We start from the raw sequence: 54,887 nt of genomic DNA on the forward strand, positions 1-54,887 counted from the left end.
GCGCGGTCGCCGCGGGCGTGCGAGCGGATGCCGCGGGCCTCGGCCCGGCCGGCGCGGTCCTGCTCGGTCCAGCGGCCCTTCGCGGGTGCCGACTCCTCGGCGGCGCGGAAGCCGCGGTGCTTGGGGCTCTTGCTGCCGGCGGTTCCGGCGGAGGCCTGGCCGGGACGGCGCTTGGCGTCCTGGTAGGAGGTCTTCTTGCCGTAGCGGGGCTCGAAGTTCTGCGCGCGGCCGCCGGCCGGCTTCTTGTTCTTGGGCATGCGTGTGCTTTCTGGGTTCTCGCACGAAACAGCGCCGTGCGCGCACGCACGGTGAGACCCGGACTTCCGTCGGCCGGGGGCCATTCCAGTTACTGGTTCCGACACCACGGAGCGGGTGTCGAGATCGGCCCCGAGGACTACACAGGATGCCCGCGCACAGCGCGGTGTCCTCCGCCGACGGGTCCACGATACCCAGCCCACCTGGGAACCCGCCGCGCCGATACGCTGACCGCATGGCCGCCGACCCCACCGGAACCCGCTTCACCCTGCACGCCGCCGACGTCTCGGCCGAGATCACCGAGGTCGGTGCCGCGCTCCGGGCGCTGCGCGTCGGCAGCGTCGACCTCGTCCCGGACTACCCAGACGACGCGCCGACACCCGCGGCATCCGGCATCGTCCTGGTCCCCTGGCCCAACCGCATCCGCGACGGCCGCTGGGAGGACGACGGCGAACTCCGCCAGCTCGCGATCACCGAGCCGAAGCTCGGCAACGCGTCGCACGGGCTGCTGCGGTTCGCGTCGTACCGGGTGGAGGAGCAGACGGATGCCGCGCTCACCCTGCGGGCCGACGTCGTGCCGCAGACGGGGTACCCCTACCACCTCGCCACTCGCGTGACCTATCGCCTCGGCGAGCGCGGCATCCGCGTGACCCACGAGATCACGAACATCGGCGACGGCGACGCCCCGGTCGCCCTCGGGACGCACCCGTACTTCCGGATCTCCGACGTCGACACCGCCGACCTGTCGCTGCAGGTCGAGGCGCGGACCTGGTTCCGCCTCGACGATCAGAGCATCCCGGTCGCCGAGGAGTCGCTCGACGACGAGCACGACCTCCGCACGCCCCGACGCGTCGGCGACCTGTCGCTCGACGTCGCCTTCGCGGAACTCCCCCGCCGCGACGGACGGATCCATGCGCACCTGATCGCCCCGGACGGGCGCCGCCTCACGGTGTGGGCGGGCGAGGGATTCGAGTACGTCCAGGTCTTCACGACCGACCGCTTCCCTGGGCACGACCTGGCCGTCGCGATCGAGCCGATGACGGCGCCGGCCGACGCGTTCAACTCCGGCCGGAGCCTGCGGCGTCTCGCCCCCGGCGAGAGCTGGACGCTCGAGTGGGGTGCCGACCTCGTCGGCTGACCCTCACTCCTCGCGCCGCGGCTCCTCGTCGGACGCCGCCGACTCCTCGACCGCCGGCGCCTCGACCGCCGGGATCTCGATGTCCGGGGCCTCCTCGATCACGAGCGCCGTGTCGACGGCGGCCGCGCCGGTGACGACTCCCGCCGAAGCCGCGGCATCCCGACGCGCGCGACGCGTGAGCGGCGCCTCGGTCGCGGTCGCGGCGGGCACGACGTCGCCGCGCTTCGCGGCGCGACGCTCCTTGGCGCCCTCGACGAGGTTGTAGAGCGCGGGCAGCACGAGCAGGGTCAGCACGGTCGACGACACGAGTCCGCCGATGACGACGATCGCGAGCGGCTGCGAGATGAACCCGCCGTGCCCCGTGATCCCGAGCGCCATCGGCGTGAGCGCGAAGATCGTCGCGAGGGCCGTCATGAGGATCGGACGCAGTCGGCGCGCACCGCCGGCGAGCACCGCCTCGGGCGTGGACAGACCCTTCTCGCGGTACTGGTTCACGAGGTCGATGAGGACGATCGCGTTCGTGACGACGATGCCGACGAGCATCAGGACGCCGATGAGAGACGCGACGCCCAGCGGCACACCCGAGACGATCTGCAGCAAGATGGCGCCGGTCGCCGCGAACGGCACCGAAACGAGCAGCAGCACCGGCTGCCGCAGCGACTTGAAGGTCGCGACCATGACGATGTAGACGATGAGGATCGCCGCGAGGATCGCGAGCCCCAGCTGCGCGAAGGCGTCCTGCTGCTCCGTGACGACCCCGCCGATCTCGGCGTCGGCGCCCTGCGGCAGGTCGACGTCGGCGAGGGCGGCGGTGACGGCCGCGTTCGAGGCGTTCAGGTCGTCGGTGGCGGGGGTGACGGTGACGGATGCGGTGCGCTGACCGCGCTCGCTGGTGATCGACGACGGCCCCTCGGACTGCTCGACGGTCGCCACCTCGTCGAGGCGCACGAGGCCCGACGCGCTCGCGATCTCGAGCGCACGGAGTTCGTCGATCGTCTGCGGGACGTCGGCGGCCTTCAGGTACACGGTGAGCGACGCGTCGTCGATCTCGACGGTGCCGATCTGTCGCGGCTGCATCGTGTTCGACACGAGCCCGCCGACGGCGACCTCCGACAGGCCCAGCTCGGCCGCCTTGTCGCGGTCGACGGCGACCGAGACGAAGGGGAGGGATGCCGAGAGGTTCGAGTCGACCTGCTCGATGCCCTTCGCGTCCCGGAGCGCGGCGACCACCGCGTCGGTCGCGTCGCGCAGCACGCCGGCGTCCGGCGCAGTCACGTCGACCTCGATGTCGGTCGACCCGAAGCCGCCCTGCGCCGCCGAGACGACGACCTCACCGGCATCCGGCAGGTCGGCGACGGCCTGCTGCACGTCGGTGCGGATCTGCTCCTGGTCGGCGTCGGGGTCGGTCGTGATCGAGTACGTGATGCCGGTGCCCCCGCCGGAGAACGCGTCGCGGAGCGCGGACCCGCTCGAGCCGATCGAGGTCTGCACCGTCTCGATGCCGTCGACGTCGAGCAGGACCTCCTCGACGCGCTTCGCGGCGGCGTCCTGGGTCTCGAGGCTCGCGGTGTCGCCGACGTTCTGCGTCACGGTGAAGGTGTTCTGCCCCGAATCGCCGAGGAAGTTGACCTTCATGAGCGGAGCGGCCAGGACGGTGCCGCCGAGCACGAGGACCGCGAGCAGCAGCGTCACCACCGAGTGCTTCAGCGTCCAGCGCAGCACGGGCAGATAGGACTTCTGCAGGCGGCTCGGCGGCGCGGCCGGGTCTTCGGGGTCGATCGCCCGACCCGCGGCATCCGTCACCGGCTTGCCCGCTCGCAGGAACCAGTACGCGAGCACGGGCACGATGGTCAGCGCGACGAAGAGCGACGCGAGCATCGCGATGGTGACCGTCAGCGCGAAGGGGCGGAAGAGCTCGCCGGTCAGGTCGCCGACGAAGGCGATCGGCAGGAAGACGGCGACGGTCGTGAGGGTGGAGGCCGTGATGGCGGCCGCGACCTCGCGGACGGCGAGGAGGATCGCCTGCAGCTTGTCGGCGCCGCCGACGTAGTGCCGCTTGATGTTCTCGATGACGACGATGGAGTCGTCGACCACACGGCCGATCGCGATCGTGAGGGCGCCGAGGGTCAGGATGTTGAGCGAGTAGCCGAAGGCCTGGATGCCGATGAACGTGATGAGCACGCTCGTCGGGATCGAGATGGCGGTGACGAGGGTCGAGCGCACCGACAGCAGGAAGATCAGGATGACGACGACCGCGAACGCGAGCCCGAGGAGCCCCTCCTGCGCGAGCGCCTCGATCGACTGCTCGATGTAGGGCGCCTGGTCGAAGACGACCGTGATCGTCGCGCCGCTGCCGATGTCGTCCTGCAGCGCGCCGATCGCGTCGCGGACGAGGTGCGAGACGTCGACCGTGTTGGCCGCGGGGAGCTTCGTGATCGACACCGTGAGCGCGGGCTTGCCGTCGACGCGCGAGATCGAGGTCACCGGATCGGTGTCGAGGACGACGTCGGCGACGTCCCCGACGGTGACCTTGCCGACGGCGAACTGGTCGGCGTCCGTGGGGACGAGCGGGAGCGCGGCGATCTCGTCGACGGAGTCGAGCTTCGTGCCGGTCTGCACGGTGAGGGTCTGGTCGCCCTCGTCGACCGTGCCGCCGGGGAACAGGACGCCGTTCTGGTCGAGCGCGTCGGTGATCGCGGTCTGCGTGTACCCGTCGGCGGCGAGCGCGGCCTGGTCGGGGGTGATCGTCACCCGCGAGGTCTGCCCGCCGACGATCTGCGCGGCGGCGACGCCGTCGAGGTCCTCGATGTCGGGGACGACGGCGTTCTCGAGCCGCGTCTGCACCTCGGTCGCGTTGTCGTACCCCGAGACGGCGAGCGCGATGACGGGGAGGTCGTCGGTCGAGAAGGCGAGGACGCTCGTGTCGAGACCGTCGGGCAGCGTGTCGTCGATGCGGTTGATGGCCTGCAGGATCTTCTGCTCGGCGGTCGCGAGGTCGGTGCCGTAGGCGAAGGATGCCCGGATGATCGACGCGTTCGTCGTGCTCGTCGACGACGTGGACTCGAGGTCGGGGACGGCCTGGATCGCCTGCTCGATCGGCGTCGAGACGTCGTTGTTGACGACGTCGGGGGATGCGCCGGGGTACGTGGTCAGGATCGACAGCTGCGGCAGCTGGATCGGCGGGATCAGCTCCTGCTTGAGGCTCGTGAGGGCCAGTCCGCCGAAGATCGCCGCGACGATCGTGATGAGGGCGATGAGCGCGCGGTTCTTGAGGCTCAGGACAGCGAGGTTCGACAACGGAGGCCCATTTCCACGGTGCAGGTGAGGGATGCGGGGGTGCGCGTCAGTATTTCACGGCACCCCACCCGCGGGGCTGGGAGGGGTCAGGTGAGGATGAGCGTCCGGATGGCGGATTCGGGCGACACGGTGGTGTCGAGCAGGATGCCGCGACGGTAGCGGTCGAACACGCGCGGGTCGATGTACGAGCTGCGCGCGACCGACGGGGTGTTGCCGAGCGTCTCGGCGGTCACCTTGACCGCGAGGACCTCGGCACGTTTGAGGTCGGACTTCTTCGTCGAAGGCCCGATGCGAGCGAGGGCGTCGGCGGCGGTGATCGTGCCCCGCAGGGTGCGGAAGTCCTTCGCCGTGAACGTCCCCCCGGTCATCGACCGGACGTAGAGGTTGACATCCCGGGGCGTGAGGGCGACGCGGCGACGCCCGCGGAGGTAGGCGAGCAGCGGCGAGCTCGGCCTGCCCGCGACGAGCAGCTCCACGGCCGCGGCGAGGTCAGGGTCGTCGACCTCCATCTCCTGGCGCTGGCCGCTCTTGCCCGGGAAGCGCAGCGCGACGACGGTGCCGTCGACGACGGCGTCCCGGCGCAGCAGCGTGGTGAGGCCGCGGCTGCCGTGCTTGACGAGGTAGCGCTCGGCTCCCACGCGCGGCGCGGCGAGGTCGAGCAGCCGGAAGGCGGCGGCGAGCACGCGTTCCTGGTCGATGTCCTCGCGACGGATCGACGTCGTGACGCGTCCGCGCGCCCGCGGCAGCGCCTCGGCGAGCTGCAGCGCCCGGGCGTACTTGCCCTTGTCGCGTCCCGCCGTCCACTGCGGGTGGTAGCGGTACTGCACCCTCCCCGCCTCGTCGACGCCGGTCGCCTGGATGTGCCCGTTCGGGTCGGAGCAGATCCACACGTCCTGCCACGCGGGCGGCAGGACGAGGGCGCGCACGCGGTCGGCCTCCGCCTTCGGGAGGGGGTCGCCGTCGGCATCCACGTACCGGAAGCCGGTCCCGGAGCGCAGCCGGCGATAGCCGACGTCGGTGCCGGGCCGCACCCGCTTGAGCCGTGGCACGTCAGTGCGATCGGAGCATGTCGATGAGGTCGGCCTTGCGGGCATGGGAGTACCCGCGGATGCCGAGCTCCTTCGCGCGGCCGCGGAGGTCGGCCACGGTCCAGTCCTCGTAGTCTCCGGACGCGCCGCCCCGGCGGCCCACGGCGCTGCGGCCGTCGCGCGCGGCGGCGTTGGAGATGCGGGCCGCCTTCTCCTTCGAGGCGCCGTCCTTTCGGAGCTCTTCGTAGAGGTCGGGGTCCTTCAGGCTGTTCGAGCCGCGTCCTGCCGGCATGGTGCATCCGCCTCACGTGATCGATGCGGACAGGGATCGCCCGCGTCCGGCCACGTTATGTCACCGCCCGCAGCGCCTGTCAAGGGCCTGATCCGCCTGGGAGAACGCTGATAGCAATGTCTACGACGCACACCCGCGTCACCCCCGCTCCGGCGGACAACGGAGACAAACAGAGGGAGCCTCCAATGAACCTTGCACTCATCATCATCATCGTGATCGCCATCGTGCTGGCGATCGTGGGTGGCATCACGGAAGGTCTCCAGTTCCTGCTCTGGGTGGCCATCATCGTGGGTGTCATCGCGCTGATCGCCTTCTTGCTGCGGGTCCTCCGCAAGAACACCTGATCGTCTGACGCGCACCCCCAGGCGCGTCAGCGGCGCTCGCCCCCACGAGCGCATCGAGGCCCCCTCCCGATCTCGGTCGAGGGGGCCTCGTCACGTCCGCTCACGACCGGTCGAGGTGGTGGCGCAGCGCGTCCCGGACGAACGTCGCGCCCGCCGTCCCGCCGTAATTCGCACCGAAGCGGTCGTCGGCCACATACATGTCGGCGAGGCCGAGCACGTATCCGCGGAGGTCGCCGCCGTCGGCGGCGGGCGTTCCGGGGATGCTCTCGAGCCACGCGATGTGCCGCGCGGCGAGCTCCTGCGCCTCGTCGGAATCGGGACGGATGCCGCGGCCCGCCGCATCGCTCCAGTCGGAAGTCAGCTGCGCGCTGCGCTCCATCCAGCCCTTCTTCTCCTCGGCCGACATCCCGCGCCACCAGGCGTCGGAGCGCGCGTACGCGTCGGCGCCCCAGCGTTCGGTGACCTCCTCGCGGTGCACGGTGTGGTCGAAGCCGTCGAACATGTTCTCGGCCATGGGTTCCTCTCCTCTTCTCCTCGCGTCGAGGGTCGATGCGACGGCGGCGATCTGCCGGTCGATGCGCGCGCGTTCGGTCTCGAGCCAGCCCAGGTGGGTGGCCAGCGCCGCGGTCTCGTCGACGTCCTCGGCGAGGACCTCGGCGATGCGGGGCAGACCCAGTCCGAGCTCGCGCAGCAGCAGGATGTGCTGCAGGCGGCGCAGGGCGGCGGCGTCGTAGAACCGGTAGCCCCCGGTGCCCGTCCGCGTCGGCGACAGGAGTCCGACCTGGCCGTAGTGGCGCAGCGTGCGGCTCGTCGTCCCCGCCAGGCGGGCGAGTTCCTGGATCGACCATTCACGCGTCATGACGACCACGCTAGAAGTTGACGCAGCGTCAAGGTCAAGCGCTCGTTGCACATCGGTCTCGACAATTCGAGATATATCGTGTTACGGTGCCTGCAACGCGATATATCTTGATTCGCGATCGACCGCAGGAGACAACATGACTCTCGAGAAGTGGCTGGTCCAGCCCGGGGAGACCCGCGTCATCGACCTCGACGGCATCCGTCGACTCAAGGTGGGACTCGTCGGCGGACAGATCGACGTCGTCGCCCACGACGAGCCCGGCGTCCGCATCGAAGTGCACTCCGTCACGCAGAAGGAACTGCGCATCGAAGCCCGTGACGGTGCGGTGGAGATCGACCACGCGCAGCTGCGCTGGGACAACTTCCTGTCGTCGTTCCGCAACTTCGGCAGCGGCGGACCGCAGGCGGAGGTGAGCATCGCGGTTCCGCGCGAGATCGCCCTCACCCTCGGCGTCGTCAGCGCGAGCGCGCTCGTGGCGGGGCTCGTCACCGACGCGAAGCTCAACACCGTGTCGGGTGACATCATCGTCGACGGCCTGACCGGCGACGTGACGGTGAACTCGGTCTCGGGCGACGTGCAGATGCGCGACCTCACCGGCACGCTCAACGCCAACGCGGTCTCGGGCGCGATCACCGCGGCCGGCACGATCCGCACCGCGTACGCCGACACCGTCAGCGGCGCCGTCCTCATCGACTCGGTCGGACCGACCCAGAACGTCTCGTTCAACACGGTCAGCGGCGCCGCGACCCTGCGCCTCGATGAGGCCGTGGCGGCGAAGTACACCCTGCGCACGGTCAGCGGGAAGCTGAGCGTCGACGGGATCGACCGGTCCCAGAGCGGGATCGGCTCGACCTACTCCGGATCGGTGGGCGAGCTCAGCGGCTCGTTCGCGGAGGTCCGCGCCAACACCGTTTCGGGCGACGTCTCCGTCATCCGACGCGTCGCCTCGGCGATCACCGACCCGACCCCCGCGGCAGAGGAGTACTGAGATGCCCCCCGTCTTCTCCCACGGCGACCTGCGCCTCTACCTGCTGAGTCTGCTCGACGAGGCGCCGCGCCACGGGTACGACCTCATGCAGGCGCTGTCCGACCGCACCGGCGGCACGTACACCCCCAGCGCCGGCACGATCTACCCCCGCCTCTCGAAGCTCGAGGAGGAGGGTCTCGTCACCAAGACCGTCGACGGCCGCAAGACCGTCTACGAGATCACGGATGCCGGTCGCGCCGAAGTGGCGTCGCGCTCGGGCGACCTCGCGGGCATCGAGGCCGGCCTCGCGGACAGCGTCCGTCTCATCGCCGACGAGGTGCGCGCGGGCGTGCGGGAGGCCATGCGCAGCCTGCAGGCCGACCTGGCCGCGGCATCCGCTGCGCCCAGCCGACCCGCGGCGCCCCCCTCGACCGATCCGCGCGCGGCGGCACGCGAGCAGGTGCGACGGGCCGACGAGCTGCTCGCCGAGTTCCGTGCCGGTCTGCGAGCCGACCTGCGCGGTCACGTCGCCCGCGGCGGCGACCTCGCGGCATCCGTCGTCGACGACCTGAAGACCGCGCTCGACGAGACGGCCGAGGCCGTCCAGCGCGCGATGCGCAGCTGACTCAGCTGCCGGGCCAGAGCTCCTCGGGCCAGTCCTGCCGGTCGCGCCACGGGTCCTCGTCGTCCTTCACGGGCTCCCCCAGGGGGACGACGAGGACGGGGCGCGGCTGCCGGTGCGCGAGGCGTGCCGCGACCGACCCCGTGAAGAACTCCCGGATCGAGTCGCCGATGCCGCGCTTGCGCGTGCCGACGACGATGAGACGCGCCTCGGTGCGCTCTGCGAGGTCCTTCATCGCCAGCGCCGGGTCGCCCGCCAGCATCTCGAGCGACCACGCGACGTCGATGCCCGACAGCGCCGCGGTGGCCTGGTCACGCAGCTGGGCCTCGAGCGCTTCGCTCGGGATCGCGTCGAGATTGATCGGCGCCGTGTGGACGTAGCCGTCGGGATCCTCGTACGAGACGAACCGGGTGATGTCGACGTGGGCGATCAGCAGGGCGGCGCCGTGGAGCCGGGCATACTGCGCGGCTTCGCGGAGCACGCGGGCCGGCTGCCCGGGCACGATCCCCGCGATCACGGGACGATGCGGACGGCGGGTCTGCGGCTGCGATACGGCATCGGACATGTCGGATCACCCTTCCTGGATCCCCGCCGCGAGGGCGGTGGGAACGCTCCGTGGTACCCTGAATGCTACTCTTCCCGGCCATTGCCGGACTGTGACTCGTCGGGCTGCCGGACCAAGCCCGCACTCGTGAAATGAGGGGGTTACGCATGGGGCGTGGCCGTCAAAAGGCGAAGAACACCAAGATCGCCCGTGAGCTGAAGTACGACACGTACAGCTTGAACATCAACGCGCTCGAGCGTGAGCTCGGCGCGCCCGGTGACGAGCAGTACGAGGACAAGTGGGCCGACCAGTACGCCGACGAGGACGACGAAGAAGACCCGTCGGCCGCGGCCCCGGCATCCTTCGAGAAGGCCTGACCCCTCGCTCGTCCGCTCACCACGAACCGTGGCGCTGTTCCCACTCCTGTTCGACCGTCTTCCGTCGCGCGATCACGACGCCCGCCGGCACGGCGAGCAGTGAGATCGCGAGGAGCATGAACAGCGGCACCGTCCACGAACCCATCGCATCGTGGATGAGGCCGACCCCGATCGGCATCAGCATCGTCACGCCGTAACCCAGGCTCTGCGCGAACGAGCTCAGCGCGACCGTCGCGTCGTGCGTGCGCGTGCGCAGCCCGACGGACGTCAGGACGAGCGGGAACAGCAGCGGCAGGATGCCGAGCAGCGTGACCCAGAGCCAGGGGGCGGATGCCGGGGCCACCAGCAGCCCGCCGGCGCCCAGCACCCCCGAGGCCGAGGCGACGATGAACAGCGGCAGAACGACGCCCCGCCGGGCGACGAGCACCGGCACGACGAGCGACGCGGGCAGCCCGATCAGCGCGAAGAGCGACAGCAGCGTGCCGGCGACCTGCGGCGTCACGCCCGCCGTGTCGACGAGGATCTTCGGCAGCCACGCGAACGACGTGTAGGCGACGGCGCTCGAGACGAAGAAGGTGACGGCGAGGGCCCAGGCGGTGGGCAACCGCCACATCCGCCCGAACACCCGTGTGCTCACGGGTTCGAGGTCCACCTCGGCGAGGGCGGCGCGGCGGGCGCGCAACGCGAGCACGATCCAGGGGGCGAGTCCGGCCAGGGCGAAGACCGCCCAGAGCCCCAGCGACGTGCGCCACCCCGCGGCATCCGCCACGGGCACCGCAACCAGCGGAGGCACGAAGGTCGAGATCGCCATCATCGTCGAGTAGACCGTGGTCATCAGGCCGATGCGGTCGGGGAAGTACTTCTTGACCAGCGCGGGCAGGAGCACGTTGCCGACCCCGACCCCGGCGAACACGAGCGCCGAGCCGAGCAGCAGCCCGTACGCGTCGATGGCGGCCGCGCGCGCCACCAAGCCGAGAGCGACGGCGCCGAGTGCGACGAGCGTGGTCCGCTCGAGCCCGAAGCGACGCTCGAACCCCGAGGCGAGGAGGCCGAACACCGCGAAGCACAGCGGCGGCACGGTGCCGATCAGGCCGAGCACCGCGGCGGGAAGGACGAAGTCCTCGCCGATCGCATCGAACAGCGGCGAGAGCGACGCCACCGCCGAGCGCAGCGAGAACGCGAGCAGGACGATGCCGACGACGGCGAGGATCCGACCACGACGCACGGCGAGGGGATCGGGGGACGTCACCGATTCAGCCTAGGCGGCTCAGGACTCCTGGGTGCCCTCGACCCAGGCGAGGTACTCGTCGCTCACCGTGCCGGTGACGTACCGACCGTCGAAGCAGCTCATGTCGAGGTCCTCGACGTCGGGCGCACCCTCGAGGATCGCGGCCTTCAGGTCGTCGATCTCCTGGTAGACGAGGTAGTCGCAGCCGAGCTCCTCGGCGATCTCGGGGATCGTCCGGTTGTATGCGACGAGCTCGTGACGCGACGGCATGTTGATGCCGTACACGTGGGGGAAGCGGATGGGCGGGGCGGCCGAGGCGAAGGTCACCGAGGTGGCCCCGGCATCCCGTGCCATCTGGATGATCTCGCGCGAGGTGGTGCCCCGCACGATGGAGTCGTCGATGAGGAGGACGTTCTTGCCCCTGAACTCGGTCGACATCGCGTTGAGCTTCTGGCGCACGCTCTTCTTGCGGATCGCCTGGCCCGGCATGATGAACGTCCGGCCGATGTAGCGGTTCTTGTAGAAGCCCTCGCGGTACTCGATGCCGAGCTTGCGCGCGACCTGCATCGCGGCGGGACGCGAGGAGTCCGGGATCGGCATGACGACGTCGATCGAGCCCTCGGGGGTGTACTTCGCGATCGTGTCGGCGAGGCGCTCGCCCATGCGGAGGCGGGCCTCGTAGACCGAGATGCCGTTCATGACCGAGTCGGGACGGGCGAGGTAGACGTACTCGAACGAGCAGGGCACGAGCTTGGGGTTCGGCGCGCACTGCTTCGTGAAGAGGTTGCCGTCGAGATCGATGAAGACCGCCTCGCCGGGCTCGACGTCGCGGACGACCTCGAAGCCGCCGTTCTCGAGGACGAGCGACTCGGAGGCCACGGTCCACTCGTACCGGCCGTTCTCGGCCCGGCGGGTGCCGAGGATCAGCGGACGGATGCCGAAGGGGTCACGGAAGGCGAGCAGACCGTACCCGGCGATCAGGGCGATGGCGGCGTACGAGCCCTCCACGCGCTGGTGCACGCGCGTGACGGCCTCGAAGATCTGCTCGTGGTCGAGCTCGAGCCCCGAGATGACGGCCTGCAGCTCGTTCGCGAGGACGTTGACGAGCAGCTCGGTGTCGGAGCTCGTGTTGAGGTGCCGGCGGTCGGTGCGGAAGAGCTCCTCGGTGAGCTCGCGCGTGTTCGTGAGGTTGCCGTTGTGGACGAGGACGATGCCGTACGGGGCGTTCACGTAGAACGGCTGCGCCTCCTCCTCGTTCGAGGCGGTCCCCTTCGTCGCGTACCGCACGTGACCGAGGCCGATCGTGCCGAGGAGCGAGCGCATGTCACGGGTGCGGAACGCCTCGCGCACCATCCCGCGGTTCTTCGCGATGTGGAAGATGCCACTCGACTCCGCTGTCGCGATGCCGGTCGAGTCCTGCCCGCGGTGCTGCAGCAGCAGCAGTGCGTCGTAGACCTCCTGGTTGGCGGGTCCCTGTCCGACGACGCCGACGATTCCGCACATGGGTGTAGCTCAGTCCGTTTCTGCGTAGGAGCCGACGAGACGGACCGCGCCGCCGTCGACGCCCTTCGCGCCCTGCTCGTAGTCGCCGGCCGGCAGCGCCGCATCCGACACCGTCCCGACCTGCCAGGTGTGGATGCCCTCCGCGGAGAGGGTGGACGCGGCGGCGTCGGCGGCCTCGGCCGACACGACGGCGAGGAAGCCGATGCCGAGGTTCCAGGTGCCCTCGGTCTGCTCGAGCGACAACCCGCCGATGTCGGCGAGGACGCGGAACACGGGCGGGGGCGACCACGTGGCGCGGTCGACGTCGACCCAGGTGCCGACGGGCAACACGCGGGCGAGGTTGGCCGCGATGCCGCCGCCGGTGACGTGGCTGAGGGAGTGGACGGCGCCCGGGTGCGCGTCGATCGCGCGCAGCAGCGGCGACGTGTAGAGGCGCGTCGGCTCGAGGAGCTCCTCGCCCCACGTGCGACCGAAGTCGGCGGCGTTGTCGCCGTACCCGATGCCGGCGTTGGCGATGATGTGGCGGATCAGCGAGTAGCCGTTGGAGTGGGGACCGCTCGAGGCGAGCGCCAGCACGACATCGCCCGAACGCACCCGGTCGGCGCCGAGGACGGCATCCGCTTCGACCACTCCCGTGGCCGCTCCCGCGACGTCGTAGTCGTTGACGCCGAGCAGGCCCGGGTGCTCGGCCGTCTCGCCGCCGACGAGCGCCGTGCCGGTCGCGGCGCAGCCGTCGGCGATACCGCGGACGATGTCGGCGATGCGTTCGGGGAAGACCTTGCCCGTCGCGATGTAGTCCGTCATGAAGAGCGGCTTCGCGCCGACCACGACGATGTCGTCGACGACCATGCCGACGAGGTCCTGGCCGATCGTGTCGTGCTTGTCGAGGGCCTGCGCGATGGCGACCTTCGTGCCGACGCCGTCCGTCGAGGTCGCGAGCAGGGGTTTCGTGTACCCGAGGAGGGCCGAGGCGTCGAAGAGGCCGGCGAAACCGCCGACGCCGCCGAGCACTTCAGGGCCCTGGGTGCGACGGACGGCCGATTTCATCAACTCGACGGCGAGGTCCCCCGCCGCGGTGTCGACGCCGGCAGCGGAGTAGGGATCGGTGGGAGTCGAGGCCACCCGCACAGCCTACCGGCCCCCGGACGCCGCCTGCTTCCGCCGCGGAGGCGACGCGGAGCGGACGGGGACCACAGGCGAGCCATAGGATGGCGCCATGAGCGGGGCTGAGCGGCCCGAATGGGTGGTGCGGGAGGACGCGAGTACGACGGTGCTCGTCGCCTTGTTCGTGCGCCAGGCACTCGGCATCCGTGCTCCCGAAGAGCTGCCCCACCTGCGGGGAGCCCCCGCGGCACCGCCCGCCGGCGATGACGACGACGCCCGCCTGCTGCAGCGGCAGTGGCTCGCGTACTGGGCGATCGCGGTTGAACCGCAGGCGCACCCCTCGCCCGTGCCTCTCGATCTCGTCGACGGTTACGAGACGCTCGCCGTGCTCCCCGTCGACGGTTTCGACGAGCTGCGAGCCGCCATGGCGCCGCTCGCCGACGATGCCGTCGCCTTCGCGCGGTGGGCCGCCGATCGCTACACGATGCAGGCGCGGGCCGGATCGGCGAGCAGCTACCGGGCCTACGCGAGCGCGATCGCCGAGCACGAGCGCCGCGTCGGCCGCCGGGCGCACTCGTTCGAGCTGAACGTGCAGGTGCTGCCGCTCACGCAGCGCGGCGTCTGGTGGATCGGCTCACTGACGATCGCCGTCACCGACGGCCTGCGTGGCGACGTCGCGGCGTTCGATCCGGCGATCCAGCCGATCATCGCCGAGCTCGCCTGAGGCGGGCTCAGTCCTCGGAGCCCTCGACGCGCTCGCGCTCGATGCGCACGGTGCGGTGCTTCTTGCCGAGCACCCGGTCGAAGACGAGCGCGACGACCGCGCCGACCGCGATCCCGGCGGGCACGCACCACAGCAGCAGGAAGCCGAACACCTGGCTCTGCGAGTAGCGCGCTCCCGTGCTCTCGCTGATCGCTCCGTCGCCGAACGCGAACGTCAGGATGAGGGCGACGAGGATGCCGAGGGCCGCCCCGACGGCGAAGAAGGCCGCGAACCGCGGGGTGCGCCGCAGCTCGGCGGACTCGACGTGCGTTTCGGAGTGCTCGGCCATGCTTCCATTGTCCACCCCCGTCTCAGGGGAGCGGGTCGCCGACGGTCTCCGGCTGGGCGGCGCGGGCACTGTTGCGCTTACGCCGCTGGACCGATCCGACGGCGAGGATGACCGTCACGGCCGTGGCGATCCCGACGACGATGAGCGGGACGAGGATGCCGGGGGCCGCGGCATCCTGCTCCTCCTCCTCGACGACCGCGGTGTCGGCGATCGTGGTGCAGTCCGCGGTCACGGTGAGATCGAGGTCCCCGAGGGTGCCCGCCCAGAGCAGGTCGGAACCGTCGGCGGTCGCGTCGGTCTGCGCGTCGACGCCGTCGAGGTTCATGGTGTCGCCCGATTCCGAGACGGCGACGGCGCGGAGGTCGACCTCGGCGAGCGCCGCCTGCGGGATCAGTTCCGTCCCCTCGGGCTGCACGTCGAACAAGAGGGTGCCCGAGCCGCCGTCGATCACGAGGGTCGGGGCGGACAGCGTCGTCTCGACGCCCGCGGAACTCGTGTAGGCGACGGTCCCGTCGAAGCTGAGGCTGCCGGAGGGGCGGACCGGCTCGAGCACGCCGGCGCCGCCGTCGAACGTGAGGATGCCGCCCTCCGCCGAGATCGCACCGTCGGTCCGCAGCTCATCGGCGCCGGAATCCCAGACGGCCGTCGCCTCGGAGACGACGCACGTGGGCGCCGCGGCGTTCGCGGGTGCCGTGGGAACGAGGAGGACCGCGGCCGCACCGATCAACCCGGCGACGAGGGGACGTGTGACGCTCCGGGGGTGCCGTGCCTGCATGGGGATCCTCTCCGCAGGCGATGGTACCGGGGCAGGTCAGGGCCGGAGCGGCAGCAGCCCGTCGAGGTTCGCCCGGACGCCCGACGCCCGGACGGTGCCGGCGGTGACGGCGTCGGCCCAGGCGACCTGTCCGGTTGCGAGCGCGATCCAGGTCGCGGCATCCGTCTCGATCACGTTCGGCGGGGTGCCGCGCGTGTGACGCGGTCCCTCGACGACCTGCACCGCGCCGAACGGCGGCACACGGACCTCGACGGAGTTGCCCGGCGCCTTCTCGACCAGCAGCTGCAGCAGGTAGCGGACCGCCATCGCCGTCTCGGGACGTGTCGCGGTGCCGGCGGCGACGGCCGCGAGGGCGTCGCGTCCGTCGCCGGTGCTGATCGTGCGGGCCATGGCAGCCACCGTAACGCGCGCAGGCCGGTCGGTAGGCTGGCGGGGTGAAGATCCTGGTCCTCGGCTCGGGCGCGCGCGAGCACGCCATCATCCTCGCCCTCGTCGCCGAAGGCGCCGGACACGAGATCTTCGCGGCTCCCGGCAACGCCGGCATCGCCGCCGACGCGACGATCGTCGCCGGGCTCGATCAGAACGACCCCGCCGCCGTCACCGGCTACGCGAACGAGGCGGCGATCGACCTCGTCGTCATCGGCCCCGAAGCCCCCCTCGTCGCCGGCGTGGCCGACGCGCTGCGCGAGCGCGGCATCCCCGTCTTCGGACCGGGCAGGGCCGCGGCGCAGCTCGAGGGCTCGAAGGCGTTCGCGAAGCGGATCATGGATGCCGCGGGCGTCCCGACCGGTCGCGCGGCGCGCGCGCACACCCGCGACGAGGTCGCCGCGGCGATCGACGAGTTCGGTGCCCCCTACGTCGTCAAGGCCGACGGGCTCGCCGCCGGTAAGGGCGTCATCGTCACGTCCGACCGCGACGCGGCGCTCGCGCACGCCGACACCTATTTGCCGAGCGGTCCCGTCCTGGTGGAGGAGTTCCTCGCCGGCCCCGAGGTCTCACTCTTCTTCGTCTCCGACGGCGACAGCGTGCGGGCGCTCAGCCCTGCGCAGGACTTCAAGCGCGCGTACGACGGCGACGAGGGCCCGAACACGGGCGGGATGGGCGCCTACTCGCCGCTCCCCTGGCTCGGCGAGCGCTTCGGCGGCGAAGACGCGTTCGTCGCGCAGGTGACCGCCGAGGTGGCCGAGCCCGTCATCCGGCAGCTGGATGCCGAGGGCACCCCGTTCATCGGGCTGCTCTACGCGGGCCTCATCCTCACCGAGTCCGGCGTCAAGGTGATCGAGTTCAACGCCCGCTTCGGCGACCCCGAGACGCAGGTCGTCCTGGCGCGTCTGCGCAGCCCGCTGTCACGCCTGCTGCTGGCGGCGGCCAGCGGCACGCTCGAGTCCGAGCCGGCCCCCGAGTTCTCCCCCGAGGCCGCCGTCACCGTCGTCCTCGCGAGCGAGGGATACCCGGAAGCGCCGCAGACCGGCCGCGCGATAGAGGGGACGGATGCCGCGGCATCCGTCGACGGCGTGCACCTGGCCCATGCCGCGACCGCCACCGCCGACGGTGCGCTCGTCGCCACCGGCGGCCGCGTGCTGAACGTCGTCGCGGTGGGCGCCGACCTCGCCGACGCGCGCGAGCGGGCGTACACCGCCCTCGAGCGCATCACCCTTGAGGGCGGGCACTACCGCCGCGACATCGCCGCCCGCGCCGCGGGCTGAACCCCGCGCGCGCCACCTCGCGCTGCGCTCAGCGCTGCGCGAGGTGCGCGGGGCGGCGCAGGAACAGCACGAGCACGACGCCGAGCGCGATCACGGCAGCGGGCAGGAGCATCGCCTGAGCCATCGCGGCGGAGAACCCCTCGGCGACGACGGGAGGCATCCCGCCACCGCCGCCGAAGTCCCCGCCCGTCGCCTCACCGGCACCCGGCAGGTTCGCCTCGAGGCGCGACTGCATGACGGAGGCGATGGCCGCGGAACCGATGACCGACCCGATCGTCCGGGTCGTGTTGTAGATGCCGGACCCGGCACCCGCCTGCTGCGGCGGCAGGTTGCGCGTGGCGGTCGTCGCGAGCGGTCCCCACATACCCGCGTTGGCGACACCGATGACCGCCGACGGGATCAGCAGCAGCAGGATCGGCGCCTCGGTGTTCATGAGCAGGGAGTACCCGACGAGCCCCGCAGCCATCAGCGTCAGTCCGGGGACCAGCAGCACGCGGGGGTCGACGCGGTCGAGGATGCGGCCCGCGAAGGGGGCGAGCACACCCGAGAGCACCGCCATCGGAATGAGGAGCAGTGCCGACTCGGTCGGCGTCAGCCCGCGGGCGAGCTGGGTGAAGAACGCCATCGGCAGCGCCATGCTCGTCACGGTGAACCCGACGGCGGCGATCGCGAGGTTGGAGATCGCGAAATTGCGGTCGCGGAAGAGCTGGAGCGGCACGAGCGGCTCGCTCGTCGTGCGGCCCTGCGTCCAGATGAAGACCGCGAGGACGACGACGCCGGCGGCGATCATCGCCCACACCCACGCGGCCCAGTCGTAGTGCTCGCCCTCCTGCAGGCCGAAGACGATGAGGAAGAGCGCGACCGCGCTCAGCACGACGCCGAGGACGTCGAACCGGTGCGGGTGCGTCTCGAGCTGCGGCACGAGCCGCCACGCGAGCACGAAGGCGACGACACCCACCGGGATGTTCACGAAGAAGATCCACTCCCACCCGAACCCGTCGACGAGCAGGCCGCCCGCGAGCGGACCGACGAGGGTGGCGACACCGGCGGTCGCGCCCCACAGGCCCATCGCCGCGCCGCGGCGCTCGGCGGGGAAGGTCCGGGTGATGACCGCCATCGTCTGCGGCGTCATCAACGCGGCGCCGAGGCCCTGCGCGGCTCGCGCGATGATCAGGGCCATGAGCGAGCCCGACAGTCCGCACGCGAGCGACGCAAGAGTGAAGATCGCGAGGCCGATCAGGTACATGTTCTTGGGGCCGAACCGGTCGCCGAGACGGCCGGTGACCAGCAGCGGCACGGCGTAGGTCAGCAGGTAGGCGGACGTGACCCACACGACGTTGTCGAGGTTGCTCGTGGTCGGGTCGAGGGCCGCCTTGATGGCGGGGTTCGCGACCGAGACGATCGTCGTGTCGACGAGGATCATGAAGAACCCGATGACGAGCGCCCAGAGCGCGGGCCAGGGGTTCGGAGGGGCGGCGGGTACGCCCGGGGCGCGGACGGTGGACGTGCTCTCGCTCATGCGCGTGCGGCTTCTCTCTGTGCCAGATAGCGGTCGGTGGCGGGGATGTCGACGACACCCCAGACGGTGTCGGGACGACGGATGAACTCGACCGCTTCGTCGAGCCAGGTGATGTCGGCGTCGAGGAGCGCCGCCTGGCGGTGCACCTCGATGAGGAACTGGGGGTGCGATCCGTGCGCGATCGCGCGATCGCGGGCGCTCCGATGGGCGTCCCGGGATGCCGCGAGCAGCTCCCGACGCTGGGCGAGGAGCGCGAGCACCTCGTCGCGGGGCAGGTTGTGCGCTTCGGTCAGGGCGATGCGGAAGCGGCCCGGGTCGTCGACCGACACGAGCTCGCGGCGGATCCAGGCGAGGAGGTCGGCACCACCGGCATCCGTCAACGCGTACGTCGTGCGCTCGGGACGGTTGCCGTCGCGGTCGCTGCCGACCTCGACGATGCGACCCTGCCGTTCGAGGCGGGCCACCGTGTGGTAGATCGTGCCGTGGGTGAGGGCGATCAGCCGGTCGGCGCGGCGCTCGCGCAGCAGGCGCACCATCTCGTACGCGTGCATGTCGTCCTCGTGCAGCAGCGCGAGGAGCATGACGGCGGTCGGCGTGAGCGCGCCCGTCCCGTGCGCCATGGAGCCTCCCGGTGAATTAGTCCATGTGGACTATACGCCGGTCCGGCGACGCCGGTATCACTGGTCGGGACGCAGCACCGCCCATACGCGCGACACCTCGTCGCCCATCAGCGAGATCTGCACGCCGACCATCCGGTCGACGCGGATGCTGGTCGCCCGTCCCGGCGCGCTGCACCCCTGCGTGAGAGCGATCGGCCCGGAGAAGTTCACGGGAGGGTCGTCCTCGCCCACGGCCGGCGACAGGGACAGCGTGATGGTGGCGTCCCGCGGGATGCAGTCGAAGTCGAGCACGTAGTCCTGGTCCCTCACCGCACTGCTCGACACGCTCACGACCGTCACGGGGTCGACGCCGACGGCATCTCTCTCGAACACCAGGCGCGAGGCCTCGAGCGGGTCCTGCTCAGGGACGGCGTACGAGGGGTCCACCGATTCCTCGGGTTCGGGCATCGAAGTGGGGGTCGGGGTCGGCGCGGCCTCGGCCGACCTGGTCGGGGACGACGGCGGCGTCGGCGCGGCGTCATCGACCGCGGCGGTCGAGACGCAGCCGCTCAGTCCGAACGACACCGCGAGGGCGGTCAGGGCGAGCAGGGGGCGACGCATCCCGCCACGGTACGCCCTCCGCGCGCCCGACATAATGGGCTGGTGACGGATGCCGCGACCCCCCTGCCCGGATGGACCCACGTGTACTCGGGCAAGGTCCGCGACCTCTACCGACCCTCCGACGGCGCCGATGACGGCCGACTGCTCGTGGTCGCCAGCGACCGTGTCAGCGCGTTCGACCACGTGCTCGAGCCGGCGATCCCCGGCAAGGGCGCCCTCCTCACCTCGCTGTCGCTGTGGTGGTTCGAGCAGCTCGCCGGTGCCGACGGCGGCCGCGCGATCGCCAACCACCTCCTCCCCGGCGAGACGCCGCCGGCCGCGACCGACGGGCGCGGCATGGTCGTCCGTTCGCTCGACATGCTGCCGGTCGAGTGCGTCGTCCGCGGCTACCTGACCGGCTCGGGATGGGTCGAGTACCAGGCCGACGGCACGGTCTGCGGCATCCCCCTCCCCGCCGGCCTCGCCAACGGCGACCGCCTGCCGGAACCGATCTTCACCCCGGCCTACAAGGCCCCGCTCGGCGAGCACGACGAGAACATCTCGTTCGAGCGCACCGTCGAGCTCGTCGGCGCCGAGCGCGCGGGGGAGCTGCGCGACGCGTCGCTCGAGATCTACCGCCGCGCCGCCGCCCTCGCCGAGGCGAAGGGGCTGATCCTGGCCGACACGAAGTTCGAGTTCGGCCTCGACGCCGACGGCGTCCTCACCCTCGCCGACGAGGTGCTCACGAGCGATTCGTCGCGGTATTGGGATGCCGAGACCTGGCGCACCGCCGAGACCCCCGCCGCGCGCATGGCGAGCTTCGACAAGCAGATCGTGCGCGACTGGCTGGCGGCGCATTGGGCCCACGCGCCCGGAGGCTCGGCGCAGCGCAATAGCGATGCGTCGAGCGGGCGTGGGGAGGACAAGCAGGGCACGCCGCCCGTCGTCCCCGACGAGATCGTCGCCCAGACGGCGGCGAAGTACCGCGAGCTGCTCGAACGCCTCACGTCCTGACGGCGTCGCTCCCACGCACTCAGCCGACTCCCAGGTAGCCTGACGCCAGGCATCCCCCCATCACCCGAGGAGTACGCGCATGCCCATCTGGACCCTCCACGGCGACGGCCGTCGCGTCGCCCCCGGTGCCGTCGTCACCCCCCGCGAGCGCCTCGGCTGGGGCAGCACGATCGCCATCGGCGCCCAGCACGTCGTCGCGATGTTCGGCGCCACCTTCCTCGTGCCCCTGCTCACCGGGTTCCCCGTCAGCACGACGCTGCTCTTCTCGGGCCTCGGCACCCTCCTCTTCCTGCTCCTCACCCGGAACCGCCTCCCCAGCTACCTCGGGTCGTCGTTCGCGTTCATCGCGCCGATCACCGCCTTCGGGCCGGGCGAGGGCAAGCCGCTCGACAGCCCCGAGCAGATCGGGCAGGCGCTCGTCGGCGTGTTCGTCGCCGGCCTCCTGCTCGCCGGCATCGGCTTCCTCGTGCAGGCGACGGGGACGCGCTGGCTCGAGAAGCTCATGCCGCCGGTCGTGTCGGGAGCGATCGTCGCTCTCATCGGCCTGAACCTGGCACCCGCCGCCTGGAACAACTTCACGACCGACGCGGTGCTCGCGACGATCACGCTCGTCGCGTGCATCCTGTTCGCGGTGCTGTTCCGCGGCATCCTCGGGCGCGTCTCGATCTTCCTCGGCGTCGTCGTCGGCTACATCGCCGCGCTGATCATGGGGCGGGTCGACTTCACCGGCGTGGCGAAGCTCATCGAGGACCGCGCGTGGTTCGGGTTGCCCGCCTTCCACCTGCCGTCCTTCGGCGACCCGATCGCGTGGGGCCTGCTCCCAATGTTCCTGCCGGTGGTGCTGGTGCTCGTGGCCGAGAACGTCGGACACGTCCGCGGCGTCGCGACCATGACCGGCGACCCCACCGTCAACACGCGGACCGGTCGCGCCCTCGTCGCCGACGGACTCGCGACGACCCTCGCCGGCGCGTTCGGCGGCTCGGGCACGACGACCTACGGCGAGAACATCGGCGTCATGGCGGCCACCCGCATCTACTCCACGGCGGCGTACTGGGTGGCGGGCATCATCGCGGTGCTGCTGTCGTTCTCGCCCGTCGTGGGCGCCGTGCTCTTCACGATCCCGAGCGGCGTGATCGGCGGGGTGACGACCGCCCTCTACGGCCTCATCGGCGTCATCGGCATCAAGATCTGGGTCGACAACCAGGTCGACTTCTCCCGCCCGGTCAACCAGTACACGGTCGCGGTCGCCTTCGTCGTCGCGATCGCGAACTTCACGATGGACCTCGGCCAGCTGCAGTTCGGCGGCATCGTCCTCGGCACTGTCGCGGCCCTCGCGATCTACCACGCGGGCAACGCGATCGCCCGGGCACGCAAGACGGGGGCGGATGACGGCGGTCCCCTCGTCCCGATCGGTCAGCTCGGCGGCGACCCCGACTGAGCCCCGTCGGCGCGGGCGCGGGAACAAACGGGAAGCGGTGACGTTACCGATTCACGTGAATACGCCTACGCCTGCCCGTCTCGCGCCCGACACGTCGATGGGTGCGGTCACGCTCCTGGTCGCAGACCTCGACGGGATGACCCGGTTCTACCGCGACGTCATCACTCTGCAGGTGCTCGATGCGGAGGGCGACACGGTGACGCTCGGTCGCGCGAACCGCCCGATCGTCGTCCTCCGAGCCGAGCCGTCGCTGCGCCACGCCCCCGCAGGTTCCGCGGGACTGTTCCACACCGCGATCCTCTTCGAATCGCAAACGGCGCTCGCGGCGGCCCTGTACTCCCTCGCACGCCACGCGCCCCAGACCTTCACGGGCAGCGCCGACCACCTCGTCAGCCAGGCCTTCTACGCCACCGACCCCGAGGGCAACGGCATCGAGCTCTACTGGGACCGCGACCGGAGCGCCTGGTCGTGGACGCACGGACGGGTGGAGATGGCGACGCTCTTCCTCGACCCGAACGCCTTCATCCGCGAGCACCTGACCGACGCCGCCGCAGCGGGCGCGACCGCCGACGAGGCGGCATCCGTCGGTCACGTCCACCTGTCGGTGGGGGATGTCGAGACCGCCCGGTCGTTCTACGTCGACACCCTCGGGTTCGACGTCACAGCGGAGCTCAGCGGTTCTGCCCTGTTCGTGAGTGCGGGCGGCTACCACCACCACATGGCGATGAACGTCTGGAACTCGCGCGGCGCCGGACCGCGCATGCCCGCGCTCGGCCTCGGCCGCGTCGACCTCGCCCTGCCCGACCGCGACGGTCTCGGCGAACTGAGCGAACGCCTGCGGCACCACGGCGTGCAGGCGGCCGACGACGGTCGGACGGTGACCTTCACCGACCCGTGGCGCAACACGCTGCACGCGACCGCCGTCGCGTGAGCCGCGTCAGGCGGACTCGCGGACGATCAGCTGGGTGTCGAGCAGGGTCTCGCGCGGCGGGTATCCGCCCGACAAGAGGGTGAGGAGGATGTCCGCCATCACCTCGCCCTGCTCGAGCGACGGCTGACGCACCGTCGTCAACGCGGGCGAGACCGACGTGGCGACGGGGGAATCGTCGTAGCCGACGATCGCGACGTCCTCTGGGACGCGGATGCCGGCGCGCGTCAGCTCGGTCAGGACGGCTCCCGCCATCAGGTCGCTCGCGACGAACAGTCCGTCGAACTCGGCACCCGACCGGAGGATCCGCGTGACCGCGGCAGCACCGCCCGCGGCGGTGAAGTCGCCGTCTTCCACCGCGACGGGCGACAGGCCCGCAGCGTCCAGCGCCTCGTGGAATCCGGTCAGCCGGTCGATGCCGCCCGGCATCGTCGTCGGACCCGTGACCATGGCGAGCCTGCGCCGACCCCGGTCGAGAAGATGCTGCGTCGCGACACGGCCGCCCTCGACGTTGTCCACGTCGACGTAGAAGTCGCGTTCGCGCCGGCGCACGGGTCGCCCGCCGAACACGACGGGCATGGCCGCCGCGATGCGGTCGATGAAGGCGTCGCTCGTGTGGTGGGACACGATGATCGCGCCGTCGACCGCTCCGCTGCGGAGGTACTCGGTGGCTTTGTCGTTCGGATCGTCGCTGGCGATGATCAGGTTCAGGACGTAGTCGGACTTCGAGATCCGCTTGTTGATGCCGCTGACGATCGCCGCGAAGAAGGGGTCGCCGAAGAACCGCGTCGTGTCCTCGGGGACGACGAGCGCGATGGCCATCGTCGCGCGGCTGGCGAGGGACCGCGCAGCGCGGTTGGGCACGTAGTTGAGCTCATCGATCGCGCGGCGGACGGCGGCGAGCGCGGCGGGGCTGACGGCGGTCGAACCGTTCACGACGCGCGAGACCGTGGAGCGGGACACCCCCGCCGCCGAGGCGACCTCTTCGATCGTCACCGGGGGGTGGAGGACATCGGACACGGTCACCTCGCGGAGTGCAGTCATTCCATCGCTCGGGCGGCGATGACCCGACGATACTCCAGGGCGCTGTCTTTGAACGTCCGTTCCTGCGTGGCGTAATCGACCCGGATGAGACCGAAGCGTTTGTCGTAGCCCCACGCCCACTCGAAGTTGTCCATGAGCGACCAGTAGAAGTAGCCGCGGACGTCGACGCCGGCCTCGGCGGCATCCAGGATCGCCGCGAGGTGACCGCGCAGGAACCCGACACGGTCCGCGTCGTGCACCCGCACGGCGCCGTCGTCCACGACCGCCTCGTCGTCGTAGGCCGCGCCGTTCTCGGTCACGAACAGCGCCGTCCCGGCATCCTTCGCGTACTCGTCCCAGACCCGCTCGAGCAGGACGGTCAGCGCCTCGGGCTGCACCTCCCAGTGCATCGCCGTCCGGGGCAGACCGCGCTCGTACCAGTGGATGCCGTCGCCCGCCGGCCACGGCGACCCCACCGCGCGGTCGGTCGGGGCATCGCCGGGCAGCGGCGGGTCCGCGGGCGCCGTGCCGCCGACGAACTCGCCGTGGTAGTAGTTGACGCCCAGCACGTCGAGCCGCCGGGAGATGGTGTCGAGGTCGCCGGGCAGCACCGCCGCCTCGAAGCGCGCGGCCGCGTCCGCGTCGACGTCGCGGATGTCGGCGACGATGTCCTCCGGGTAGCTCCCCCGGAAGATCGGGTCGAGGAACCAGCGGTTGAACTGCCCGTCGATCCGGCGCGCGGCATCCACGTCCTCGGGTCTGGCGGGGTCCGCCGCCTCGGCGACCGTCAGGTTCAGGGTGATGCCGAGGTTCAGCGCGGGGTCGCGGCGGCGCAGCTCCTCGACGACGAGACCGTGTCCGCGCAGCAGGTGGTGGGATGCCAGCATCCCGTCGGCGATGCTGAACCGGCCGGGCGCGTGGATGCCGCCGGTGTAGCTGAGGAACGACGAGCACCAGGGCTCGTTGAGCGTCGTCCAGTCCGTCACGCGGTCGCCGAGTGCGTCGTGGACCGACAGGGCGTATTCGGCGAACCGCTCGCTGGTCTCGCGCGCCGTCCACCCGCCCCGCTCCTCGAGCGCCTGCGGCAGGTCCCAGTGGTACAGCGTGAGCCAGGGACGGATGCCGGCACCCAGCAGCTCGTCGACGAGACGCTCGTAGAAGTCGATACCCTTCGGGTTCACCGCGCCGCCGTCGGGGCGCACGCGCGACCACGACGTGGAGAACCGGTAGGTGTCGAGGCCCAGCTCCTTCATGAGCGCGACGTCGCCGCGGTAGCGGTGGTAGTGGTCGCACGCGACGTCGCCGTTGTCGGCGTTGATGACGGCCCCCGGCACCCGGCTGAAGGCGTCCCAGATCGACGCGGTGCGACCGTCCTCGAAGGCGGCGCCCTCGATCTGGTATGCGGCGGTCGCGGCGCCGAAGAGGAAGCCGGTCGGGAAGGGGCGGATGCGGGGGGCGGGCACGGGGGCAGAGTACTCCTGCGCGAGAACGTTCACCGGATGACCGTCAGCCCTTGACCGCGCCGGCCATGATGCCGCTGATGAGCTGCTTGCCCGCGACCACGAAGAGCACCAGGAGCGGGAGCGTCGCCAGGATCGCGCCCGTCAGGACGATCGAGTAGTCGACGTAGTAGCCCGACTGCAGCTGGCTGAGCGCCGTCTGCAGCGTGGGGCTCTGCGGCTTGAGCACGAGCAGCGGCCACAGGAAGTCGGTCCATGCCGTCATGAACGTGAACAGGCCGAGGATCGCCATGGCCGGTCGCGCCGCCGGCACACCCACCGTGAGGAAGGTGCGGAACTGCCCCGCGCCGTCGACGCGGGCGGCCTCGATGAGCTCGTCGGGGATGACGTCCACGAGGTACTGCCGCATGAAGAAGACACCGAACGCCGTGACGAGGGTCGGGATGATGACGGCCCCGATGCTGCCGGTCCAGCCCAGCTCGCGCATCAGCATGAACAGCGGGATGATGCCGAGCTGCGTGGGGATCGCCATCGTCGCGACGACGAAGACCATGAGGCCGTCGCGGCCCTTGAACCGCAGCTTCGCGAACGCGTAGCCCGCGAGGGTGGAGAACGATACGACCGAGACCGTGATGATCGACGAGATGAGGACCGAGTTACCCAGGGCGACCCAGAACGGGATGGCGTCGAGGACCTTCATGGCGTTCGCCAGGAAGTTGCCGCCCGGGATGAGCGGAAGCGTCTCCGCCCGCGTGGCGTTGGTGCCGCTGCCGACGACGAACGACCACCACATCGGGTAGACGCTGCCGACGACGAACGCGGTCAGCAGTCCGTAGGTCAGGAAGCCGGGGCGGCTGCCGATGCCGGCCGGCCCGCTCTCGCGGGGACGTCGACGGCCGCTACGGCGCGGACGCTCGGGCTCGACGACGTCGACCTGCTGGACGGGCAGCGGTGCCGGGATCGCGGTGGTCATCGGGTGCCTTTCGTGGAGTCGGAACGACGCGCGCGGCGCGCCTTGCGGTCGGCACGCTCCGCGCCGCCGGCGATGCCGCGCGAGACGAGGAAGTTGATGAGGCCGATCCCGACGATGAGGACGAACAGGAGGATGGCGACGGCCGAGCCTTCGCCGAGATCGCGGCGGAAGAACGCCAGCTCCCAGAGGTAGAGGACCGTCGTCTGGAACTGCCGGTCGCTGCCGCCGGTGCCGCCGGCGGTCGACACGTCGAACAGCCGGGGCTCCGCGAAGATCTGCAGACCGCCGATCGTCGCGGTGATGATGACGAAGATGAGCGTCGGTCGGATCGAGGGGATCGTGATCGAGAAGAACCGGCGCGCAGGGCCTGCACCGTCGATGGCCGCCGACTCGTAGAGGTCGCGCGGCACCGCCTGCATGGCCGCGAGGAGGATGAGGGCGTTGTATCCCGTCCACCGGAAGTTGACCATCGTGGCGATGGCGATATGGCTGAGGAACGTGTCGTGCTTCCACTCCTGGTCGGGGATGCCGACGAGGTTCAGCACGTTGTTGACGAGGCCGTCGGCCTCGTTGAAGGCGCTGGAGAAGATCAGCGCGGTGGCGACGGGGGTGACCACGAAGGGGATGAGGACGCTCATCCGCCAGAAGGTCGGTGCACGCAGGCCGCGGTCCAGGAGGTAGGCCACCAGGAGTGCCACGGACAGCTGCGGGATCGCCGAGAGCAGGAAGATGCTCAGGGTGTTGCCGATGGACTTCCAGAACGAGTCGTCCTGGAGGACGCTCACGAAGTTGCCCGCACCGACGAACTCGTCCTGACCGCTCAGCAGATCCCAGTCGAACAACGAGACGTTGACCGTGTACAGCAGCGGGAAAAGACCGACGAGGGCGAAGAGGAGGAAGAACGGGGCGATGTAGGCGTACGGCGAACCGCGGTACGCGAATCGCGAAAGGCGCTGGCGTGCGCTGAGGCGCGGCGGTCGAGCCGCGACGTCGGCCTGGGCCTCCGGGCGCACGCGAGGCGGCGGCGAAGCGGTGGTGGTCATGGTGTCCTCTCGTGTGCGCCGGGATGGTGCACGGGTCACCGGCGATGCCGGTGACCCGTGCGGGAGGTCCTAGTCGGACTCGACCTGCTTGGCCAGCTCCGCGAGGGCCTTGTCCCACGCGCCGGCGGTGTCGACCTCGCCCCGGTCCAGCGCGCTCAGCGCGGGCCCGAAGACGTTCTCCTGGATGACCGAGTCGTCCGGTCCCTTGTACTGGGCGACGACACCCTTGGCACGCTCAGCGAGGATCGCACCGGTCGGGGCGTCGTTGAAGAACTCGTTGGGCGTCGCGTCGCTCGCGAGCTTTTCCTGCGCCTCGATGGTCGACGGGAAGTTGCCCGCAGCCGCCGACTGCTTGACCTGCTGCTCGGGCTGCGTCAGCCAGTCGGCGAGCTTCGCCGCCGCTTCCTTGTGCTCCGAGGTCTCGGAGACCGACAGCCACGCGCCGCCCCAGTTGGCTGCGCCGCCGGGGAAGACATCCGCGAAGTCCCACCCGGTGGAGGCGTCGCCACCGGCACCCTCGACGCGCTCCTGAACCACGCCGAGCATCCAGCCCGGGCAGACGAAGGTCGCGAATGTCCCGTCGACGAAGGACTTGTTGCCGTTCCAGTCCCACGCCGCCTGCGCGGCGGACTGGCCACCCTCGGTGGCGGCGCCGAGGAGCTCGAAGCGCCGCTTGAGCTCGGCGTTGCCTTCGACGTTCAGCGTCCCGTCGGCGGTGTAGTAACCCTCGTCGAGCTGGTTGACCATGGCGTTCCAGACGAAGCCGGAGTGGTCGTACCACCCCTTGCCGGTGTCGTCGGTGTACTTCTGGCCGATCTCGAAGTAGTTCTCCCAGTCGCCGTCGAGCAGCTCGGCGACGCTCTCGCGGTCGGTCGGCAGGCCGGCCGCCTCGAACGCCGGGGCGTTGTAGCAGATGCCGCTCGGGCCGATGTCGGTGCCGTAGCCGATGACACGACCGTCGGGTGCCGTGGCCGTCTCGTACTTCCAATCGACCCAGTCGGCCTTGCGGTCCTCGATGCCGTAGTCGCGCAGGTCGGCGAAGTTCTCGACGACGCCCTCCTCCATGATCGCGCCGAGCCAGCCCTCCTCAATCGCCACGATGTCGGAGAGCCCGCCGGCGCCGATCTTGGTGAAGAGGTCGGTGCGCGCGTTGCCGCCGGTGTCGATGTTGGTGGCTTCGATCTTCACGCCCGGGTTGGCCTCTTCGTACTCCTTGTAGAGGTCCTCGTAGCCGAAGGTGCCGAAGGTCGTGATGGTGAGGGTGACGTCGTCGCCGCCACCGCCGCTGCCGGTGCCGCCGGTACCGCCGGCCGAGCAGCCGGCCAGGACGAGAGCGGACGATGCGGCCGTGCCGGCGATGATTCCGACGCGTCGCAGAACGCGTGAGTTCACAGGACACTCCTTTGTGGTGTGGACGAGAGCCAGGTGCCGTACTCCGCCTTTGGGAGCGCTCTCATCGAGTTGTGGGAGACGTTATGGGATCGCTCCCACGACTGTCAAGGGATCGCTCCCACGGCGCGAGTCACGGTTTGGTCACGGACGGCCGCGGTGGAGCGCAACGGCGGCGCGGCGCGGGCTCTAGACTGGTCGCGCACCCTGCCCGCGACATCCCGGAGCTTTCTGATGCCCACCATCGTCGTCGACGTCATGCCCAAGGCCGAGCTCCTGGACCCGCAGGGGAAGGCCGTCGCCGGCGCCCTGCAGCGCCTCGGTCACGCCGGATTCGGCGACGTCCGCATCGGCAAGCGGTTCGAGCTCACGGTCGACAGCGCCGACGAGCAGACCCTCGCCGCCGTCAAGACCATCGCCGACGAGATCCTGTCGAACTCGGTCATCGAGGACGTCGTGGGCATCGAGGTCGTCGAGTGACCGTCCGCGTCGGGGTCATCACCTTCCCCGGCTCGCTCGACGACGGCGACGCGCGCCGCGCCGTGCGTCTCGCCGGCGCCGAGCCCGTCGCCCTCTGGCACGGCTCGCACGATCTCGACGGCGTCGACGCCCTCGTCCTGCCGGGCGGGTTCAGCTACGGCGACTACCTGCGCGCCGGCGCGATCGCCGCGCTCGCGCCGATCATGTCCGAGGTGAAGGATGCCGCGGCGAAGGGTATGCCCGTCCTCGGCATCTGCAACGGCTTCCAGATGCTCGTGGAGGCGCACCTGCTGCCGGGCGGACTGATCCGCAACGCCCACCAGCAGTTCATCCGCCGCGACCAGCGGCTCGTCGTCGAGAACGCCGACACCGCGTGGACGAACGAGTTCCGCCGCGGGCAGGAGATCGTCATCCCCCTCAAGAACGCCGACGGCGGCTACATCGCCTCCGACGAGACGCTCAAGCGGATCCAGGGCGAGAACCTCGTCGCGTTCCGCTACGCCGGCGTCAACCCCAACGGGTCGATCGACGACATCGCGGGCCTGACGAACGAGCGCGGCAACGTCGTGGGACTCATGCCCCATCCCGAGCACGCGATCGAGCCGGGCTTCGGTCCCGACACCCCCGCCGCCATGCGATCGGGCGTCGACGGTCTGCGCTTCTTCACCGCGGCGGTCTCCGCGGTCGTGCACTCCGCCGCCTGAGCCGTCAGACAGTCCCCGCCGGGGGCCAGACGCCGATGATCACGGCCATGACGAGGACCGTGACGAGCTCGTGCCCGATGTTCATCACCGTGAGCGAGGACGGCCGCCCCTCGAAGGCGTCGTGCGTGATGAACCGGGATGCCGTGAACCCCGCCCACAGCAGGATGCCGGTCACGATCGCCGACCACAGGTACGACCCCTCGTAGAAGTGCCAGGCGATGCTCGTCGCCCCCGCGAGGACCCACGCCGACGCGAAACTGACGAACACCGTCACGACGATGGCGACGGTGGCCGTGGCGGCCGGGCGGTCCATGTCGACGCCCGCCAGACGGGCCCATCGCGTCCCGAAGACTTTGGGGGCGTACCAGATCGACCCGACGATCATCGTCGAGACGGTCGCGAGGATGACGCTCCAGTAATTGATCTCGGGAACCACGGGGACCTCCTGACGACGACGGTCGATGTGAGGCGACAGTAGCGCCACAAGGGCGAAACGATGCGGAAATACGGCGGGTCTAGCGTCGGGGACGCACCCTCGCATGTCACCCGCAGCATGATCAAGGAGTCCCCTTGCGCCGTCTCGTCCCCCTCGCCGCCCTCGCCGCAGCGACCACCCTCGTCCTCGCCGGATGCGCCGGCGGCGCCCCGGCATCCGCCGGCGGATCGGAGGACCACGGCGAGATCAGCGTCCAGTACTCCTGGATCAAGAACGAGGAGTTCGCCGGCGAGTTCTACGCCTATGAGAAGGGCTACTACGAGGATGCCGGCTTCTCCGACGTCGTCGGCATCTCCGGCCCCGACACCGGCGTCGCGAAGCTCCTGTCCGGCACCGTGCAGGTCGCTCTGAGTGATGCGGCATCCGTCGGCGCAGCCGTCGCCGAGCAGGACGCACCCCTGAAGATCATCGGCGCCACGTTCCAGAAGAACCCCTTCACGATCCTGTCGCTCGCCGACGGCGCGAACATCCAGACGCCGCAGGACCTGGTCGGCAAGAAGATCGGCGTACAGGACTCGAACGCCTCGGTGTTCGCGGCCCTGCTCAACGCCAACGACATCGACCCTGCCGACGTCGAGGTGGTCCCGGTCGACTTCAACCCCACCCCCGTCATGAACGGCGAGGTCGACGGCTTCATGGCGTACCTGACGAACGAGGCCCTCACCGTCGAGCTCGCCGGCTACGACGTGACCAACCTCGCGTACGCCGAGAACGGCGTCCCCTACGTCGCCGAGACCTTCACGGTGACCGACCAGTACCTCGCCGAGAACAAGGAGCTGCTGAAGGACTTCCTCACCGCCGAGATCAAGGGATGGACGCACGTCTTCCAAGAGCCGGTGGAGGACACCGTCTCGCTCGTCGAGAAGTACTACAACCAGGCAGCCGAGGAGTCCGAGGACGGCCTGGAGTCGGTCTTCGGGGCGCTCGACCCCGAGAAGACGACGAAGGGCATCGAGGCGCAGAACCTGCTGATCTCGACCGACGAGACCGAGGCGAACGGCCTGTTCACGATCTCCGACGACCTGCAGCAGCAGACCGTGGACTCGCTCGCGGCTGCGGGCTGGGACGTCAGCGTCGAGGACCTCTTCGACACGACGATCATCGACGAGATCTACGCCGACGACGCCGAACTCAAGGATTACCTGCCCTGACATGACCAGCACCAACGTCGCGGATGCCGGTGCCCTCGCGGGCACCGGCATCCGCATCGACGGTCTCGCGAAGACCTTCCACACCGGTCGTGGGCGCACCGTCGAGGCCCTCTCCGACACCCATCTGCACACGGATCAGGGATCGTTCCTGTCACTGCTCGGACCCTCGGGATGCGGCAAGTCCACGATCCTGCGCATCCTGGCCGACCTCGAGCAGCCCACGAGCGGCGAGGTGCGCGTCGACGGCAAGACTCCCGCGCAGCTGCGGCGCGACCACGACCTCGGGATCGCTTTCCAGGACCACGCGCTGCTGCCCTGGCGGAGCGTGCTCGCGAACATCCGTCTGCCGTTCGAGGTGGCCGGCCGTACACCGGACCGCGACTACATCGACGAGCTCATCGGGCTCGTGGGCCTGCGCGGCTTCGAGAAGGCCAAGCCCGCGCAGCTGTCGGGCGGGATGCGTCAGCGCGTGTCGATCGCCCGGGCCCTGAGTCTCAAGCCGTCGGTGCTGCTGCTCGACGAGCCGTTCGGCGCCCTCGACGACATGACTCGACAGAACCTGAACCTCGAGCTGCTCCGCATCTGGACGGAGAAGCCCGCGACGACGCTCATGGTGACCCACGGCATCTCCGAGGCCATCTTCCTGTCCGACCGCGTCGCGGTGATGTCGCCGCGACCGGGCCGGATCACGGAGGTCATCGAGGTCGACCTCCCGCGCCCGCGCCTCCCCGAGATGCAGCGGACTCCCGAGTTCCACGCGCTCGTGGACCACGCATCCGATCTGCTCTTCACGGGCGACGGCCGCGCGGCCGCCGAGTCATGACGAGCGCTCCGGCCGCGCGCCGCGCACGCCGCGCACCGCGTGGGACCGCCGCCATCGTGGGGGTGGTCGCCCTGCTCGGCGCGTGGTGGCTGTTCTCGGCGACCGCCTTCGTCCCGGCGCCGGGGACGACGTTCACCCCGGTGCCCGACCCGTGGACCGTGTTCGCGACGATCGCCTCGGACGGGTTGCCCGCCTACTGGCCGGTGTTCCAGGTGACGATCTCCGAAGCCCTCCTCGGCTTTGCGTGGGGCAACGCGATCGCCCTGCTCCTCGCCTCGGTGGTCCTGCTCATCCCGAAGGCCGAGACCGTCGTGACGCAGATCGCCGTGGTCAGCTATTGCCTGCCCGTCGTCGCGGTCGGCGGCATCGCCGTCGTCGTCCTGCCGGCCGCGAAGCGTGCGGGTGACCTGAGCGCCACGGCGATCTTCCTCGCCGCCCTCGCCGTCTTCTTCACCACCGTCGTCGGCGCGCTCGTCGGGTTCAAGGCCGCCGACCGCGCTTCGCTCGACGTCGTCCGCGTCTACGGCGGCTCGCGCCTCACGCAGCTGCGCAAGGTGCGCCTGATCGCGGCGGCGCCGGCGATCCTCAACGCCCTCCAGATCGCGGTCCCGACGGCATTCCTCGGGGCGATCCTCGGCGAGTACATGGGCTCGATCGACCAGGGCGTCGGGATCACCCTCATCAAACTGCAGGGCGACCTCGACTCGCCGCGGGTGTGGGCGGTCTTCCTGCTCACCGCGCTCGTCGCTCTCCTGGGCTACGCACTGCTGGGCCTCCTGTCGCGGATCGTGACACCGTGGGTCGCGGGCGCTCGCTCGTGAAGGGCGTCGGGCGCGCGCTGGGCCGTTCCAGCGCGAATGCGGTGCAGACGCTCGTCATCGTCGTCGCCGCTTGGTGGGCGGTGGTCTCTTTCACCGGGATCTCCCCGTACATCGCCAAGGGCCCCGTCGATGTGTGGGAGTTCCTGGTCACGGACGAGGATGCGGCGGCCCACCGCGATGCCCTCGGCCCACTCGTGGGGCAGACCCTCGGCGACGCCGCGCTCGGCTTCATCACCGGCATGGCCGCGGCTCTCGTCCTCGCGATCGTCTTCTCGCTCTCCCGCGCCGTCGAAGCGGGTGTGATGCCGCTCGCGCTGCTGCTGCGCAGCATCCCCCTCGTCGCCATCGCCCCGGTCATCATCCTCATCACCGGACGCGGCACCCCGGCATCCGTCGCCGTCATCGGCAGCATCGTCGTGCTGTTCCCCGCGCTCGCCTCGATCCTGTTCGGCCTGTCGCGCGCGTCGCCGCAGAGCCTCGACCTCGTCCGTGTCTACGGCGGCGGGCGATGGATGCAGCTGCGCAAGGTCGACGTGCCGGGTGCGCTGCCGTCGCTGTTCGCCGCGGCGCGGGTGTCGGTCCCGGGCGCGGTGACGGGTGCGCTGCTGGCCGAATGGCTGTCGACCGGAACGGGGATCGGCGGGGCGATCCAGAAGCTCACGGCGCAGGTCCGGTTCGACGACCTCTGGGCCTCGGTCGCGGTCATCACCCTCATGACGCTCGTGCTCTACAACCTCGTACAAATCGTCGAGAACGTCGTCCTCGCCCGCATGGGCATGGCGACGACGGTCGAGTGACCCGGCGGTAGCCTCGGCACATGGCTTCGATCAGCGTCAGCGTGCCCACCGAACGCCTCGCCGAGGATCTCGCCGACATCGACGGCGCGGACGTGTTCGTCTGGAAGATGGATGCCGCCGCCCCCCGCCCGCGCATCGACATCGTGGTCCCGCCCTACATGGCCTCCGGCAGCCCCCTCCCCTGGCTCGAGGGAGTCGAGGTCGGACTCGTCCAGGGTCAGTCGATCGGCTACGAGGGCATCGCGGAGCGTCTGCCCGCCGGCGTGGTGTTCGCCAACGCGACGACGGTGCACGAGGCATCCACGGCGGAGCTCGCCGTCGCGCTGACCCTCACGGCGCAGCGTGGCATCGACCGCTTCGTCCGTGCACAGGACGCCCGCGAGTGGCGCCCGTTCCAGGCGACCGGGCTCGCCGACCGCCGCGTGATGGTGCTCGGCTACGGCGGGGTCGGCAAAGCCGTCGCCGCCCGACTCGCCCCGTTCGAGGTGGACCTCGTCGCGGTCGCCTCGACCGCGCGCGACGAGGACGGCGTGCACGTCCACGCCGTCGACGAGCTGCCCGGGCTGCTGCCCGGCGTGGACATCGTCGTCGTCACGCTCCCCGGCGGCGAGGAGACCCGGCACATCGTCGACGACGCGTTCCTGTCGGCGCTGCCCGAGGGTGCACTGGTGGTGAACGTCGGCCGCGGGTCGCTCATCGACACGGATGCTCTCGTCGCCCACGCGCGCACTCGCGGCATCCGTGCGGCCCTCGACGTCACCGACCCCGAACCGCTCCCCGCCGACCACCCACTCTGGACGCTCGACGGCGTCGTCATCGCCCCGCACGTCGGGGGCGCGACCGACGCGATGCACCCGCGGGTGGTGCGTCTGCTGCGCCGGCAGATCAGCCACCTGCTGGCGGGCGAGGAGCCCGAGAACGTGGTGATCCGGACCTGAGCGCTCCGCTCAGACGGTGAACACGCTGTGCACGTCGCCGCAGACGGTGCGGCCCTGCAGGGCGGTGAGCTCCATCAGCACCGAGGTGCCCGCGAGCGTGTAGCCGAGCTGCTCGAGCAGCTGCTGCCCGGCGCGCAGCGTCCCGCCGGTGGCGAGCACGTCGTCGACGAGCAGGACGCGGGCGCCGGCGGTGAGGTCGTCGGTCATCTCGATCGTCGCGCTGCCGTACTCGAGGTCGTAGCTGACCGATCCCGCCGGACGCGGCAGCTTGCCCGCCTTGCGGATCGGTGCGAGGCCGGTGCCCGACGCGACCGCGATCGCCCCGGCGAGCAGGAACCCGCGCGCCTCGACGCCGGCGACGACGTCGAACGAGCCGACGTACGGCTCGGCCATGGCCGTCGCGATCGTGCGGAGGGCCGCGGCATCCGCCAACAGCGGCGAGATGTCACGGAAGAGGATGCCGGGTTCGGGGAAGTCGGGGATCGTCGCGATGAGCGATTCGGCTCGGGCGAGGGCGTCGGGATTCACTGGGTCGAGGTTACTCGCCTCGCCTGACGACAACGGATACCGGGTGCGCAAGCGCTTGCGCTAGGCTGGCGCGCATGACTTCGACCCCCGTCTCGATCGTCACCTCGACGCTGGCCCCGATCGGCGAGAGCCGCCCCGGCGCCGAGTGGTGGCGCACCGCCGTGATCTACCAGATCTACCCCCGCTCCTTCGCGGACGCCTCGGGCGACGGCATCGGCGATCTGCCCGGCATCACCGCGCACCTCGACGACCTCGCGTCGCTCGGCGTCGACGCGGTCTGGCTGAGCCCGTTCTTCACCTCTCCGCAGAAGGACGCCGGCTACGACGTCGCCGACTACCGCGACGTCGACCCGATCTTCGGCACCCTCGGCGACTTCGACGACATGCTCGAGGCGGCGCACGCCCGCGGCATCCGCGTCATCATCGACCTCGTCCCCAACCACTCCTCCGACAAGCACGTCTGGTTCCAGCAGGCGCTCGCCGCCGCGCCCGGCAGCCCCGAGCGTGCGCGGTACATGTTCCGCGACGGCACCGGCGAGAACGGAGAACTGCCTCCCAACAACTGGGAGTCCGTGTTCGGCGGGCCGGCCTGGACCCGGGTCCCCGACGGCCAGTGGTACCTGCACCTGTTCGACAGCTCGCAGCCCGACTTCGACTGGAACAACCCCGAGGTGCGCGCCGAGTTCGAGACGACGCTGCGCTTCTGGCTCGACCGCGGCGTCGACGGCTTCCGCGTCGACGTGGCGCACGGTCTGATCAAGGCCGACGGCCTGCCCGACTACACGCCCCCGGCCGAGGCCGACTCGATGGGCGGCGCCGAGCCGGTCCCCTACTGGGGTCAGGACGGCGTGCACGAGGTGTGGCGCGAATGGCACCGCGTGCTCGACGAGTACGAGAGCGACCGCGCGCTGTGCGCCGAGGCGTGGCTGCCGACGGTCGACGAGACCGCGAAGTGGGTGCGCCCGGACGAGATGCACCAGGCGTTCAACTTCCCCTACGCGATGAGCGAGTGGGATGCCGCGCAGCTGCGCGTCGTCATCAGCGAGTCGCTGCGGGCCTTCCCCGCCGTGGGCGCGCCGGCCACCTGGGTCCTCTCGAACCACGACGTCATCCGCCACGCGACCCGCCTCGCGATGCCGGGTCACCCGCAGGGGCACGGCGTCGGACCGGCGTCCCCCGGCAAGCCCGATCCCGCGGCGGGCCTCCGTCGCGCCCGCGCGGCGACCGCGCTGATGCTCGCCCTGCCGGGCTCGGCCTACCTGTACCAGGGGGAGGAGCTCGGCCTCCCCGAGGCGATGGAGCTGCCCGACGACGTCCGCCAGGACCCGACCTGGTTCCGCACCGACGGCGAACGCTACGGCCGTGACGGATGCCGCGTCCCGCTGCCCTGGACCGCGGACGACGGCGCCTTCGGGTTCAGCCCGACCGGCGAGAGCTGGCTGCCGCAGCCGGCCGAGTGGAACGCGCTCGCCCGCGACGTGCAGGAGGACCAGCCCGAGTCGACGCTGTGGCTGTACCGCACGCTGCTCGCCACCCGTCGCGCGCACGACCTCGGCTCGGGCGCGCTCGAGTGGCTCGACGGCTACGGTGACGACGTCATCGCGTTCCGCAACGGCGACGTCACCGTCGTCGCGAACGTCGGGTCGACGCCGGTCGCCCTGCCGAAGGGCACCCTGCTCGTCGAGAGCGACGCGTTCCTCGGCCGCGAACTGCCCGCCGACACCACCGTGTGGATCGCCGCGGAGTGACGTGACCGGGATCGACGACGTCGCCCGCGCAGCCGGCGTGTCGGCGGCGACCGTCTCCCGCGCACTCAGCGGGCGCGGGCGCATCTCGGATGCGACCCGCGCCCGCGTGCGCGCCGCCGCCGCCGACCTCGGCTACGTCGTCTCGGCCGCGGCATCCGCTCTCGCGACGGGCCGCGCGGCGAACATCGGCGTCGTGGTGCCGCTGCTGGACCGCTGGTTCTTCGCGAACGTGCTCGACGGGATCGCCAGCCGGCTCACCCCGCGCGGGTACGACATGACGCTGTACAGCATGAGCACGGACCGCGCGCAGCGCGACGGGGTGCTGGACGTGTCGTTGCGCCGCGGGCGCGTGGACGGACTGATCGTGCTGTCGCTCACGCTCGCCGACGACGAGGTCGACCGGCTGCTGGCCCTGGACCTGCCGGTCGTGGGGCTCGGCTCCACCAACCGGCGACTGCCCGCGTTGCGGATCGACGACGTCGCCGTCGCGCGCCTCGCGACCGAACACCTCCTGGCGCTCGGGCACCGCCGGATCGCGCACCTCGGCGCCGGGTACCCGGGAGACCCGGGCCTGGACATCCCGTCCCTGCGCCGCCACGGGTTCGATGCGGCGATGGCGGATGCCGGCATCCGCGACGCGCGCTTCGTCGCCACCGACTTCACGATCGACGGCGGCTACCGCGCCGCTCGCGCCCTGCTGCAGGAGGCGGAGCCGCCGACGGCGATCTTCGCGGCATCCGACGAACTGGCGTTCGGTGCGCTCTTCGCGGCGCGGGACGAGGGCCGGGACGTCCCGTGGGACCTCTCGGTGATCGGCGTCGACGGTCACGAGATGAGCGACTTCTTCGGCCTCACGACGATCGCCCAGTTCCCGCACGAGCAGGGCGAACGGGCGGCGGACGCGGTCCTGGCGGCCGTGGACGGACGCACCGAACTGGGGGAGCTCTCGTTCCGGCTCGTCGAACGCACCTCGACGAGCGCCCCGCATGGAGGACTCGCTGAGAAATCGGGGTCTCCCGCGCCGTAGGCTCGAAGGTATGCCCCTCGATCTCGAAGCGATCTACACCGATCTGCACCGGCATCCGGAACTCTCGTTCCAGGAGACCCGGACGGCCGGCGTCATCACGCGCGAGCTCGCGGCGCTCGGCCTCGAGTACGAGGAGGGCGTCGGCCGCACGGGTGTCGTCACGGCCGTCCGCAGCGGCGACGGCCCCGTTGTCTGGCTGCGCGCCGACATGGACGGCCTCCCCGTCGCCGAGCAGACCGGACTCCCCTACGCCAGCACCGCCCGCTGCGTCGACCCGGCGGGGCAGGACGTGCCCGTCATGCACGCGTGCGGACACGACATGCACGTGACCGCGCTGCTGGGTGCACTCGAGAAGCTGCAGGCGACCCGCGGCGAATGGTCGGGCACCGTCGTCGCCGTCTTCCAGCCCGCCGAGGAGTACGGCGCCGGCGCGCAGGCGATGATCGCCGACGGCGTGTTCGACCGGTACCCGAAGCCCGACATCGTCCTCGGTCAGCACCTGACCCCGCTGCCGGCGGGAACGATCGGCGTGCGTCCGGGCACGCAGATGGCGGCATCCGACGGCATCACCGTCACCCTGCACGGCCGCGGCGGACACGGCTCGCGCCCGCACGCCACGATCGACCCCGTCGTCATGGCGGCGGCCACCGTCATGCGCCTGCAGACGGTCGTCTCGCGCGAGGTCGACCCGCGCGAGATGGCGGTCGTGACCGTCGGCTCGATCCACGCGGGCCTGAAGAACAACATCATCCCCGCTGAGGCGACCCTCGAGCTCAGCCTGCGCTACCCCAACGACGAGGCGCGCGCCGACATCCTCGCGCGCGTCGAACGCGTCGTCCGCGCCGAGGCGGCGGCATCCGGTGCCGAACAGGAACCCACGATCTCAACCCTCCATTCCCTCCCGCCGACGATCAACGACGCCGACGCGACCGCGCGTCTGACCGCCGCGCTCGACCGCGCGTTCGGCGAGGGCACGGTCGTCGACCCCGGCATGTTCACCGGCAGCGAGGACGTCTCGTGGTTCGCCCGCGAGTCCGGCGCCCCGCTCGTCTACTGGTTCTGGGGCGGTGTCGACCCGCAGCAGTACGCGGATGCCGCCGCTGCCGGCACGATCTCGCGCGACATCCCGACGAACCACTCCCCCTTCTTCGCCCCCGTGCTGCACCCGACCATCGAGCGCGGCGTCGACGCCCTGACCGTCGCCGCGCGGGAGTTCCTCTCGTGAGCAACGACGACTGGCTGCCTTTCGCCCCCCTCGACCCGCAGGAGCACCGCGAGCCGGAGCGCCCCGAGAACCCGAACCGCGTGCCGATGATCCTCGGCGCCATCGCCGGTGTGCTGCTCGTGGCCGTGATCGTCGTGGTCAGCGCCTACCTGCTGCGCGCGACCGAGCCGACGACGGCGGCACCGCCCGCGGCGAGTTCACCGGCCGCGCCGCAGCCCGCGCCCTCGACGCCGCAGGAGCAGCCGCAGCCGTCCGAGACGCCCACGCCCGAGCCGCCGGCGGCGGCTTCGACGATCGCGCTGAACGGATCGGGCTTCACGATCACGTCCGAGGACGGCGAGTTCACGCACCGATGGGCGGATGACGCGGCCCCCGCGATCGCCGCGCTCACCGAAGCGTTCGGCACGGCGCCGGAGGAGGACTTCGTCAACGGCGACGCCGAGAACTGGGCGTACGACATCTACGTGTGGCCCGGCTTCCGCCTCTACGACGTCTTCCTCGGTGACGGCGGACGCTCGCGCAGCGAGGTGCCGGCGCCGACCTGGGTCACCGTCGGTGCCGGTCTGCCGGCCGACGTGCAGGTCACGAACGAGTTCGGCGTCGCGGTGGGCGACACCATCGACCAGGCCCGCAGCAAGGGGCCGTTCGACGAGTTCGCCCTCACGAACGGGCGCCTCCGCCTGACCTACGGCGAGGGCCGCGGCACGTTCTACAACAACGGCGAGCGCGTGTTCAGCGCCTTCGTCGAGTCGGACGAGTCCGCGCAGAAGGTCGCGACGATCACGTACACGTTCCGCGCCCGCGGTCAGTGACCGTCGCCGCGGGCGGCAGCACGTTGAAGACGACCTGCAGCAGGCGGACGTCGGTGAGGGCCGCGCCGTCCGCGACCGCGCCGACGACATCGTCGACGGTCGGCGCGAGGCTGAGCACCGCGCCCGCGCAGCGATAGTCGTCCGAGGTCGGAAGCGGCAGCAGGGTGTACGTCCACAGCGCCATGAAGTAGACGAGGGATGCCGCCCAGAAGGCCAGCCTGCCGAGGGTCAGGCGCCCGCGGCGCCGGTAGCTGACGGCCACGAGGGGCACGAAGAGCAGCAGGCCCACGACGGCACCGAACAGGACCGCGACGACCGCGGGGAAGAGCTGTCCGGTCATGCCTGGAGTCTAGGGACAGCGCGGCATCCGCTTCGCGTTGCACTGCGTTCGCGGGAGGCGTAATGTCGCCCGCCGTGACCAGTGACAGCCGCGATCCGAACGCGGCCCCCTCCCCCGCCGTGAAGCGCATGCTGATCGGCGAACCCCTCGATACCGAGAAGCTCGACGGACAGCTCCTGCCCAAGAAGCGGGCGCTGCCGATCTTCGCCTCCGACGCGCTCTCGTCGGTGGCCTACGCGCCGCAGGAACTGCTCATGATCCTGCTGCTCGGCGGCACGGCGTTCATGGCCTTCGCGCCGCCGGTGGCGGCGGCCGTCGTGGTGCTGCTGGTCGTCGTGGTCCTCAGCTACCGCCAGCTCATCAAGGCCTACCCCTCCGGCGGCGGCGACTACGAGGTGGCCCGCACGAACCTCGGCGAGAAGGCCGGTGTCGTCGTGGCATCCGCTCTGCTCGTCGACTACGTGCTGACCGTCGCCGTGTCGGTCTCCTCCGGCGTCGACAACATCATCTCGGCGCTGCCGGCCCTCGACCCCTGGCGCGTCGAACTGGCGGTGGGCTTCGTCATCCTGCTGGTCATCGTCAACCTGCGCGGCGTGCGCGAGGCGTCGCAGGCGTTCGCGATCCCGACGTACGTCTTCATCGGGTCGGTCGCCCTCATGATCGTGACCGGTCTGTTCCGGTGGGCGATGGGCGACGCCCCCGTCGCCTCGAGCGCCGACTTCACGGTCGAGGCCGAGAGCCTGTCGCAGGTCGCCTTCATCCTGCTCCTGCTGCGCGCCTTCTCGAGCGGATGCTCCGCCCTCACCGGTGTCGAAGCGGTCAGCAACGGCGTCCCCGCTTTCCGCACGCCGAAGATCAAGAACGCGCAGACGACCCTCGTCCTCATGGGCGGCATCGCCATCGCGCTGTTCGCCGGGCTCACCGCCCTCGCCCTCATCGCCGGGGTGCACTACGCCGAGAACCCCTGCAAGCTGATCGGGTTCGACTGCGAGGCGGGACCCCAGCCGAGCCTCATGGCCCAGGTGGCCGCGGCGACGTTCGGCGGCGACTCGATCTTCTTCTTCGTCATCCAGGCCGCGACCGCGTGCGTCCTGCTGCTGGCGGCGAACACCGCCTTCAACGGGTTCCCGCTGCTCGGATCGGTGCTCGCGCGCGACAGCTACGCGCCGAAGGCGCTGAACTCCCGCGGCGACCGCCTCGTCTTCTCGAACGGGATGCTGATCCTCGGCGGCGCGGCGATCGCGATCCTCGTGGTCTTCCAGGCCAACCTGACCACCCTCATCCAGCTCTACATCATCGGTGTGTTCGTGTCGTTCTCGCTCGGACAGATCGGCATGGTGCGCCACTGGCGGCGCGAGCTGCGGCTGCTCAAGACCCGGCCCGCCGCGGCGCGACGCGAGGCGACGGCGGGACTCGTGATCAACTCGATCGGGGCGGCGTTCACCGTGGCCGTGCTCGCGATCGTGACGATCACGAAGTTCACCCACGGCGCGTGGCTCGTCTTCCTGGCGATGCCGGTGCTCGCGTTCCTCATGATCGGCGTGAACCGCTACTACCGCGACGTCGAGCACGAGATCGAGATGGACGACTCCGTGAAGTTCGGCTCGTCGGGCGACCTCGCCATCATCCTCGTGGGCAAGCTGCAGAAGCCTGTCGCCAAGGCGATCGACTACGCCCTCGCCGCCAAGCACGAGAAGACGCTCGCCGTCCACGTGGCCGTCACGACCGACGACATCGCCGAGCTGAAAGCCGATTGGGAGTACCACCGGATGCCGGTGCCCCTCGTCGTCGTCGACTCGCCCTACCGCCACTACGCCGGGCCGCTCATCGGCTTCATCGAGAAGTACCGCGAGAAGCACGGACCCTCGGTCGTGACCGTCTACCTGCCGCAGTACATCGTCGGGCATTGGTGGGAGACACCCCTCCACAACCGCCGGGCCCGCCGCATCGCGCAGCAGCTGATGATGGTGCACGGCGTCACGGTGACGCTCGTGCCGTGGCTGCTCGACTCGTCCGAGATCGTCTACGGACGGCGTTCGCGCCCCCTCCCCGGCGACGACCGCGGCGGCCGCGTCGAACAGCGTCATTACGGTTTGGTAGAGCATTCCGAAAACTGATGGATGAAAGTCGCCGGGCTGCCATGATGTGCCCATGGCAGAGTCCCGGCGTCCCCGCAACCTCATCCCGCTCCTGACGTTCGCGGGTGTGCTCGCGATCGCGGCCGTCATCGCGATCGTGCTCCTGCTGAACCGCGCGCCGGCCCCCGCGGCCGCGCCGGGAGCAGGCTCGCCGACGCCCGAGGCATCCACTCCGTCCCCGGCGGCGCCCACGCCCGCGCCCTCGGAGACGCAGACCGAGGACCCGACGGCGAGCGCGGTCCTGCTGGGCGCGGACGGCTTCACGATCGTCGCGGACGACGGGTCGGAGCTGTACGCCTACGGGTGGCGCGACGACGCGGAAGCTGCCGTCGCGGCGCTCACGGACGCGTTCGGCTCCGAGCCGTCGGAATCGGTCTACGAGGGCGACGGCTCGCACTTCCCCGATTACACGTCGTACGACTGGGAGGGGTTCATGTTCCGCGACATGATCGTCACGGAGGACGGCAAGCCGCGCGACGAGTACTTCGTCCCCTCGTACGTCTCGGTCACGGCGAACGAGGTGGGCGACGTCGCCGTCACGCCCGAGTTCGACCTCGCGATCGGTCTCACCGCCGACGACGTCCGCGCCCTCGGACCCGACGAAGAGGTCGAGATGCCCGACGGCGAACCGCGTTTCTTCTTCGCGATCGATCGCGCCGACGGACCCGAGGACGACGCCGAGCTCGACGGATACTCGCCGTGGGTCAACACCGACCCCGCCGACGAGACGGTGGTCTCCATCACGTACCGCCCGTGGTCCGAGCTCTGAGCCGGGGCGACCGGCCCCGGAACCCCGCACCGGCGTAGCCTAGAGGGGTGACTTCTCCCGCCCTGTCCGAGACCGCGACGCTCGACGCTGCCCGGCTGCGCGCGGACTTCCCGATCCTGCAGCAGGAGGTGAACGGGCACCCGCTCGTCTACCTCGACTCCGGTGCGACGAGCCAGAAGCCGCGTCAGGTGCTGCAGGCCGAGTACGACTTCCTCACCCGCAGCAACGCGGCCGTGCACCGCGGCGCCCACACCCTCGCCGCCGAGGCGACGGACCTGTTCGAGGATGCCCGGGCCACGGTCGCGCGCTTCGTCGGCGCCCGCGAGGAGCAGCTCGTGTGGACGAGCGGCGCGACGATGGGACTGAACCTCGTGGCGTACGCGATCGGCAACGCGACGCTCGGGCGGGGGGCACCGGCATCCGCTCGGTTCGCGCTGCAGCCCGGCGACGAGATCGTCGCGACCGAGGCGGAGCACCACGCGAACCTCATCCCATGGCAGGAGCTCGCCGCGCGCACCGGCGCCGTGCTGCGCCACATCCCCGTGCACGACGACGGCCGCCTCGACCTGGATGCCGCCGCGCAGATCATCGGCGAGCGCACCCGGATCGTGGCGTTCTCGCACGTGTCGAACGTGCTCGGGATCGTGAACCCCATCGCCGAGCTCGTCGCGCTCGCGCAGGAGGTCGGCGCACTGACGGTGCTCGACGCGTGCCAGTCCGCTCCGCACATGCGACTCGACCTGCCCGCGCTCGGGGTGGACCTCGCGGTCTTCAGCGGGCACAAGATGCTCGGCCCGTACGGCGTCGGCGGTCTCTACGGCCGCAGCGACGTGCTCGAGGCGCTGCCCCCGTTCCTCACCGGCGGGTCGATGATCACGACCGTGACGCTGGACGAGGCGGGATACCTGCCGCCGCCGCAGCGGTTCGAGGCGGGGACCCAGCCGATCGGCCCCGCGATCGGACTCGCCGCCGCGGTGTCGTACCTCGAGGATGCGGGCATGGCCGCCGTGCACGCGCACGAGGTGCGCCTGGCCGCGCGGATGCGCGAGGGGCTCGTCGACATCCCCGGCATCCGCCTGCTCGGAGACGCCGAGGGCGCCGAGCGCGTGGGCCTGTGGAGCTTCACGGTCGACGGCGTGCACGCGCACGACGCCGGTCAGTACCTTGACGCGCAGGGGATCGCCGTGCGCGTCGGGCACCATTGCGCCGCGCCGCTGCACAAGCGGTTCGGGGTGACGGCGTCCGTCCGGGCGTCGGCCTCGCTGTACAACACCGACGACGACGTCGATGCGCTGGTGGATGCCGTGAGCGGCATCCGTTCCTACTTCGGAGTGGACGCATGAACGGTCTCGACTCGCTGTACCAGGAGCTCATCCTGGATCACTCGAAGCACCCGCACGGGCGCGGTCTGTCCCCCGAGGAGGGGCGGACGGCGAGCTCGCACCAGCACAACCCGATGTGCGGCGACGACATCACGCTGCGCGTGCGCGTCGACGACGCGGGCGAGCGCATCACCGACCTGTCCTGGGAGGGGTCGGGCTGCTCGATCTCGCAGGCGTCCGCCTCGATGCTCGCGGCGCTGATCGAAGAGGACGGCGGCGACAACGGACTGCCGCGGGAGGATGCCGTGAAGCTCATCGACGGCTTCCGCGAGGCGCTGCGCTCACGCGGCGCGATCCCGCTCGACGAGGAGACCTTCGCGGACGCGGCGGCGCTCTCGGGGGTCTCGAAATTCTCGGCGCGCGTGAAGTGCGCGATGCTCGCGTGGGTCGCGCTCGAGGACGCCCTCGCCCGCGCCTGAGCTTGACCTCGCGCCGCCGCGCGCGTGCCGAACGGCGCACCCGGTCAGGCCGCCTGCAGCACCTCGCGCTCGAGGCGGGCGTACGAGGTCTCCATGCCGTCGGCCATGCCGGTGGCGAGGATCATGTCGCGCGTCTCCTTGTCGGGGTACTCGATGAGGAGCGTCAGCAGGGTGGCGCCGTCCTCCTCGTAGAACTGGAGGTCGTTGGTCGTCGACGGGCCGTCCATGCCGATCATCTTCTCCGTGCTGACCGAGCGGCGGGGTTCGTCGTCGAGGAGGGTCTCGCCCTCGAAGCCGAAGCGGCTCTCGGGGTTTCCGCCCTCCTCCCACACGTACCGGTAGGTGTCGCCGACGACGCACTCGACCATCGACCAGCCGTTGGGGCCCAGCATCCACCTCTTCAGAAGTTCCGGATCGTGGTGGGCACGCCACACGAGATCGCGGGGGCCCTCGACGAGGCGCGTGATGCGCACGTGGGTGTCGTCGAGCAGCTCGACGTTCGTGCCCTTGCCCTGGAACCACTCGCGCAGGCTGTGGAGCACCGTGTCGAGCTGGTCCATCGCCATGCGGGAGCCTTCGACGGCGCCCATCGCGACGACCTGTTCGAGCGCCTCGGCGGAGGTGAAGTACGTGACGTTCGAGAGGCGCGAACCGCCGGCGGTCTCGGTGAACGAGAAGACCATCCGCATCGACGGGAACTCGGCGATCGGTTGTCCGTCCTCGTCGGCGAACGCGTCGAGCACCTCAAAGCTGCGCCCCTCGTCGATGGCGAGGAACTCCCACGTGCCCCGGGACTTCTCGCCCTGCGGGCTCGTCATCGCGGACCGGGCGTGACCGCCGACCGTGAAGTCGAACTCGGTGAAGGTCGCCGGCCAGCCGGGAGGGCCCCAGAACCGCTCGAGCTGACGCGGCTGGGTGAACGCGCGCCACAGCCGGTCGACGGAGGCGTCGACGTCGGCGGTGAGCGTCATCGTGAGGTTTTCGGTGTCGGTGGTGATGTCGGTGACGGGCATGTCCTTCTCCTTCGGTGGACGGTCGGTCAGTTCTGGGGTTCGGGTTCGGCCAGCAGCGCATCGAGGCGGTCGATGCGCGCGCGCCACAGGTCTTCGTACTGGGCGAGCAGCGCGCGGGCGCGGGCGATCATCGCGGGGTCCGCTCGGACGAGTCGCTCGCGACCCTCGGCGCGTTTGACGACGAGCTCGGCCGCCTCGAGCACCGCGATGTGCTTCTGCACCGCCGCGAACGACATGTCGTAGTCGGCCGCGAGTGCGGAGATGGACTGCTCGCGCTGCAACGTGCGGCGCAAGATGTCGCGCCGCGTCGCCGTCGCGAGGGCGTGGAAGACACGGTCGATCCGATCATCGCTGAGCTCCGTTTGTGCAACCATTTGGTTGTACGTTAGGGCAGCGGATGCCGGGCGTCAAGGGGCGGCGGCGACGGAGCCGATGTCAGCCCGCCGCCATCGCCTCAGCGACCGAGGCCGACTCGATCGATCTTGCGGTGGTAACGCATGCCGGCGAGGCCCCCGAGGATCGCGCCGATCAGCGTGATCGCTGCGGCACCGATGGCGGTCAGGATGCCCGTCGCGGTCGCGGCCTCGGGGTCGACGGGGATCCGCGGGAAGCTGTCGAGATTGCCCAGGACGTCCCACTGGCTGCCCGCCACGGCCGTCACGACGGCCACGATGACGGCGATGGCGATGGCCCAGATCCAGACCGCGATCCCTTGCTTCGCCCCGCTGAAGCGGGCCATCCGACCGGCGACGTACCCACCCGCGAAGTACGAGACGAGCAGGACGATGCCGAGGAGGACAGCACCCAGGATGCTGGCGGCTCCTGCATTCTGGGTGGCGGTTTCGGCGGCCTCCTCAGGGGCGGTTCCCGTACTCGCACCGACCCAGGTCCCGGTCGCGGCGACGAGAGCGGTGAGCAGCACGGCCGTGCCCGTGGCGGTGAGCCAGCCGAAGAACGCCGACCCGAACTTGAAGCCGCCGAACTCCGCCTTCTCGCGCTGGAGGACGTGGTGATGGAGCGTGCGTCCGGGTTCGGACGCCTCTGTCGCAGCCGGGGCCGTGGCGCTGTGGGCGGAAGGGTTCGCGTCGTCGCGATCGCGATTCTCGGTGCTCATGGGGCGAGGATCCACCCGGCTGCACCGCGGATGTCCAGGCTTGCGTGGTCCGCGCTTCGGGCGTACTGTTCCGCCACCCTGCTGCCTCGCGTCGTCGCACGCGCAGCGCGTCGGATACCACCGCGAGGAACCCGCGGGCAATCCCTGCGGCACGTCCGACCCGTGGCAGCACACTTGTGCGTCAGCAGCGGACTTCGCCGCACCACACCCCCTGAGAGTGTGCGCACTGAGGGCGCCCACTCGGTCGCCGGCATCCGCAGATGCCGATGACGATCGTGAAAGGTCACATCATGAACATCGGCAACGCACTGGAGAACGGGCTCGCGGCCGTGGTGACATTCGTCCCACAGGTTCTCCTGTTCCTCCTCATCCTCATCGTCGGACTCATCGTCGCCAAGCTGATCAGTAAGGCCCTCGAGAAGCTGCTCGAGAAGGTCGGGTTCGACCGCCTCGTGGAGCGCGGCGGTATCAAGAGGGCCCTCGCCAAATCCAAGCTCGACGCCTCCGACATCGTCGCGAAGATCGTGTACTACGCCCTGGTCCTGTTCGTCCTGCAGTTCGCCTTCGGCGTCTTCGGCCCGAACCCCGTCAGCGACCTGCTGGAGGGCATCATCGCCTTCCTGCCGAAGATCGTCGTCGCGATCATCATCATCGTGATCGCGTCGGCCATCGCCGCCGCCGTGAAGGGGCTCATTCAGAACACCCTGAGCGGGCTCTCCTACGGCAAGGTCCTCGCGAACATCGCCGCCGTGTTCATCATCTTCCTCGGCGTCACCGCCGCGCTGAATCAGATCGACGTGGCCACCTCGGTCACGACCCCCATTCTGATCGCCGTCCTGGCCATCATCGCGGGCGTCATCATCGTCGGCGCCGGCGGCGGACTCATCAAGCCGATGCAGCAGCGATGGGAAGCCATCCTGACGAAGGGCGAGGAGGAGGCTCCGAAGATCGCGCAGCACGCGAAGGGCGCACCGTCCGTCGCTGCTCAGGCGGAGGAGGCCACGCGCACCCTCCGGCAGCAGACGCAGCCGGCGGCCCCGACGCAGCCGGCAGCCCCGACGCGCCCGACCCCGCCGGTTCCGCCCCGGCCGTGAATGCTGAGGGCCCTGCCTCCCGGGCAGGGCCCTCAGGCTTTGTCGCGTCGGGTGTCCCGGCGCAGGCGGCCTGAAGACGCGGCGTCGACGGAGGCGAGGATCCGTCCTGCCGGGAGTGGTTCCGTCAGGAATCGATGTCGGTGGTCCGTGGCAGAGTGCAGGTATGACGGATGCGGCGGAAACCCCCGGTGGCGAGGACTATCTCGCCGCCCTGGCGGGCATCGTCGCGGACGTCGACTCGGTGGCTCGGCGCATTGCCGCCGCGCAGATCGACGAGCTCCGCGTGCTGGCCGCAGCCGGCCGGCTCGCGGAAGCGCAGACCGCGCAGCGCAACGCCCGCGTGCAAGTGCATGACATGGTGCTGCGGTCGATCTCGGCGGAGGTCGGCGGGGTCATGCGGGTCACCGACCGGACCGTGCAACGCCGAATCGGTGAAGCGCGGACTCTGGTCGAGGGCTTCCCCGCAACGGTCGAGGCGTGGGAGCAGGGTCGGATCGTGCGGGGCCACGCGATCGCGATCCTCGAGACCGGGACCACCCTGCCGGCGGAGATGTGGGCGGAGTTCGAACAGGTCGCGATCAGCCGGTGCGAACGGGACACCCCGAACCGGGTGCGAGGCGAGTTGGAGATCCTCGCACACCGGATGCACCCGCGCTCGTTCGCGGAACGGCACGAGGAAGCTGCCGCTGGCAGGTGCGTGCGGATCGTCCCGGGGCGGGATGGGATGAGCGATGTGGTCGCGACCCTCCCGACGGTGATCGCCGAAGGGATCCACGACCGGCTCACGCAGCAAGCGCGAGCAGTCATCGACACCCGCGACGAACGGGCCGCCGCGTACGGCGGGGCAGGTGTCGCGTTCGGAGACGCCGCGACGGGCGTAGACGTCGGCGATGGCCACGGCGACAGCGAGGATGCCGCCACTGTCGTTGCGACAGATCAGCGTTCGATCGATCAGGTCCGCGCCGACGTGCTCGCCGACCTGCTCCTCGCCGGAACGCCAGCCCTCGACGACACCCGCGACACCACCGCCGGCCCGTTGGGCGCGATCCGCGCACGCGTACAAGTGCTCGTCCCCGCCGCGACACTCACCGGTCAAGATGACGGGCCCTGTGACCTGACCGGACGTTCCCCGATCGACCCCGCCACCGCACGGACGCTCGCCGGCGGCACCCACATCTGGGAGCGGCTGTTCCACGACCCCACCACCGGTGTCACGGTCTCCACCGACTCGTACCGTGTCCCGTCGGGGATGCGCAGGTTCCTGCAAGCCCGGGACCAGCACTGCCGGTTCCCCGGGTGCCGCATCGCGGCGATCCGCTGCGAGGTCGACCACACCCACGATCACGCCCTCGGTGGCAGAACGGAACTGTCGAACCTCGCCCACCTGTGCCAGAGGCATCACTCCATGAAGCAGTTCACCGCCTGGAGAGTGCGACAACGCAAGGGTGGCGTCCTGGAATGGACCTCACCCCTCGGCAGGATCTACAGAGAAGACGCACCGACACCGGCCGTCGCCTTCACCCCTGCCGCACCACCACCGCCACCGCCGACCACGTCAGCGGAACCCGCACCCTTCTGACGTGACCACCGACGCGCCCTGTCGCGGCAGCGGACACGCAACGAGCTCCGGTTCGGTTCGGATCGGTTCGTCAGGCGTACCGCGCGGCGATGCAGCAAGATCCGCACGCCGTCACGGTCGCTCAGGACCCGCATGCCGGCGCGACGGCTCGAGACCCGCGTGCCCGCGAACCCACGGAACCCCGCGATGCGCCGACCAGCGAACGCGGCCGTCCTCAGCCGATCGACGCGCACGCGACGCACATCGTCGCCTGCGGGCGCACCTCGAGCCGCGCCTCGGGGATCGGTCGTCCGCAGCGGTCGCAGACGCCGTAGGTCCCGGCATCCACCCGCGCGAGCGCCGTCGCCACCTGCGTCAACTCGTCCCGCGTCGAGGCCCGCAAGGCGTCGACACGCTGCCACTCACCCGACAGCGTCGAGCCCTCGGGGTCGTGCTCGTCATCCGCCGTCGCGTCCGACCGGTCGACCCGCAGCGCCGCATCATCCGCATCGAGCCGGGCGAGCTGCGCGCGCAACTCACGCTCACGTTCCCGCAGACGCCCGATCGGATCCATCCGGTCAGCGTAGACCTACCCACCGACACGAGGGCCGTCAAGACCGTCGCGACCGCGGCATCCCACCCGCACAGTAAGACCAACGGAAGGAGCCGCCATGGCCGACAACGAAGGCACCGAGAACGAAGGCACCGAGAACGAAGGCACCGAGAACGAAGGCACCGAGCACGCCGACCCCGAGGAGATGCCCGACACCGACGAGCTCGAGGAGCCCAGCGTCGCCAAGGAGCCCGGCGAAGAGCCGAAGGCACCGCCGCAGCAGGACGAGGAACCCAGCCACCACGCCGTCGGCATCGGCGTCATCGACTCCGACCCGAGCGAGACGGACGAGCCCGGCGCTGAGGACTAGGACGACTCCGCCCCGCTGCCCTCGGCGCTGCCGGTGAGCAAGGAGTGCGCCGAGCGGACGGCGTCAGCGTATCGCTATGGGCCGGATCCGTACACGACGGGATGCGGGTGCCCCGCCGATAGGATGGGGGCGTCCCCCGGCATCCCGAGTCTTGGAGCCCAGCCGCGTGAGCACCCCCGTCGCAGACACTGTCCAGAACGCCGTCGCCACGCCGGAGAAGGAGCAGCCGTACGCGGCGCTCGGCCTCAAGCCTGACGAGTACGACAAGATCCGCGAGATCCTCGGCCGCCGCCCCACCTCGGGCGAGCTGGCGATGTACTCCGTCATGTGGAGCGAGCACTGCTCCTACAAGTCCTCCAAGATCTACCTGCGCCGCTTCGGCCAGAAGGTCTCGGACGAGATGAAGGAACGGCTCATGGTCGGCATGGGCCAGAACGCCGGCGTCGTGGACGTCGGCGAGGGCTGGGCCGTCACCTTCAAGGTCGAGTCCCACAACCACCCGAGCTACATCGAGCCGTTCCAGGGCGCCGCGACGGGCGTCGGCGGCATCGTCCGCGACATCATCTCGATGGGCGCGCGCCCCGTCGCCGTCATGGACCAGCTGCGCTTCGGCGACATCGACGACCCCGACACCGCCCGCGTCGTGCATGGCGTCGTCAGCGGCATCAGCTTCTACGCCAACTGCCTCGGCCTGCCCAACATCGGCGGCGAGACCGTCTTCGACAAGGTCTACCAGGGCAACCCGCTCGTCAACGCGCTCGCGGTCGGCGTCCTCCGCCACGAGGACATCAAGCTCGCCAACGCCACCGGCGCCGGCAACAAGGTCGTCCTCTTCGGCGCCCGCACGGGCGGCGACGGCATCGGCGGCGCGTCGATCCTGGCATCCGACACCTTCGCCGACGGCGGCCCCACCAAGCGTCCCGCCGTGCAGGTCGGCGACCCGTTCGCCGAGAAGGTGCTCATCGAGTGCTGCCTCGAGCTGTACCAGGGCGAGCTGGTCGAGGCGATCCAGGACCTCGGCGCCGCCGGCATCTCGTGCGCGACGAGCGAGCTGGCCGCCAACGGCGGTTCGGGCATGCGCGTCGACCTCGAGAAGGTGCTGCTGCGCGACCCCTCGCTCACGCCCGAGGAGATCCTCATGAGCGAGAGCCAGGAGCGCATGATGGCGATCGTCGCTCCCGAGAAGCTCGACGCGTTCCTCGCCGTTGTGCAGAAGTGGGATGTCGAGACGAGCGTCCTCGGCGAGGTCACCGGTGACGGCCGCCTGCAGATCTTCTGGCACGGCGAGCAGATCGTCGACGTCGACCCCTCGACCGTCGCGGTCGACGGCCCCGTCTACGAGCGCCCCGTCGCCTACCCGACGTGGATCGACGCGCTGCGCGACGACTCGGCCGCCGCGCTCGAGCGCAGCGACGATCCCGAGGTCCTCCGCACGCAGTTCCTGCAGCTGCTCGGCAGCCCCAACCTCGCCGACACGTCGTGGGTCACGAACCAGTACGACTATTACGTCATGGGCAACACGGCCCTCAGCTTCCCCGACGACGCCGGCATGATCCGCGTCGACGAGGAGTCCGGTCTCGGCTTCGCGATCGCGACCGACTGCAACGGCCGCTACTGCCAGCTCGACCCGTACGCGGGTGCGCAGCTCGCCCTCGCCGAGGCATACCGCAACGTCGCCGTCACGGGCGCCCAGCCGACGGCGGTCACCGACTGCCTCAACTTCGGCAGCCCCGAGAACCCCGAGGTCATGTGGCAGTTCGGGCAGGCCGTCGACGGTCTCGCCGACGCCTGCTTCGAGCTCGGCGTCCCGGTCACGGGCGGCAACGTCAGCTTCTACAACCAGACCGGCGACCAGCCCATCTTCCCGACCCCCGTGGTCGGCGTGCTGGGCATCATCGACGACGTCGCCCGCCGCATCCCGAGCGGCTGGCAGGATGCCGGCGAGAACATCTACCTGCTCGGCACGACCTCCACCGAGCTCGACGGCTCGGCCTGGGCCGACACCGTCCACGGTCACCTCGGCGGTCGTCCGCCGAAGGTCGACCTCGCCGGCGAGAAGACGCTCGCGGGCCTGCTGCAGGCCGCGCGCGACGAGATGCTCGTCTCGAGCGCGCATGACCTCTCGGCCGGCGGTCTGGCGCAGGCCCTCGCCGAGGCGACGACGCGGTTCGGCGTCGGTGCCCGCGTGTGGCTGCGCGAGATCATGGAGCGCGACGGGGTGGATGCCGCGACCGCCCTCTTCAGCGAGTCGACCGGCCGCGTCATCGTCTCGGTCCCGCGCGAGGAGGACGTGAAGTTCCGCGGCCTGTGCGAGGGTCGCGGTTACCCCGTGCTGCGCATCGGCGTCACCGACTCGGCCCCCGAGGGCGAGCAGTCGTCCCTCGAGATCCAGGACGTCTTCTCGATCCCGGTGCCCGAGCTGCGACGCGTCGCGAAGGCGACGCTGCCCGCCGCCTTCGGCCCGATCGTCGACGAGGTCCCCGCGTGAGCGACGACCCGGAGTACGCCGATTTCGTCGGGCGCAGGCGCGCCCGCACGAAGGTGATCGCGTGGACCGTGATCATCTCGATGGTGCTCGTGGGCGGCGGCGCGACCGTCCTCACGCTCCTGTTCGGCTGACCCGGGTCATGGACGCCACCGCTCCCGCCCTTCCCGGCCGTGCGGTGCTGCAGCAGCGCTGGAGCGGGGCGTGCTTCCTGCACTGGCGCGTCGACCCGTCGCAGGTCGCGCCGCTGCTGCCGCCGGGCACCGAACCCGACGTGTTCGACGGGTCGGCGTGGGTGGGCCTCATCCCGTTCGTTCTCAGCGAGTTCCGGTTCCTGCCGCTGCCCCCGGTCCCGTTCGTGGGGCGGTTCGTCGAGATCAACGTCCGGACGTACGCGCGGGATGCCGACGGTCGCCGCGGCGTCGTCTTCCAGACGCTCGAGGCCGAACACCTCCTGCCGGTCCTCGGAGCGCGCGCCGTGTTCGGACTCCCCTACCGCTGGGCGAAGGCGGCGACGCGCACGGACGGCGACGCGATCGAGTACGCGTCGCGGAGGCATCCGGGCTTCGGGGATCGGGTGCGCACCCGCATCCGCGCCACCCCCGGGACCGAAGCCGTCGACGACGAGCTGAGCCGGTTCCTCACGGCGCGTTGGGGCTTCCACGAACGACACCTCGGCCGGACGATCTGGGCCGCGAACGAGCACGAGCCGTGGCCGCTCGTCCGCGCGACGGTCGACCGTCTCGACGACGGCCTGCTCGCGGATGCCGGGTTCCCGGGACTCGCGGATCGCGCACCCGACTCGGTGCTCGCGATGCCCGCCCGGCACCCCGGGGTCGTCACCCGGTTCTCGGGCGCTCGCCTCGTGCGCTGAGCGCGACCTGAGAGCGCGCCCACCGGTCGCGGCTAGCATGGCGGCATGCAGCTCTGGGTCGTCGCGATCGGGGCCGCGGTGGCGGAGTTCTGGTGGGTCGCGCCCGCCGCGGTCGGCGCCGGCGCGGTCAGCGTCCTCGGCGTGCGACGCG

The 54,887-nt window shown here is 70.7% G+C and carries 57 protein-coding genes and 1 pseudogene; 31 read left to right on the forward strand and 27 right to left on the reverse strand.

The features are described 5' to 3' along the window. Window positions 1–257 (reverse strand): annotated as a pseudogene (locus tag NH287_RS05790) (ATP-dependent helicase); the annotation flags it as partial. A gap of 233 nt (window positions 258–490) precedes the next feature. Here NH287_RS05790 and NH287_RS05795 point away from each other — a divergent pair. Beyond that, window positions 491–1,393, forward strand: a complete 903-nt coding sequence (locus NH287_RS05795) for an aldose 1-epimerase family protein (RefSeq protein WP_253034844.1) — start codon at window positions 491–493, stop codon at window positions 1,391–1,393. A 3-nt stretch (window positions 1,394–1,396) separates the two neighbouring features. On the opposite strand, the gene NH287_RS05800 is transcribed toward NH287_RS05795, so the two are convergent. The 3 genes from NH287_RS05800 to NH287_RS05810 all read right to left on the reverse strand — a co-directional run bounded on the left by NH287_RS05800 (window position 1,397) and on the right by NH287_RS05810 (window position 6,010). Continuing rightward, a complete protein-coding gene (locus NH287_RS05800) occupies window positions 1,397–4,690 on the reverse strand; it encodes an efflux RND transporter permease subunit (protein ID WP_253034845.1) in 3,294 nt (1,097 codons plus the stop codon). An 86-nt stretch (window positions 4,691–4,776) separates the two neighbouring features. Then, entirely contained in the window at window positions 4,777–5,739 is a 963-nt protein-coding gene (locus NH287_RS05805) for a DNA topoisomerase IB (RefSeq protein WP_217529103.1), read from the reverse strand. A gap of 1 nt (window position 5,740) precedes the next feature. Then, window positions 5,741–6,010 (reverse strand): Rho termination factor N-terminal domain-containing protein, encoded by a 270-nt coding sequence (locus NH287_RS05810; protein WP_217529101.1) that lies wholly within the window; start codon window positions 6,008–6,010, stop codon window positions 5,741–5,743. A 185-nt stretch (window positions 6,011–6,195) separates the two neighbouring features. Here NH287_RS05810 and NH287_RS05815 point away from each other — a divergent pair, with 185 nt between their 5' ends. Next, window positions 6,196–6,354 (forward strand): hypothetical protein, encoded by a 159-nt coding sequence (locus NH287_RS05815; protein ID WP_164499361.1) that lies wholly within the window; start codon window positions 6,196–6,198, stop codon window positions 6,352–6,354. A gap of 100 nt (window positions 6,355–6,454) precedes the next feature. On the opposite strand, the gene NH287_RS05820 is transcribed toward NH287_RS05815, so the two are convergent. Next, window positions 6,455–7,213, reverse strand: a complete 759-nt coding sequence (locus NH287_RS05820) for a MerR family transcriptional regulator (RefSeq protein ID WP_253034846.1) — start codon at window positions 7,211–7,213, stop codon at window positions 6,455–6,457. A gap of 136 nt (window positions 7,214–7,349) precedes the next feature. Between NH287_RS05820 and NH287_RS05825 the strand changes: the two genes are divergently transcribed. Then, the gene (locus NH287_RS05825; protein WP_217529097.1) at window positions 7,350–8,201 is read left to right on the forward strand and encodes a DUF4097 family beta strand repeat-containing protein; all 852 of its coding nucleotides are present in this window, start codon (window positions 7,350–7,352) and stop codon (window positions 8,199–8,201) included. Between the two features lies 1 nt (window position 8,202). Then, window positions 8,203–8,805: a PadR family transcriptional regulator gene (locus tag NH287_RS05830; protein WP_253034847.1), complete on the forward strand. Its 603-nt coding sequence runs from the start codon at window positions 8,203–8,205 to the stop codon at window positions 8,803–8,805. A 1-nt stretch (window position 8,806) separates the two neighbouring features. Here the strand turns inward: NH287_RS05830 and NH287_RS05835 are convergent, their stop codons facing one another. Next, window positions 8,807–9,367, reverse strand: coding sequence for a universal stress protein (locus NH287_RS05835; protein ID WP_217529093.1), 561 nt, complete (start codon window positions 9,365–9,367; stop codon window positions 8,807–8,809). A 146-nt stretch (window positions 9,368–9,513) separates the two neighbouring features. On the opposite strand from NH287_RS05835, the gene NH287_RS05840 reads away from it, so the two are divergent. Then, complete coding sequence (locus NH287_RS05840) at window positions 9,514–9,723, forward strand: DUF3073 family protein (protein ID WP_064003512.1); 210 nt, start codon at window positions 9,514–9,516, stop codon at window positions 9,721–9,723. Window positions 9,724–9,739: 16 nt separating this feature from the next. Here the strand turns inward: NH287_RS05840 and NH287_RS05845 are convergent, their stop codons facing one another. Genes NH287_RS05845 through purM form a run of 3 tightly spaced genes read right to left on the reverse strand, consistent with a single transcriptional unit; the run spans window position 9,740 to window position 13,582 of the window. Beyond that, a complete protein-coding gene (locus NH287_RS05845; protein ID WP_253034848.1) occupies window positions 9,740–10,972 on the reverse strand; it encodes a CynX/NimT family MFS transporter in 1,233 nt (410 codons plus the stop codon). 18 nt (window positions 10,973–10,990) lie between these two features. Next, entirely contained in the window at window positions 10,991–12,454 is a 1,464-nt protein-coding gene (purF, locus tag NH287_RS05850; protein ID WP_253034849.1) for an amidophosphoribosyltransferase, read from the reverse strand. 9 nt (window positions 12,455–12,463) lie between these two features. After that, window positions 12,464–13,582 carry a phosphoribosylformylglycinamidine cyclo-ligase gene (gene purM / locus NH287_RS05855; protein WP_308210392.1) on the reverse strand — a complete coding sequence of 373 codons (1,119 nt, stop codon included), beginning with the start codon at window positions 13,580–13,582 and terminating at the stop codon, window positions 12,464–12,466. An 88-nt stretch (window positions 13,583–13,670) separates the two neighbouring features. Here purM and NH287_RS05860 point away from each other — a divergent pair, with 88 nt between their 5' ends. Further along, a complete protein-coding gene (locus NH287_RS05860) occupies window positions 13,671–14,282 on the forward strand; it encodes a zinc-binding alcohol dehydrogenase (RefSeq protein WP_253034851.1) in 612 nt (203 codons plus the stop codon). Between the two features lie 7 nt (window positions 14,283–14,289). Here NH287_RS05860 and NH287_RS05865 read toward each other — a convergent pair whose 3' ends face one another. Genes NH287_RS05865 through NH287_RS05875 form a run of 3 tightly spaced genes read right to left on the reverse strand, consistent with a single transcriptional unit; the run spans window position 14,290 to window position 15,775 of the window. After that, complete coding sequence (locus NH287_RS05865) at window positions 14,290–14,610, reverse strand: hypothetical protein (RefSeq protein WP_064003507.1); 321 nt, start codon at window positions 14,608–14,610, stop codon at window positions 14,290–14,292. A 22-nt stretch (window positions 14,611–14,632) separates the two neighbouring features. Further along, window positions 14,633–15,385, reverse strand: coding sequence for an HtaA domain-containing protein (locus tag NH287_RS05870; RefSeq protein ID WP_253034852.1), 753 nt, complete (start codon window positions 15,383–15,385; stop codon window positions 14,633–14,635). A 36-nt stretch (window positions 15,386–15,421) separates the two neighbouring features. Continuing rightward, window positions 15,422–15,775, reverse strand: a complete 354-nt coding sequence (locus tag NH287_RS05875) for a sterol carrier family protein (RefSeq protein WP_217529069.1) — start codon at window positions 15,773–15,775, stop codon at window positions 15,422–15,424. Between the two features lie 44 nt (window positions 15,776–15,819). Here NH287_RS05875 and purD point away from each other — a divergent pair, with 44 nt between their 5' ends. Continuing rightward, window positions 15,820–17,091: a phosphoribosylamine--glycine ligase gene (purD, locus tag NH287_RS05880; RefSeq protein ID WP_253034853.1), complete on the forward strand. Its 1,272-nt coding sequence runs from the start codon at window positions 15,820–15,822 to the stop codon at window positions 17,089–17,091. 28 nt (window positions 17,092–17,119) lie between these two features. Here the strand turns inward: purD and NH287_RS05885 are convergent, their stop codons facing one another. From NH287_RS05885 to NH287_RS05895, 3 genes are read right to left on the reverse strand one after another with little or no spacing between them, the layout of a single operon-like run. Beyond that, complete coding sequence (locus NH287_RS05885) at window positions 17,120–18,610, reverse strand: DHA2 family efflux MFS transporter permease subunit (RefSeq protein WP_253034854.1); 1,491 nt, start codon at window positions 18,608–18,610, stop codon at window positions 17,120–17,122. Beyond that, window positions 18,607–19,230 carry a PadR family transcriptional regulator gene (locus NH287_RS05890; RefSeq protein WP_253034855.1) on the reverse strand — a complete coding sequence of 208 codons (624 nt, stop codon included), beginning with the start codon at window positions 19,228–19,230 and terminating at the stop codon, window positions 18,607–18,609. The genes NH287_RS05885 and NH287_RS05890 overlap by 4 nt, the downstream gene beginning before the upstream one ends. Window positions 19,231–19,287: 57 nt before the next feature. After that, the gene (locus NH287_RS05895) at window positions 19,288–19,830 is read right to left on the reverse strand and encodes a hypothetical protein (RefSeq protein WP_253034856.1); all 543 of its coding nucleotides are present in this window, start codon (window positions 19,828–19,830) and stop codon (window positions 19,288–19,290) included. Window positions 19,831–19,872: 42 nt separating this feature from the next. Here NH287_RS05895 and NH287_RS05900 point away from each other — a divergent pair, with 42 nt between their 5' ends. The 3 genes from NH287_RS05900 (at window position 19,873) to NH287_RS05910 (ending at window position 23,192) form a co-directional block, all read left to right on the forward strand. Then, a complete protein-coding gene (locus tag NH287_RS05900) occupies window positions 19,873–20,823 on the forward strand; it encodes a phosphoribosylaminoimidazolesuccinocarboxamide synthase (protein ID WP_253034857.1) in 951 nt (316 codons plus the stop codon). Between the two features lie 79 nt (window positions 20,824–20,902). Continuing rightward, complete coding sequence (locus NH287_RS05905) at window positions 20,903–22,261, forward strand: uracil-xanthine permease family protein (protein ID WP_253034858.1); 1,359 nt, start codon at window positions 20,903–20,905, stop codon at window positions 22,259–22,261. Between the two features lie 97 nt (window positions 22,262–22,358). Then, window positions 22,359–23,192, forward strand: coding sequence for a VOC family protein (locus NH287_RS05910; RefSeq protein WP_253034886.1), 834 nt, complete (start codon window positions 22,359–22,361; stop codon window positions 23,190–23,192). A 6-nt stretch (window positions 23,193–23,198) separates the two neighbouring features. Here NH287_RS05910 and NH287_RS05915 read toward each other — a convergent pair whose 3' ends face one another. From NH287_RS05915 to NH287_RS05935, 5 genes are all read right to left on the reverse strand, one after another. Next, a complete protein-coding gene (locus NH287_RS05915) occupies window positions 23,199–24,233 on the reverse strand; it encodes a LacI family DNA-binding transcriptional regulator (protein WP_253034859.1) in 1,035 nt (344 codons plus the stop codon). Continuing rightward, entirely contained in the window at window positions 24,230–25,675 is a 1,446-nt protein-coding gene (locus tag NH287_RS05920; protein WP_253034860.1) for a GH1 family beta-glucosidase, read from the reverse strand. Before NH287_RS05920 ends, NH287_RS05915 begins: the two co-directional genes overlap by 4 nt. 43 nt (window positions 25,676–25,718) lie before the next feature. After that, entirely contained in the window at window positions 25,719–26,645 is a 927-nt protein-coding gene (locus tag NH287_RS05925; protein WP_253034861.1) for a carbohydrate ABC transporter permease, read from the reverse strand. Further along, the gene (locus NH287_RS05930; protein ID WP_253034862.1) at window positions 26,642–27,688 is read right to left on the reverse strand and encodes a carbohydrate ABC transporter permease; all 1,047 of its coding nucleotides are present in this window, start codon (window positions 27,686–27,688) and stop codon (window positions 26,642–26,644) included. Before NH287_RS05930 ends, NH287_RS05925 begins: the two co-directional genes overlap by 4 nt. 69 nt (window positions 27,689–27,757) lie before the next feature. Further along, complete coding sequence (locus tag NH287_RS05935; protein WP_253034863.1) at window positions 27,758–29,080, reverse strand: ABC transporter substrate-binding protein; 1,323 nt, start codon at window positions 29,078–29,080, stop codon at window positions 27,758–27,760. Between the two features lie 231 nt (window positions 29,081–29,311). Between NH287_RS05935 and purS the strand changes: the two genes are divergently transcribed. Together purS and purQ are read left to right on the forward strand one after the other, a co-directional pair. Then, complete coding sequence (purS, locus tag NH287_RS05940) at window positions 29,312–29,557, forward strand: phosphoribosylformylglycinamidine synthase subunit PurS (protein ID WP_064003491.1); 246 nt, start codon at window positions 29,312–29,314, stop codon at window positions 29,555–29,557. Further along, window positions 29,554–30,261, forward strand: a complete 708-nt coding sequence (gene purQ, locus NH287_RS05945) for a phosphoribosylformylglycinamidine synthase subunit PurQ (RefSeq protein WP_064003490.1) — start codon at window positions 29,554–29,556, stop codon at window positions 30,259–30,261. Before purS ends, purQ begins: the two co-directional genes overlap by 4 nt. A gap of 4 nt (window positions 30,262–30,265) precedes the next feature. Here the strand turns inward: purQ and NH287_RS05950 are convergent, their stop codons facing one another. Continuing rightward, window positions 30,266–30,697: a DUF1761 domain-containing protein gene (locus NH287_RS05950; RefSeq protein ID WP_253034864.1), complete on the reverse strand. Its 432-nt coding sequence runs from the start codon at window positions 30,695–30,697 to the stop codon at window positions 30,266–30,268. A 134-nt stretch (window positions 30,698–30,831) separates the two neighbouring features. Here NH287_RS05950 and NH287_RS05955 point away from each other — a divergent pair, with 134 nt between their 5' ends. From NH287_RS05955 to NH287_RS05975, 5 genes are read left to right on the forward strand one after another with little or no spacing between them, the layout of a single operon-like run. Continuing rightward, window positions 30,832–31,908: an ABC transporter substrate-binding protein gene (locus tag NH287_RS05955; protein WP_253034865.1), complete on the forward strand. Its 1,077-nt coding sequence runs from the start codon at window positions 30,832–30,834 to the stop codon at window positions 31,906–31,908. A gap of 1 nt (window position 31,909) precedes the next feature. Further along, window positions 31,910–32,731 carry an ABC transporter ATP-binding protein gene (locus NH287_RS05960; RefSeq protein WP_253034866.1) on the forward strand — a complete coding sequence of 274 codons (822 nt, stop codon included), beginning with the start codon at window positions 31,910–31,912 and terminating at the stop codon, window positions 32,729–32,731. Next, window positions 32,728–33,552 (forward strand): ABC transporter permease, encoded by an 825-nt coding sequence (locus NH287_RS05965; RefSeq protein ID WP_253034867.1) that lies wholly within the window; start codon window positions 32,728–32,730, stop codon window positions 33,550–33,552. Before NH287_RS05960 ends, NH287_RS05965 begins: the two co-directional genes overlap by 4 nt. Beyond that, window positions 33,528–34,349 (forward strand): ABC transporter permease subunit, encoded by an 822-nt coding sequence (locus NH287_RS05970; protein ID WP_253034868.1) that lies wholly within the window; start codon window positions 33,528–33,530, stop codon window positions 34,347–34,349. Before NH287_RS05965 ends, NH287_RS05970 begins: the two co-directional genes overlap by 25 nt. Window positions 34,350–34,369: 20 nt before the next feature. Next, the gene (locus NH287_RS05975; RefSeq protein WP_253034869.1) at window positions 34,370–35,287 is read left to right on the forward strand and encodes a 2-hydroxyacid dehydrogenase; all 918 of its coding nucleotides are present in this window, start codon (window positions 34,370–34,372) and stop codon (window positions 35,285–35,287) included. Window positions 35,288–35,296: 9 nt separating this feature from the next. On the opposite strand, the gene NH287_RS05980 is transcribed toward NH287_RS05975, so the two are convergent. Next, entirely contained in the window at window positions 35,297–35,815 is a 519-nt protein-coding gene (locus tag NH287_RS05980; RefSeq protein ID WP_253034870.1) for an adenine phosphoribosyltransferase, read from the reverse strand. Window positions 35,816–35,889: 74 nt separating this feature from the next. Here NH287_RS05980 and NH287_RS05985 point away from each other — a divergent pair, with 74 nt between their 5' ends. The 4 genes from NH287_RS05985 to NH287_RS06000 are packed head-to-tail and all read left to right on the forward strand — an operon-like array spanning window position 35,890 to window position 40,627. Then, window positions 35,890–37,563: a glycoside hydrolase family 13 protein gene (locus NH287_RS05985; protein WP_253034871.1), complete on the forward strand. Its 1,674-nt coding sequence runs from the start codon at window positions 35,890–35,892 to the stop codon at window positions 37,561–37,563. Window position 37,564: 1 nt separating this feature from the next. Then, the gene (locus NH287_RS05990; RefSeq protein WP_217529044.1) at window positions 37,565–38,590 is read left to right on the forward strand and encodes a LacI family DNA-binding transcriptional regulator; all 1,026 of its coding nucleotides are present in this window, start codon (window positions 37,565–37,567) and stop codon (window positions 38,588–38,590) included. 10 nt (window positions 38,591–38,600) lie between these two features. Continuing rightward, a complete protein-coding gene (locus tag NH287_RS05995; protein WP_253034872.1) occupies window positions 38,601–39,815 on the forward strand; it encodes an amidohydrolase in 1,215 nt (404 codons plus the stop codon). Continuing rightward, window positions 39,812–40,627: a hypothetical protein gene (locus tag NH287_RS06000; protein ID WP_253034873.1), complete on the forward strand. Its 816-nt coding sequence runs from the start codon at window positions 39,812–39,814 to the stop codon at window positions 40,625–40,627. The genes NH287_RS05995 and NH287_RS06000 overlap by 4 nt, the downstream gene beginning before the upstream one ends. Here NH287_RS06000 and NH287_RS06005 read toward each other — a convergent pair. Further along, window positions 40,596–40,967, reverse strand: coding sequence for a hypothetical protein (locus NH287_RS06005; protein ID WP_253034874.1), 372 nt, complete (start codon window positions 40,965–40,967; stop codon window positions 40,596–40,598). The two genes, NH287_RS06000 and NH287_RS06005, sit on opposite strands and share 32 nt — an antisense overlap. 62 nt (window positions 40,968–41,029) lie before the next feature. Here NH287_RS06005 and NH287_RS06010 point away from each other — a divergent pair, with 62 nt between their 5' ends. Genes NH287_RS06010 through sufU form a run of 4 tightly spaced genes read left to right on the forward strand, consistent with a single transcriptional unit; the run spans window position 41,030 to window position 45,675 of the window. Beyond that, entirely contained in the window at window positions 41,030–43,084 is a 2,055-nt protein-coding gene (locus NH287_RS06010; RefSeq protein ID WP_064003482.1) for an APC family permease, read from the forward strand. A gap of 34 nt (window positions 43,085–43,118) precedes the next feature. Further along, window positions 43,119–43,874, forward strand: a complete 756-nt coding sequence (locus NH287_RS06015; RefSeq protein ID WP_253034875.1) for a hypothetical protein — start codon at window positions 43,119–43,121, stop codon at window positions 43,872–43,874. Between the two features lie 47 nt (window positions 43,875–43,921). After that, a complete protein-coding gene (locus NH287_RS06020; RefSeq protein ID WP_253034876.1) occupies window positions 43,922–45,217 on the forward strand; it encodes a SufS family cysteine desulfurase in 1,296 nt (431 codons plus the stop codon). Further along, complete coding sequence (gene sufU / locus NH287_RS06025) at window positions 45,214–45,675, forward strand: Fe-S cluster assembly sulfur transfer protein SufU (protein ID WP_253034877.1); 462 nt, start codon at window positions 45,214–45,216, stop codon at window positions 45,673–45,675. The genes NH287_RS06020 and sufU overlap by 4 nt, the downstream gene beginning before the upstream one ends. 44 nt (window positions 45,676–45,719) lie before the next feature. Here sufU and NH287_RS06030 read toward each other — a convergent pair whose 3' ends face one another. The 3 genes from NH287_RS06030 to NH287_RS06040 form a co-directional block, all read right to left on the reverse strand. Then, window positions 45,720–46,688 carry an SRPBCC family protein gene (locus NH287_RS06030; RefSeq protein ID WP_253034878.1) on the reverse strand — a complete coding sequence of 323 codons (969 nt, stop codon included), beginning with the start codon at window positions 46,686–46,688 and terminating at the stop codon, window positions 45,720–45,722. Window positions 46,689–46,714: 26 nt separating this feature from the next. Next, a complete protein-coding gene (locus NH287_RS06035; protein WP_217529029.1) occupies window positions 46,715–47,062 on the reverse strand; it encodes a helix-turn-helix transcriptional regulator in 348 nt (115 codons plus the stop codon). 80 nt (window positions 47,063–47,142) lie between these two features. Next, window positions 47,143–47,802, reverse strand: a complete 660-nt coding sequence (locus tag NH287_RS06040; RefSeq protein WP_253034879.1) for a hypothetical protein — start codon at window positions 47,800–47,802, stop codon at window positions 47,143–47,145. A gap of 290 nt (window positions 47,803–48,092) precedes the next feature. Here NH287_RS06040 and NH287_RS06045 point away from each other — a divergent pair, with 290 nt between their 5' ends. Both NH287_RS06045 and NH287_RS06050 read left to right on the forward strand, forming a co-directional pair. After that, window positions 48,093–48,896 carry a hypothetical protein gene (locus NH287_RS06045; RefSeq protein ID WP_253034880.1) on the forward strand — a complete coding sequence of 268 codons (804 nt, stop codon included), beginning with the start codon at window positions 48,093–48,095 and terminating at the stop codon, window positions 48,894–48,896. Window positions 48,897–49,059: 163 nt separating this feature from the next. Next, window positions 49,060–50,475 (forward strand): HNH endonuclease signature motif containing protein, encoded by a 1,416-nt coding sequence (locus NH287_RS06050; RefSeq protein WP_253034881.1) that lies wholly within the window; start codon window positions 49,060–49,062, stop codon window positions 50,473–50,475. Between the two features lie 214 nt (window positions 50,476–50,689). On the opposite strand, the gene NH287_RS06055 is transcribed toward NH287_RS06050, so the two are convergent. Beyond that, window positions 50,690–51,028, reverse strand: a complete 339-nt coding sequence (locus NH287_RS06055) for a TraR/DksA C4-type zinc finger protein (protein ID WP_253034882.1) — start codon at window positions 51,026–51,028, stop codon at window positions 50,690–50,692. 97 nt (window positions 51,029–51,125) lie between these two features. Between NH287_RS06055 and NH287_RS06060 the strand changes: the two genes are divergently transcribed. The 4 genes from NH287_RS06060 (at window position 51,126) to NH287_RS06070 (ending at window position 54,736) form a co-directional block, all read left to right on the forward strand. Then, a complete protein-coding gene (locus NH287_RS06060) occupies window positions 51,126–51,377 on the forward strand; it encodes a hypothetical protein (RefSeq protein ID WP_253034883.1) in 252 nt (83 codons plus the stop codon). 166 nt (window positions 51,378–51,543) lie between these two features. Then, a complete protein-coding gene (purL, locus tag NH287_RS06065; RefSeq protein ID WP_253034884.1) occupies window positions 51,544–53,865 on the forward strand; it encodes a phosphoribosylformylglycinamidine synthase subunit PurL in 2,322 nt (773 codons plus the stop codon). Next, a complete protein-coding gene (locus NH287_RS15205) occupies window positions 53,862–53,996 on the forward strand; it encodes a hypothetical protein (protein ID WP_308210393.1) in 135 nt (44 codons plus the stop codon). Before purL ends, NH287_RS15205 begins: the two co-directional genes overlap by 4 nt. 8 nt (window positions 53,997–54,004) lie before the next feature. Next, on the forward strand, window positions 54,005–54,736 hold the full coding sequence (locus NH287_RS06070) for a YqjF family protein (RefSeq protein WP_253034885.1): 732 nt from the start codon (window positions 54,005–54,007) through the stop codon (window positions 54,734–54,736). Window positions 54,737–54,887: the final 151 nt, after the last annotated feature.

The organism is Microbacterium sp. CnD16-F (assembly GCF_024124465.1).
Lineage (GTDB): Bacteria > Actinomycetota > Actinomycetes > Actinomycetales > Microbacteriaceae > Microbacterium > Microbacterium gawkjiense.

Bases quoted from the DNA above. Each gene is read 5' to 3' on its own strand.
- NH287_RS05795 (WP_253034844.1), top strand. From the start codon at position 491: ATGGCCGCCGACCCCACCGGAACCCGCTTCACCCTGCACGCCGCCGAC.
- NH287_RS05810 (WP_217529101.1), bottom strand. From the start codon at position 6,010: ATGCCGGCAGGACGCGGCTCGAACAGCCTGAAGGACCCCGACCTCTAC.
- NH287_RS05815 (WP_164499361.1), top strand. From the start codon at position 6,196: ATGAACCTTGCACTCATCATCATCATCGTGATCGCCATCGTGCTGGCG.
- NH287_RS05820 (WP_253034846.1), bottom strand. From the start codon at position 7,213: ATGACGCGTGAATGGTCGATCCAGGAACTCGCCCGCCTGGCGGGGACG.
- NH287_RS05825 (WP_217529097.1), top strand. From the start codon at position 7,350: ATGACTCTCGAGAAGTGGCTGGTCCAGCCCGGGGAGACCCGCGTCATC.
- NH287_RS05830 (WP_253034847.1), top strand. From the start codon at position 8,203: ATGCCCCCCGTCTTCTCCCACGGCGACCTGCGCCTCTACCTGCTGAGT.
- NH287_RS05835 (WP_217529093.1), bottom strand. From the start codon at position 9,367: ATGTCCGATGCCGTATCGCAGCCGCAGACCCGCCGTCCGCATCGTCCC.
- NH287_RS05840 (WP_064003512.1), top strand. From the start codon at position 9,514: ATGGGGCGTGGCCGTCAAAAGGCGAAGAACACCAAGATCGCCCGTGAG.
- purF (WP_253034849.1), bottom strand. From the start codon at position 12,454: ATGTGCGGAATCGTCGGCGTCGTCGGACAGGGACCCGCCAACCAGGAG.
- NH287_RS05860 (WP_253034851.1), top strand. From the start codon at position 13,671: ATGAGCGGGGCTGAGCGGCCCGAATGGGTGGTGCGGGAGGACGCGAGT.
- NH287_RS05865 (WP_064003507.1), bottom strand. From the start codon at position 14,610: ATGGCCGAGCACTCCGAAACGCACGTCGAGTCCGCCGAGCTGCGGCGC.
- NH287_RS05870 (WP_253034852.1), bottom strand. From the start codon at position 15,385: ATGCAGGCACGGCACCCCCGGAGCGTCACACGTCCCCTCGTCGCCGGG.
- NH287_RS05875 (WP_217529069.1), bottom strand. From the start codon at position 15,775: ATGGCCCGCACGATCAGCACCGGCGACGGACGCGACGCCCTCGCGGCC.
- NH287_RS05885 (WP_253034854.1), bottom strand. From the start codon at position 18,610: ATGAGCGAGAGCACGTCCACCGTCCGCGCCCCGGGCGTACCCGCCGCC.
- NH287_RS05890 (WP_253034855.1), bottom strand. From the start codon at position 19,230: ATGGCGCACGGGACGGGCGCGCTCACGCCGACCGCCGTCATGCTCCTC.
- NH287_RS05895 (WP_253034856.1), bottom strand. From the start codon at position 19,830: ATGCGTCGCCCCCTGCTCGCCCTGACCGCCCTCGCGGTGTCGTTCGGA.
- NH287_RS05905 (WP_253034858.1), top strand. From the start codon at position 20,903: ATGCCCATCTGGACCCTCCACGGCGACGGCCGTCGCGTCGCCCCCGGT.
- NH287_RS05910 (WP_253034886.1), top strand. From the start codon at position 22,359: ATGGGTGCGGTCACGCTCCTGGTCGCAGACCTCGACGGGATGACCCGG.
- NH287_RS05915 (WP_253034859.1), bottom strand. From the start codon at position 24,233: ATGACTGCACTCCGCGAGGTGACCGTGTCCGATGTCCTCCACCCCCCG.
- NH287_RS05925 (WP_253034861.1), bottom strand. From the start codon at position 26,645: ATGACCACCGCGATCCCGGCACCGCTGCCCGTCCAGCAGGTCGACGTC.
- NH287_RS05930 (WP_253034862.1), bottom strand. From the start codon at position 27,688: ATGACCACCACCGCTTCGCCGCCGCCTCGCGTGCGCCCGGAGGCCCAG.
- purS (WP_064003491.1), top strand. From the start codon at position 29,312: ATGCCCACCATCGTCGTCGACGTCATGCCCAAGGCCGAGCTCCTGGAC.
- NH287_RS05960 (WP_253034866.1), top strand. From the start codon at position 31,910: ATGACCAGCACCAACGTCGCGGATGCCGGTGCCCTCGCGGGCACCGGC.
- NH287_RS05965 (WP_253034867.1), top strand. From the start codon at position 32,728: ATGACGAGCGCTCCGGCCGCGCGCCGCGCACGCCGCGCACCGCGTGGG.
- NH287_RS05975 (WP_253034869.1), top strand. From the start codon at position 34,370: ATGGCTTCGATCAGCGTCAGCGTGCCCACCGAACGCCTCGCCGAGGAT.
- NH287_RS05985 (WP_253034871.1), top strand. From the start codon at position 35,890: ATGACTTCGACCCCCGTCTCGATCGTCACCTCGACGCTGGCCCCGATC.
- NH287_RS05995 (WP_253034872.1), top strand. From the start codon at position 38,601: ATGCCCCTCGATCTCGAAGCGATCTACACCGATCTGCACCGGCATCCG.
- NH287_RS06005 (WP_253034874.1), bottom strand. From the start codon at position 40,967: ATGACCGGACAGCTCTTCCCCGCGGTCGTCGCGGTCCTGTTCGGTGCC.
- NH287_RS06010 (WP_064003482.1), top strand. From the start codon at position 41,030: ATGTCGCCCGCCGTGACCAGTGACAGCCGCGATCCGAACGCGGCCCCC.
- NH287_RS06015 (WP_253034875.1), top strand. From the start codon at position 43,119: ATGGCAGAGTCCCGGCGTCCCCGCAACCTCATCCCGCTCCTGACGTTC.
- sufU (WP_253034877.1), top strand. From the start codon at position 45,214: ATGAACGGTCTCGACTCGCTGTACCAGGAGCTCATCCTGGATCACTCG.
- NH287_RS06030 (WP_253034878.1), bottom strand. From the start codon at position 46,688: ATGCCCGTCACCGACATCACCACCGACACCGAAAACCTCACGATGACG.
- NH287_RS06035 (WP_217529029.1), bottom strand. From the start codon at position 47,062: ATGGTTGCACAAACGGAGCTCAGCGATGATCGGATCGACCGTGTCTTC.
- NH287_RS06040 (WP_253034879.1), bottom strand. From the start codon at position 47,802: ATGAGCACCGAGAATCGCGATCGCGACGACGCGAACCCTTCCGCCCAC.
- NH287_RS06045 (WP_253034880.1), top strand. From the start codon at position 48,093: ATGAACATCGGCAACGCACTGGAGAACGGGCTCGCGGCCGTGGTGACA.
- NH287_RS06050 (WP_253034881.1), top strand. From the start codon at position 49,060: ATGACGGATGCGGCGGAAACCCCCGGTGGCGAGGACTATCTCGCCGCC.
- NH287_RS06055 (WP_253034882.1), bottom strand. From the start codon at position 51,028: ATGGATCCGATCGGGCGTCTGCGGGAACGTGAGCGTGAGTTGCGCGCG.
- NH287_RS06060 (WP_253034883.1), top strand. From the start codon at position 51,126: ATGGCCGACAACGAAGGCACCGAGAACGAAGGCACCGAGAACGAAGGC.
- NH287_RS06070 (WP_253034885.1), top strand. From the start codon at position 54,005: ATGGACGCCACCGCTCCCGCCCTTCCCGGCCGTGCGGTGCTGCAGCAG.